General features: G+C 30.9%; 65 protein-coding genes (2 of these 65 cut by a window edge). 21 read left to right on the top strand and 44 right to left on the bottom strand.

What is annotated here, in order from left to right; translation table 11 throughout:
• From gldI to KK2020170_RS07465, 9 genes are all read right to left on the bottom strand, one after another.
• A protein-coding gene (gene gldI / locus KK2020170_RS07425; protein WP_221257706.1) for a gliding motility-associated peptidyl-prolyl isomerase GldI crosses the window boundary here: on the bottom strand, positions 1-275 show its 5' end (the start). 280 nt of this gene lie to the left of the window's left edge; the window shows 275 of its 555 coding nt (coding positions 1-275); it begins with the start codon at positions 273-275; the stop codon falls past the left edge of the window.
• Positions 275-1288, bottom strand: a complete 1014-nt coding sequence (locus KK2020170_RS07430) for a DHH family phosphoesterase (RefSeq protein ID WP_221257707.1) — start codon at positions 1286-1288, stop codon at positions 275-277. Before KK2020170_RS07430 ends, gldI begins: the two co-directional genes overlap by 1 nt.
• A gap of 3 nt (positions 1289-1291) precedes the next feature.
• Positions 1292-1660 (bottom strand): fluoride efflux transporter CrcB, encoded by a 369-nt coding sequence (crcB, locus tag KK2020170_RS07435; RefSeq protein WP_315861809.1) that lies wholly within the window; start codon positions 1658-1660, stop codon positions 1292-1294.
• Between the two features lies 1 nt (position 1661).
• Positions 1662-3671, bottom strand: a complete 2010-nt coding sequence (locus KK2020170_RS07440) for a T9SS type B sorting domain-containing protein (RefSeq protein WP_221257708.1) — start codon at positions 3669-3671, stop codon at positions 1662-1664.
• Between the two features lie 16 nt (positions 3672-3687).
• Complete coding sequence (locus KK2020170_RS07445) at positions 3688-4536, bottom strand: ABC transporter permease (protein WP_221257709.1); 849 nt, start codon at positions 4534-4536, stop codon at positions 3688-3690.
• Positions 4537-4538: 2 nt separating this feature from the next.
• Positions 4539-5444, bottom strand: coding sequence for an ABC transporter ATP-binding protein (locus KK2020170_RS07450; protein ID WP_221257710.1), 906 nt, complete (start codon positions 5442-5444; stop codon positions 4539-4541).
• Positions 5445-5556: 112 nt separating this feature from the next.
• Entirely contained in the window at positions 5557-5715 is a 159-nt protein-coding gene (locus KK2020170_RS07455; RefSeq protein WP_221257711.1) for a DUF1328 domain-containing protein, read from the bottom strand.
• A gap of 120 nt (positions 5716-5835) precedes the next feature.
• Positions 5836-6600 carry a TIGR02757 family protein gene (locus KK2020170_RS07460; RefSeq protein ID WP_221257712.1) on the bottom strand — a complete coding sequence of 255 codons (765 nt, stop codon included), beginning with the start codon at positions 6598-6600 and terminating at the stop codon, positions 5836-5838.
• Positions 6601-7260, bottom strand: coding sequence for an ABC transporter ATP-binding protein (locus KK2020170_RS07465; RefSeq protein WP_221257713.1), 660 nt, complete (start codon positions 7258-7260; stop codon positions 6601-6603).
• Positions 7261-7455: 195 nt separating this feature from the next.
• On the opposite strand from KK2020170_RS07465, the gene msrA reads away from it, so the two are divergent.
• Positions 7456-8001, top strand: coding sequence for a peptide-methionine (S)-S-oxide reductase MsrA (gene msrA / locus KK2020170_RS07470; protein WP_221260007.1), 546 nt, complete (start codon positions 7456-7458; stop codon positions 7999-8001).
• Between the two features lie 56 nt (positions 8002-8057).
• Positions 8058-8360 carry a hypothetical protein gene (locus KK2020170_RS07475; protein WP_221257714.1) on the top strand — a complete coding sequence of 101 codons (303 nt, stop codon included), beginning with the start codon at positions 8058-8060 and terminating at the stop codon, positions 8358-8360.
• A 117-nt stretch (positions 8361-8477) separates the two neighbouring features.
• On the opposite strand, the gene KK2020170_RS07480 is transcribed toward KK2020170_RS07475, so the two are convergent.
• From KK2020170_RS07480 to KK2020170_RS07545, 14 genes are all read right to left on the bottom strand, one after another.
• Positions 8478-9296, bottom strand: coding sequence for a hypothetical protein (locus KK2020170_RS07480; RefSeq protein ID WP_221257715.1), 819 nt, complete (start codon positions 9294-9296; stop codon positions 8478-8480).
• 42 nt (positions 9297-9338) lie between these two features.
• Positions 9339-9956 carry a hypothetical protein gene (locus KK2020170_RS07485; RefSeq protein ID WP_221257716.1) on the bottom strand — a complete coding sequence of 206 codons (618 nt, stop codon included), beginning with the start codon at positions 9954-9956 and terminating at the stop codon, positions 9339-9341.
• Between the two features lie 77 nt (positions 9957-10033).
• On the bottom strand, positions 10034-10795 hold the full coding sequence (locus KK2020170_RS07490; protein ID WP_221257717.1) for an RDD family protein: 762 nt from the start codon (positions 10793-10795) through the stop codon (positions 10034-10036).
• 160 nt (positions 10796-10955) lie between these two features.
• The gene (locus tag KK2020170_RS07495) at positions 10956-11831 is read right to left on the bottom strand and encodes a hypothetical protein (protein ID WP_221257718.1); all 876 of its coding nucleotides are present in this window, start codon (positions 11829-11831) and stop codon (positions 10956-10958) included.
• Positions 11832-11998: 167 nt separating this feature from the next.
• Positions 11999-12487 (bottom strand): phosphoribosylaminoimidazolesuccinocarboxamide synthase, encoded by a 489-nt coding sequence (locus KK2020170_RS07500; protein ID WP_221257719.1) that lies wholly within the window; start codon positions 12485-12487, stop codon positions 11999-12001.
• Between the two features lie 139 nt (positions 12488-12626).
• On the bottom strand, positions 12627-13301 hold the full coding sequence (locus tag KK2020170_RS07505; protein WP_221257720.1) for a hypothetical protein: 675 nt from the start codon (positions 13299-13301) through the stop codon (positions 12627-12629).
• A gap of 536 nt (positions 13302-13837) precedes the next feature.
• Positions 13838-14293 carry a zinc ribbon domain-containing protein gene (locus KK2020170_RS07510; protein WP_221257721.1) on the bottom strand — a complete coding sequence of 152 codons (456 nt, stop codon included), beginning with the start codon at positions 14291-14293 and terminating at the stop codon, positions 13838-13840.
• 10 nt (positions 14294-14303) lie between these two features.
• Positions 14304-15044 carry a hypothetical protein gene (locus KK2020170_RS07515; protein ID WP_221257722.1) on the bottom strand — a complete coding sequence of 247 codons (741 nt, stop codon included), beginning with the start codon at positions 15042-15044 and terminating at the stop codon, positions 14304-14306.
• Positions 15045-15197: 153 nt separating this feature from the next.
• A complete protein-coding gene (locus KK2020170_RS07520) occupies positions 15198-15530 on the bottom strand; it encodes a DUF6787 family protein (protein WP_221257723.1) in 333 nt (110 codons plus the stop codon).
• Positions 15531-15962: a DUF6146 family protein gene (locus KK2020170_RS07525; RefSeq protein WP_221257724.1), complete on the bottom strand. Its 432-nt coding sequence runs from the start codon at positions 15960-15962 to the stop codon at positions 15531-15533.
• Between the two features lie 81 nt (positions 15963-16043).
• The gene (locus KK2020170_RS07530; protein WP_221257725.1) at positions 16044-16679 is read right to left on the bottom strand and encodes a DUF937 domain-containing protein; all 636 of its coding nucleotides are present in this window, start codon (positions 16677-16679) and stop codon (positions 16044-16046) included.
• A 42-nt stretch (positions 16680-16721) separates the two neighbouring features.
• The gene (locus KK2020170_RS07535; RefSeq protein ID WP_221257726.1) at positions 16722-17678 is read right to left on the bottom strand and encodes a D-2-hydroxyacid dehydrogenase; all 957 of its coding nucleotides are present in this window, start codon (positions 17676-17678) and stop codon (positions 16722-16724) included.
• A gap of 83 nt (positions 17679-17761) precedes the next feature.
• Complete coding sequence (serC, locus tag KK2020170_RS07540) at positions 17762-18832, bottom strand: 3-phosphoserine/phosphohydroxythreonine transaminase (protein ID WP_221257727.1); 1071 nt, start codon at positions 18830-18832, stop codon at positions 17762-17764.
• Positions 18833-18958: 126 nt separating this feature from the next.
• Positions 18959-20017: an acyl-CoA reductase gene (locus KK2020170_RS07545; protein WP_221257728.1), complete on the bottom strand. Its 1059-nt coding sequence runs from the start codon at positions 20015-20017 to the stop codon at positions 18959-18961.
• A 94-nt stretch (positions 20018-20111) separates the two neighbouring features.
• Here KK2020170_RS07545 and KK2020170_RS07550 point away from each other — a divergent pair, with 94 nt between their 5' ends.
• The 3 genes from KK2020170_RS07550 to ychF all read left to right on the top strand — a co-directional run bounded on the left by KK2020170_RS07550 (position 20112) and on the right by ychF (position 22870).
• Positions 20112-20462, top strand: coding sequence for a 4Fe-4S dicluster domain-containing protein (locus KK2020170_RS07550; protein WP_221257729.1), 351 nt, complete (start codon positions 20112-20114; stop codon positions 20460-20462).
• A 95-nt stretch (positions 20463-20557) separates the two neighbouring features.
• Positions 20558-21727 (top strand): carboxypeptidase-like regulatory domain-containing protein, encoded by a 1170-nt coding sequence (locus KK2020170_RS07555; protein ID WP_221257730.1) that lies wholly within the window; start codon positions 20558-20560, stop codon positions 21725-21727.
• 48 nt (positions 21728-21775) lie between these two features.
• Positions 21776-22870 carry a redox-regulated ATPase YchF gene (gene ychF / locus KK2020170_RS07560; protein ID WP_221257731.1) on the top strand — a complete coding sequence of 365 codons (1095 nt, stop codon included), beginning with the start codon at positions 21776-21778 and terminating at the stop codon, positions 22868-22870.
• 76 nt (positions 22871-22946) lie between these two features.
• On the opposite strand, the gene KK2020170_RS07565 is transcribed toward ychF, so the two are convergent.
• Together KK2020170_RS07565 and KK2020170_RS07570 are read right to left on the bottom strand one after the other, a co-directional pair.
• Positions 22947-23153 carry a helix-turn-helix domain-containing protein gene (locus tag KK2020170_RS07565; protein WP_221257732.1) on the bottom strand — a complete coding sequence of 69 codons (207 nt, stop codon included), beginning with the start codon at positions 23151-23153 and terminating at the stop codon, positions 22947-22949.
• A gap of 3 nt (positions 23154-23156) precedes the next feature.
• Positions 23157-23687: a DUF2975 domain-containing protein gene (locus KK2020170_RS07570; RefSeq protein WP_221257733.1), complete on the bottom strand. Its 531-nt coding sequence runs from the start codon at positions 23685-23687 to the stop codon at positions 23157-23159.
• A 117-nt stretch (positions 23688-23804) separates the two neighbouring features.
• Between KK2020170_RS07570 and KK2020170_RS07575 the strand changes: the two genes are divergently transcribed.
• The 6 genes from KK2020170_RS07575 (at position 23805) to KK2020170_RS07600 (ending at position 33170) form a co-directional block, all read left to right on the top strand.
• Positions 23805-24332 (top strand): NADPH-dependent FMN reductase, encoded by a 528-nt coding sequence (locus KK2020170_RS07575; RefSeq protein ID WP_221257734.1) that lies wholly within the window; start codon positions 23805-23807, stop codon positions 24330-24332.
• Between the two features lie 101 nt (positions 24333-24433).
• Complete coding sequence (locus KK2020170_RS07580; RefSeq protein WP_221257735.1) at positions 24434-26302, top strand: DNA topoisomerase IV subunit B; 1869 nt, start codon at positions 24434-24436, stop codon at positions 26300-26302.
• 91 nt (positions 26303-26393) lie between these two features.
• Positions 26394-29012: a DNA gyrase/topoisomerase IV subunit A gene (locus KK2020170_RS07585; protein WP_221257736.1), complete on the top strand. Its 2619-nt coding sequence runs from the start codon at positions 26394-26396 to the stop codon at positions 29010-29012.
• Positions 29013-29063: 51 nt separating this feature from the next.
• Entirely contained in the window at positions 29064-29789 is a 726-nt protein-coding gene (locus KK2020170_RS07590) for a heavy-metal-associated domain-containing protein (RefSeq protein ID WP_221257737.1), read from the top strand.
• Between the two features lie 135 nt (positions 29790-29924).
• Positions 29925-31364, top strand: coding sequence for an alkaline phosphatase PhoX (locus KK2020170_RS07595; protein ID WP_221257738.1), 1440 nt, complete (start codon positions 29925-29927; stop codon positions 31362-31364).
• 15 nt (positions 31365-31379) lie between these two features.
• On the top strand, positions 31380-33170 hold the full coding sequence (locus tag KK2020170_RS07600) for a cytochrome-c peroxidase (RefSeq protein ID WP_221257739.1): 1791 nt from the start codon (positions 31380-31382) through the stop codon (positions 33168-33170).
• A 27-nt stretch (positions 33171-33197) separates the two neighbouring features.
• Here the strand turns inward: KK2020170_RS07600 and KK2020170_RS07605 are convergent, their stop codons facing one another.
• From KK2020170_RS07605 to KK2020170_RS07640, 8 genes are read right to left on the bottom strand one after another with little or no spacing between them, the layout of a single operon-like run.
• Positions 33198-33968 carry a TerC family protein gene (locus KK2020170_RS07605; RefSeq protein WP_221260008.1) on the bottom strand — a complete coding sequence of 257 codons (771 nt, stop codon included), beginning with the start codon at positions 33966-33968 and terminating at the stop codon, positions 33198-33200.
• A 14-nt stretch (positions 33969-33982) separates the two neighbouring features.
• Complete coding sequence (locus KK2020170_RS07610; RefSeq protein ID WP_221257740.1) at positions 33983-34357, bottom strand: DNA topoisomerase IV; 375 nt, start codon at positions 34355-34357, stop codon at positions 33983-33985.
• A complete protein-coding gene (locus tag KK2020170_RS07615) occupies positions 34350-34940 on the bottom strand; it encodes a DUF1572 family protein (RefSeq protein ID WP_221257741.1) in 591 nt (196 codons plus the stop codon). The genes KK2020170_RS07610 and KK2020170_RS07615 overlap by 8 nt, the downstream gene beginning before the upstream one ends.
• Entirely contained in the window at positions 34927-35142 is a 216-nt protein-coding gene (locus tag KK2020170_RS07620) for a DUF6095 family protein (RefSeq protein ID WP_221257742.1), read from the bottom strand. The genes KK2020170_RS07615 and KK2020170_RS07620 overlap by 14 nt, the downstream gene beginning before the upstream one ends.
• Positions 35142-35642: a hypothetical protein gene (locus KK2020170_RS07625; RefSeq protein WP_221257743.1), complete on the bottom strand. Its 501-nt coding sequence runs from the start codon at positions 35640-35642 to the stop codon at positions 35142-35144. Before KK2020170_RS07625 ends, KK2020170_RS07620 begins: the two co-directional genes overlap by 1 nt.
• Before the next feature lie 8 nt (positions 35643-35650).
• The gene (gene murQ / locus KK2020170_RS07630; RefSeq protein ID WP_221257744.1) at positions 35651-36466 is read right to left on the bottom strand and encodes an N-acetylmuramic acid 6-phosphate etherase; all 816 of its coding nucleotides are present in this window, start codon (positions 36464-36466) and stop codon (positions 35651-35653) included.
• A 25-nt stretch (positions 36467-36491) separates the two neighbouring features.
• Positions 36492-37202, bottom strand: coding sequence for a ZIP family metal transporter (locus KK2020170_RS07635; protein WP_221257745.1), 711 nt, complete (start codon positions 37200-37202; stop codon positions 36492-36494).
• The gene (locus KK2020170_RS07640; protein ID WP_221257746.1) at positions 37202-37942 is read right to left on the bottom strand and encodes an SAM-dependent methyltransferase; all 741 of its coding nucleotides are present in this window, start codon (positions 37940-37942) and stop codon (positions 37202-37204) included. The genes KK2020170_RS07635 and KK2020170_RS07640 overlap by 1 nt, the downstream gene beginning before the upstream one ends.
• A 73-nt stretch (positions 37943-38015) precedes the next feature.
• Here KK2020170_RS07640 and KK2020170_RS07645 point away from each other — a divergent pair, with 73 nt between their 5' ends.
• Positions 38016-39167, top strand: coding sequence for a THUMP domain-containing class I SAM-dependent RNA methyltransferase (locus KK2020170_RS07645; protein ID WP_255567296.1), 1152 nt, complete (start codon positions 38016-38018; stop codon positions 39165-39167).
• Between the two features lie 93 nt (positions 39168-39260).
• The gene (locus tag KK2020170_RS07650) at positions 39261-39494 is read left to right on the top strand and encodes a hypothetical protein (protein WP_221257747.1); all 234 of its coding nucleotides are present in this window, start codon (positions 39261-39263) and stop codon (positions 39492-39494) included.
• A gap of 1 nt (position 39495) precedes the next feature.
• Here the strand turns inward: KK2020170_RS07650 and KK2020170_RS07655 are convergent, their stop codons facing one another.
• From KK2020170_RS07655 to KK2020170_RS07665, 3 genes are read right to left on the bottom strand one after another with little or no spacing between them, the layout of a single operon-like run.
• Complete coding sequence (locus KK2020170_RS07655) at positions 39496-40461, bottom strand: MlaD family protein (protein WP_221257748.1); 966 nt, start codon at positions 40459-40461, stop codon at positions 39496-39498.
• Between the two features lie 6 nt (positions 40462-40467).
• Complete coding sequence (locus tag KK2020170_RS07660) at positions 40468-41208, bottom strand: ABC transporter ATP-binding protein (RefSeq protein ID WP_221257749.1); 741 nt, start codon at positions 41206-41208, stop codon at positions 40468-40470.
• Between the two features lie 2 nt (positions 41209-41210).
• Positions 41211-41996, bottom strand: a complete 786-nt coding sequence (locus KK2020170_RS07665; protein ID WP_221257750.1) for an MlaE family ABC transporter permease — start codon at positions 41994-41996, stop codon at positions 41211-41213.
• 117 nt (positions 41997-42113) lie between these two features.
• Between KK2020170_RS07665 and KK2020170_RS07670 the strand changes: the two genes are divergently transcribed.
• Positions 42114-42503 carry a DUF1398 domain-containing protein gene (locus tag KK2020170_RS07670; protein ID WP_221257751.1) on the top strand — a complete coding sequence of 130 codons (390 nt, stop codon included), beginning with the start codon at positions 42114-42116 and terminating at the stop codon, positions 42501-42503.
• Between the two features lie 80 nt (positions 42504-42583).
• On the opposite strand, the gene lpdA is transcribed toward KK2020170_RS07670, so the two are convergent.
• The 4 genes from lpdA to truA all read right to left on the bottom strand — a co-directional run bounded on the left by lpdA (position 42584) and on the right by truA (position 47281).
• Positions 42584-43972 carry a dihydrolipoyl dehydrogenase gene (gene lpdA / locus KK2020170_RS07675; protein WP_221257752.1) on the bottom strand — a complete coding sequence of 463 codons (1389 nt, stop codon included), beginning with the start codon at positions 43970-43972 and terminating at the stop codon, positions 42584-42586.
• Positions 43973-44084: 112 nt separating this feature from the next.
• Positions 44085-44723, bottom strand: a complete 639-nt coding sequence (locus KK2020170_RS07680; protein WP_221257753.1) for an Imm26 family immunity protein — start codon at positions 44721-44723, stop codon at positions 44085-44087.
• 18 nt (positions 44724-44741) lie between these two features.
• Positions 44742-46499, bottom strand: a complete 1758-nt coding sequence (locus KK2020170_RS07685) for an ABC transporter ATP-binding protein (RefSeq protein ID WP_221257754.1) — start codon at positions 46497-46499, stop codon at positions 44742-44744.
• Between the two features lie 44 nt (positions 46500-46543).
• A complete protein-coding gene (truA, locus tag KK2020170_RS07690) occupies positions 46544-47281 on the bottom strand; it encodes a tRNA pseudouridine(38-40) synthase TruA (RefSeq protein WP_221257755.1) in 738 nt (245 codons plus the stop codon).
• Between the two features lie 113 nt (positions 47282-47394).
• On the opposite strand from truA, the gene KK2020170_RS07695 reads away from it, so the two are divergent.
• On the top strand, positions 47395-47889 hold the full coding sequence (locus KK2020170_RS07695; RefSeq protein WP_221257756.1) for a metallophosphoesterase family protein: 495 nt from the start codon (positions 47395-47397) through the stop codon (positions 47887-47889).
• A 58-nt stretch (positions 47890-47947) separates the two neighbouring features.
• On the opposite strand, the gene KK2020170_RS07700 is transcribed toward KK2020170_RS07695, so the two are convergent.
• Positions 47948-48358: a DUF4293 domain-containing protein gene (locus tag KK2020170_RS07700; protein ID WP_221257757.1), complete on the bottom strand. Its 411-nt coding sequence runs from the start codon at positions 48356-48358 to the stop codon at positions 47948-47950.
• Positions 48359-48558: 200 nt separating this feature from the next.
• Here KK2020170_RS07700 and rho point away from each other — a divergent pair, with 200 nt between their 5' ends.
• Positions 48559-50202, top strand: a complete 1644-nt coding sequence (gene rho / locus KK2020170_RS07705; protein ID WP_221257758.1) for a transcription termination factor Rho — start codon at positions 48559-48561, stop codon at positions 50200-50202.
• A 51-nt stretch (positions 50203-50253) separates the two neighbouring features.
• On the opposite strand, the gene KK2020170_RS07710 is transcribed toward rho, so the two are convergent.
• Positions 50254-50535: a GNAT family N-acetyltransferase gene (locus KK2020170_RS07710; RefSeq protein WP_221257759.1), complete on the bottom strand. Its 282-nt coding sequence runs from the start codon at positions 50533-50535 to the stop codon at positions 50254-50256.
• A gap of 241 nt (positions 50536-50776) precedes the next feature.
• Between KK2020170_RS07710 and KK2020170_RS07715 the strand changes: the two genes are divergently transcribed.
• The 3 genes from KK2020170_RS07715 to KK2020170_RS07725 are packed head-to-tail and all read left to right on the top strand — an operon-like array spanning position 50777 to position 52679.
• The gene (locus KK2020170_RS07715) at positions 50777-51412 is read left to right on the top strand and encodes an alpha/beta hydrolase family protein (RefSeq protein ID WP_390641494.1); all 636 of its coding nucleotides are present in this window, start codon (positions 50777-50779) and stop codon (positions 51410-51412) included.
• A gap of 10 nt (positions 51413-51422) precedes the next feature.
• On the top strand, positions 51423-52292 hold the full coding sequence (locus KK2020170_RS07720; RefSeq protein ID WP_221257761.1) for a lytic transglycosylase domain-containing protein: 870 nt from the start codon (positions 51423-51425) through the stop codon (positions 52290-52292).
• Positions 52293-52310: 18 nt separating this feature from the next.
• Positions 52311-52679 (top strand): sulfite exporter TauE/SafE family protein, encoded by a 369-nt coding sequence (locus KK2020170_RS07725; protein ID WP_221260010.1) that lies wholly within the window; start codon positions 52311-52313, stop codon positions 52677-52679.
• 31 nt (positions 52680-52710) lie between these two features.
• Here KK2020170_RS07725 and KK2020170_RS07730 read toward each other — a convergent pair whose 3' ends face one another.
• Positions 52711-53226 (bottom strand): DUF2892 domain-containing protein, encoded by a 516-nt coding sequence (locus tag KK2020170_RS07730; RefSeq protein ID WP_221257762.1) that lies wholly within the window; start codon positions 53224-53226, stop codon positions 52711-52713.
• A gap of 169 nt (positions 53227-53395) precedes the next feature.
• Here KK2020170_RS07730 and rpmH point away from each other — a divergent pair, with 169 nt between their 5' ends.
• Positions 53396-53557: a 50S ribosomal protein L34 gene (rpmH, locus tag KK2020170_RS07735; RefSeq protein ID WP_007136275.1), complete on the top strand. Its 162-nt coding sequence runs from the start codon at positions 53396-53398 to the stop codon at positions 53555-53557.
• Between the two features lie 110 nt (positions 53558-53667).
• Positions 53668-56523, top strand: coding sequence for a carbamoyl-phosphate synthase large subunit (gene carB, locus KK2020170_RS07740; protein WP_221257763.1), 2856 nt, complete (start codon positions 53668-53670; stop codon positions 56521-56523).
• A gap of 94 nt (positions 56524-56617) precedes the next feature.
• Here the strand turns inward: carB and KK2020170_RS07745 are convergent, their stop codons facing one another.
• A protein-coding gene (locus KK2020170_RS07745) for a hypothetical protein (protein ID WP_221257764.1) crosses the window boundary here: on the bottom strand, positions 56618-56957 show its 3' portion. Its footprint extends 74 nt past the window's final position; 340 of the gene's 414 nt are visible here — the last part of the coding sequence; its start codon lies beyond the right edge, outside the window; it ends in the stop codon at positions 56618-56620.

Here is a 56957-nt window from a genome sequence, read left to right on the forward strand (position 1 = left end):
GCAATATCACCTCTTTTAGGATTAGGGAGAACATCTTCAATTTTAGTTTCGTATTTGTACCAATACCCTTTTGAAGAAGCTATGTATTCTTTAAGTGTATCTTTTTTGATAATATCATCAATTAACTTCTCTTCATTCGCAATTAACTTTTTATTTCGTTCAATAGATTCTTTAATAAAAGAATTTTCTGTATATGAAACAGGCTTGCGAGCTTGTTGATTTGAGCAACTCGTTAAAAGGAAAAATAACGATAATATGTATAAAAAGTATCTCATTATTGATGATTTAGGTTTGCTAAGTTAGCAATAAATTGGTTTACAGTTTCTTCTAATGAAGAAAAAGATTTACCTCCAGCTGCATTTATATGTCCGCCACCATTAAAATACATTCGGGCAAATTTATTAACATCATAATTCCCTTGCGATCTAAAAGAAATTTTAATGATACCTTCTTCCTTGTTTTCAATGAATATTGCGGTTATAAAGACATCTTTTATTGTAAGGCCATAATTTACAATACCTTCAGTATCACCTTTTTGATAGTGAAACATATCTAATTCTTCTTGTGATAATGTTATATAAGAAGCATGTAAATCTGGTAAAATTCTTAAATTCTGTAATGCTTTTCCTAGAAGTTGTAAACGATTATATGTTGAATTATCATAAAGTAAGTTATACACTTCACTATTGTTAACGCCTTTCTCAATTAAATCGGCTACACAATGATGTGTGGCAGGCGTAGTTTTTGGAAAGCGGAAACCTCCTGAATCAGTTAAAATTCCAGTATAAATACAAGTTGCTACATCTTTATTTATGAGTGGGTTAAAATCTAGTGCGTTAATAAAATCATATATCATTTGACATGTAGATCCATAACTTGTATCCGAAAATAGATATTTTGCATAATTATCAGGAAGTTCATGATGGTCAATTAACACCATTGGAATAGAAAGTGTTTCAAGGTAGCTTCCCATAAAATCTCCTGTTCTATGAAGTGCATTAAAATCAAGTGTAAAAATTAAATCTGAATTAGATAAAATCGCTTTTGCTTTTTCCGTTTCTCTTTCAAAAACAACTACATCTTTTGAATTTGGTAACCATGCTAAAAAATCAGGAAATTCATTTGGAGAAACATAAAAAACTTCATGATTAAGCTGTTTTAATGTATTTAATAATCCTAATGAAGAACCCATAGCATCTCCATCAGGATTTCTATGAGAAACAATAGTAATTTTTTTTGGAGTTGATAGTATGTGTTTAATTTCTGATAATTCTGATTGTGAAAACATAAATTATTTTGCTAAATAAATTCCTAAACCAACAAAAAGTATTCCAATAATTATACTAATTGCCATGTATAGTAAAGATGTTATTAAATTTCCCGATTGAATTAAAGAATAGTTCTCTAAACCGAAAGTAGAAAAAGTTGTAAATCCTCCACAAAAACCCGTAACAAGTAAAAATTTTAGATTTTCAGACTCTGATTGTTTGTTGAGATAACCTATTAAAAAACCTATTAAAAGACAGCCAATTATATTTACGGTCAAAGTGGCATAATGAAGTTTGCCAGGAAGATTTTTAGCAATTAAAAGGTTTGTTACAAACCTTAGAACACTTCCAATTCCTCCACCTATTGCAACTAAAAGTATACTTTTTATCATTTTATCTTTTTAAGGCGAAATGACCTTTAATGGTTTTTCCGTTTGTAAGTTCTAAAACAAACCAATAATCTTCTGAAGGAACTTGATGACCATTTATTGTTCCATTCCACCCTTGCCCTTCTGGACTGATCTGTTTTAATAGTTTTCCGTACCTATCAAAGATAAAAATTTTACTTTCTTGTAATCCTCTTTTTTCTAAATTTTTAATATTCCATGTATCGTTAAATCCATCTCCATTTGGAGTAAAGAAATTTGGGTAATCTAAAATTGAAAAGTTAGCACTTGCAATTCCACAACCATTTTTGTCATTCACAAATACTGTATATTCACCTGTTTCTAAGTTATAGAAAATCGGATTATCTTGATAATTTATTCCATCTAAAGAATATTCATAATCTCCATTACCAGATACGATTATTTCTGCCGTATTATTTGAACTAAAATCGTTTACAATTATATCAACTATAGTTGCAATTTCTGAGGTTAAAACTGTGAAATTTTTGATAGTAGAACATTCATTAGTATTAATAATTTCTACTGAATAAGTTCCTGCATTAGATACTTCTATAGAAGATGTTGTCTCCCCAGAGCTCCATATATAATTATATCCCGTTTCGGCTTGAAGAATAACAGAACTTCCGCTGCAAATACTTAAAGTTTCATCAGGAATTTCATCTTCAAAAATATTTACAATTAATGTAATAGGTATTGGAGCATAACAATTAACATTTGTTATTTTTCCATATATTGTATGTGTATATGGTGTGTTATTATAATAAGGAATTGTTATTGGAGTAGTGTCGTTAATATTATCAAAAAGTTGAAGAGTATAATTGCTAGGGAGTGAATTAAATAATTGATTTTTAATAGCTAATAAATCTCCATTTGTAAAATAAGAAATTCCATTTTGAGCATTATCATCGTCACATTTAGTATATGTACTTTCATTTACAATTAATTCTTCAGTAAAATCTAAATTAATTTTCATAGATTCAGTACAAGTTGAACCAAAACCAAGTAAAACACTATAGTTTCCATTCATTAGTTGGTTGTATGGAGGAGAGAAATTTAGAATAGGACTATTTTCTCCATTTAAAATAGAACCATTAAAATACCATTGATATGTAGTAACACCAGCTGTAGTTGCATCTAAACTAAAGGTTTCGTCATAACAAACAGGATTGTTCAGAGCAAGTGTTCTATCATTTCCTAAGGTACCCACTGATGAAAAACTTCCTCCTTTTAAAAATATTGCTGAATCATATCTATAATTTCCTTCGTCAGCAATTACAAGTTTTATATGATAAGTTGTTCCAGGAGTTACGTCAGCTTCAGCTTTTAAAGTTACTGTTTGTCCATTGTAATTAGTAGGATGATTAAAGGTGTTATATGAACCAAAATATTGTTCGTTTTCACCATCACAACCATTAAATATTTCAGGATGAACCGTTGTAACTTTAACTGGAATATTTGTACCAGGAATAAGTGCTAAATTTTCATACGGAGTCGTTCCAACTTCTCTAAGCAAAAATGCAAATCCATCCGAATATTGACAAGGTGCAGTATCATGATATTCTTCAGATGAAAAAATGTACTCAAAGCTGATTTTATCTCCAAGTGGTACAAAATCAAATTCTAAAATTGTAGCATTTATTGAGTTGCTGATACTTAACGCCTGATTTAAGTCACTGTCTCCATTCCAATTTGGAGCATCATCGTCAGATAAACTACTATTTGGACCAACAGCATTATTTATTTTACCTGTACTTAATATAATACCTTCTTCAAGTTCAAAGGCTGAGCCATTTCTATTAAAATAACCCCAGCTTTTCTCACCAGTTCCAAAATTACCGCCAGAAACAGTTACATTTGAAACTGAAGCACAAGAGTTTGAAAAAAGAACATCTTCAACCAATTGCTGTGCTGTATAATTTTGATCAACTGAAATATATTGCGAAACAGCAGGTGTACTCAGTAATAATAAAGTAAATAATAAATATAAATTCTTCATAGCATCTGCAAAGATACTACAAATCTCTTTTTTCTAGCAATTTATACGAAAGCCAAATAAATGTTAAAGTCCAAACTAATGCAATTAAGATGCTTGAAAAGTGTACATCGTAGTCTTTTATATTCTCAATTCCTACTTGATTACCAATAGTTTTTACAAAACTTAATCTAGAATAGGGCTCAACTACAATATTAGACATCGATTCTAATGGAAAGAAATCATATATCTTATCAATTAAAGTTTCGCTTCTATCTTTTTCTTTTAAAATTACATATTTTAAAATTCCGTGACTGAAGAATTCAAACATTGTCCAAAAAATTAAGAAGCCTAAAGCAAAGGCTGAACGTTTTATCAATACACTTAAAAACAAACAGAAAGAAAAGAAGGCTACAAGTTTTACAAAATAACCTAAAACATATTCTAATTGAGAAAATATAATTGAAACTTCATTGTATGACGAAAAGCGAAGACCTAAAATCAGGGTGATTAAGAATACGAACAACGTTGAAACAAATGAAAAGGTAACTACCGTTAAAAATTTACTTAAGATAACTTCTTTTTTACTAAATCCGTCTATTAAGTTTTGTTTTAACGTACCGTAAGTATATTCGTTAGCCATCATTGAAACAATTACAACAGCTAAAAATATTTTAAAATAATCGGCTACATACGTATTGAAATGCCAAATAAAAGGAAAATTAAAAATACCTTGATCGGCGATATTTACATGAATTGGACCTAAATCAAACTCAATATTACTGATTAAAAACAACAGGAAAAGCAATGAAAAATAAAGGATTACTAATATTTTACTGGCTCTGTTTTTAAATATTTTTTGAAATTCGATAGAAAGTAATCGGAACATAATTAGTTTGTTTGATGATTGGTAAGTTGTAAAAATTGCTCTTCTAAACTGTGTTTTCTTTTTACAAGATGACTTAAAACGATGCCTTTGTTTGCCAAATACGAATTTAATTCAGCTGAATCAAGGTTTTCATGTAAATAAACATAAAGTTTACCATCTTCTATTTCTGTTTTTTCTACAGCTTTATGTTGGTTTATTTCCGTTTGAAGCCTTGTCATGTCATTTGCTTCGAGTTCGAAAAAGCCTTCATTAGCAACCATTCCGTGAACTGTTCCTTGATACAACATTACACCTTTTTGTAAAACTACAACATGACTACACACTTTTTCAACTTCGTCTAAAAGGTGAGAAGCTAATAATATTGTTGTTCCTTGAGCGGCAATTATTTTGATTAAATCTCTAATTTGGCGAATTCCTTGTGGGTCTAAACCATTCGTAGGTTCATCTAAGATTAAAATTTCAGGATCATTAAGTAGGGCAGAAGCAATAGCCAAACGCTGTTTCATTCCTAAAGAAAAGGTTTTGAATTTACTATCTTTTCGTTCTATTAATCCAACTAAAGTTAGTTTTTCTTCAACTTTTGAATAGGGAATACCTTTGATTTTACAAACCAATCGTAAATTTTCTTCGGCAGTCATGTACGGATAAAAATTTGGACGTTCAATAATAGCTCCAACTTTTTTTAGTGCATCATGAGTATCTAATTGACCGCCAAACCAAGCAAAATTTCCTGAAGTTTTGTTTACAACATTTAAGACAATTCCTAATGTTGTAGATTTTCCAGAACCATTGGGACCAAGAATTCCGTAAACATTGCCTTTATGAATTTCAAATGATAGATTATTTACAGCGTGAACTTTTTTGCCATAAATTTTATTGAGATTTTCAATGGTTAGTATAGTTTCCAAAATAGATGTTTTAAAAGTAAGACGAGGTTTACTAAAAAATGTTACATAAAAAAAACACAAGCCAAGCGACTTGTGTTTTTAACCAACCCAAACTAAACTAACATGAATTTATTTAAACTTTTTTTCCTCTGATTAATGATAATATAAATAATACTATAAAAATGAAGAATAAAACTTTTGCAATTCCTGCGGCTCCAGCAGCAATTCCACCGAAACCTAAAACACCTGCAACTAAAGCAAGAATGATAAATATAATTGTCCAACGTAACATAATAATTAGTTTTATAGTTAATACTTGTTTTTCTAATTTGATATTACAAAGTTATGATACAACACAAGGTGATGTGTTATAGGATTACGAGGGAATGTTATAGAATATTAAGGTTAGGTTTTAAAAACCTTCGAAAACGCCCAAACCAAATAATGCAAAATCGTATTTGGTAGGATCATTTGCATCTAGTTTTCTTAAGTTGAAATCTAGCTCAGCTAGGGCTTTTGCATCATTTTGTTTACGCGTAAGTAAACCTAATTTACGAGCAACATTTCCAGAGTGAACATCTAATGGACAAGATAAGTATGCTGGATTGATAGTTTTCCAAATACCTATATCGACGCCTTTATTGTCTTGGCGACATAGCCAACGCAACATCATATTCAACCTTTTAGCAGCAGAATTATTTAAAGGATCGGAGATATGTTTGGTAGTTCTTGGTAAATGCACAACTTCAAAAAATACTTTTTTAAAGTTGGAAATACTTTCGGTTTGGTCTTTTTGATTTTGATATTTTGAAAAAACACTTTCTAAGCCATTATGGTTTTGATAAATGTTTTGTAATGCTTTTATAAACGTAACAGCATCTTGTCCGTTAAACGTTCTATGGACAAATGAGTGTAAGTTTTCTAGATTTTCTTCCGAATGATTCATGACGAAGTCATAAGGTGAATTTCCTAAAATATTCATCAACTTTTTAGCATTATTGATAATCATTTTGCGATTGCCCCAAGCTATAGTTGCCGCTAAAAATGCTGAAATTTCAATATCTTCTTTAACGGAAAACGAATGCGGAATTTGAATAGGGTCGGATTCTATAAAATCAGGACGATTGTATAATTCGACTTTCTCGTCTAAAAATTCTTTTAGTTCGTTAAACTTCATTTAAACTATATTTCCATCAACCATGGTTAACTTTCTATCGGCCATTTCTGCTAATTCTTCATTGTGTGTAACAATGACAAAAGTCTGACCGAATTCGTCTCGAAGTTTAAAAAACAATTGGTGTAAATTTTCAGCAGTATGTGTATCTAAATTCCCAGAAGGTTCATCGGCAAAAATAACAGCAGGTTTATTAATTAACGCACGTGCAACCGCTACACGTTGTTGTTCACCGCCAGAAAGTTCGTTGGGTTTATGATTAATTCTGTGCGATAAACCTAAATAATCTAAAAGCTTTTTAGCTTCTTCTTCCACTTCTTTTTTATCACGATTGGCAATAAAAGCAGGAATACAAACATTCTCTAAAGCCGAAAATTCTGGTAATAATTGATGAAACTGAAAGATAAACCCCAAATGCTGATTTCTAAATTTAGACAAATTTTTATCAGACAAAGACAAGATATTTTCGCCGTTAATTTCCAATTGCGAATCAGATTTTTTTGAAATTTTATCCAGTGTTCCTAAAATTTGAAGTAAAGTAGTTTTTCCAGCACCAGAAGCACCAACAATAGAAACAATTTCACCTTTTTTAATGTGAAGATTTACGCCTTTTAAAACATGTAAATCGTCATAATATTTATGAATGTTATACGCTTTTATCATGTTTACAAAGAAACAAAGTTTTTTGTTATATTTATGCTAAATGTTAAGTAAATAACATCCAAAACGTCTTATAAAACGTAAATTTGAATAAATTTAAAAGCTATGGAAAAGTTATTATTATCAATAATATTGTTGACAAGCTGTCAAGCCAAAGAGAAAAAATATACTGTTCAAGAATATAAAGAACCTATTAAAATGAATATACAAGAAGGAAAAGAAGTAGCCACTTTTGCTGGTGGGTGTTTTTGGTGTACTGAAGCCATTTTTCAAGAAGTAAAAGGTGTTGAAAAGGTAGTTTCTGGATATACTGGCGGATTTATTAAAAATCCTGCCTATCGAGAAGTTTGTAACGGAACAACTGGTCATGCCGAAGCGATTCAAATTACGTTTAATCCTGAGTTGGTTTCTTACGAAGATTTACTAGAAATTTTCTTTGGCACACATGATCCAACAACTTTAAATAGACAAGGAGCTGATGTGGGAACGCAATATCGTAGCGAAGTTTTTTACCACAGTGAAGCGCAAAAAGAAAAAGCAGAACAATACATTCAATGGATTGAAAAAGAGCAATTGTATAGCAATCCTATAGTAACTAAAGTTTCGCCAGCGAGTGAATTTTATGCGGCGGAAGAGTACCATCAAGATTATTACAGTCAAAATTCGCAACAAGGCTATTGCCAAATGGTAATCGCACCAAAGCTAGAAAAGCTACGTAAATATTACCAATCGAAGTTAAAATAACTTTGGCATTGATTTTGCGCTAAATGAAGTACTTAACTTTAAATTTTAAAAGATAAATGACAAACGAAGTACAAGTAGAAAGTGTTGCTAAGCCTACGAACAAAAAAGCGAAATTAGTTTTGAGTCTTATTTTTGATGCTATAGGAATGCTCTCTTATTTTTTACCAGGTTTAGGAGAAACTACCGATTTAATTTGGGCACCTATATCTGGTTTGTTGTTGGCCTCTATGTATAAAGGAACTGCGGGTAAAGTAGCTGCTGTTTTTGGAACGGTAGAGGAGTTAATACCTTTTGTAGATATTATACCTACATTTACGCTAACGTGGATTTACACTTACATCATTAAGAAAGAATCATAATAAAAAAAGCGACTCGATGAGTCGCTTTTTTATTTAATATTTTTAATAATTAAATTTTCATTATTTAGATTTCTAAAATAAAGATTAAATAAGGATGTGAATTTTATGATAAATCTATTAATTATATTCATATTCATAATAATTATAGTATATAATATTGCCATTTTCTGGATGAATTAATTTAGAGGTTTTTTCTAATCCATTTTCGTAATAAGTATTTAATCTTTCGCTTATACCTTCTTGACTAATAAATAGTTCTTTTATTTTTGAAGAATCCAAATATATAAATATTTCAAATTCTTTCTCTTTACTTTTTGTATTTGACCATTCCTGTATAATAAGATTATTCATAATATCATATGTATAATTGCAAACAATAATATTATTAATATTTAAATGTTTTCTGATTTCTTTACATACTTTGTTATTCAGATATTTATATTTTATTATATGATCAGCTTTATTCTTGTTATTATATCGAGTTTCTTTTATTAAATTTCCTTTTTTATCATAGTTGTATTTATATTTGGATAATTGTTTATTGTGAGAGTCTATAATTAATAATTCGTCTAAGTAATTGTTTTCGTTGTAATTATAAAAATATTTTTTTAGTATTTTTTTGTTTTTATCATAGATTATCACATTAATTGGGTTGCAATTATTTCCATAATTATATTCACGATACCCTCTATCTTTAATTGACAAACTTTTCGATTTTTGTGATTCAAATGATAAATAGTCAATGTAATCAAAGTCACAATGGCTTGTTTCATTTCCACAAATATCTTTTGTATATATATGAGTAAGTATTTTTTGAGTCGTGTCTTCAGGGTTTAGAATATAAACATACTGCTTTGAATAGGACTTTAATTTACTAGTTTGTCCTGATAATATAATCGTAAATAAAAAGGTTATAAAATAAAATAATTTACTCATTCAATTTTTTTAATAAATGTATTGACTAACATTTTTAGTAATTTACTTTTTTTCAAGGAAATTTTTTACTTCTGAAAAATAATCTGAACCATAATATTTCAAAAATTCGCCATCAGATTTTAAGATAAAAAATGCTCTACAATTTTCCTTAAGTGTAAATATGTTTTTGTCAAAAAATCCTGAATCTAAAATGAAATTATTAAAGGTTTCAATCCTTTCTTTTTTTAATGCTTCAGAAGAATAAACAAAAAAATCGCTAGTATTATTCTCTTTTGAAAGCCTTGATGAAATCCTAAAACAATTTTGTATAACTGTTAAAGCATCTTTTTCATCTAGCTTATATTCATAACAGTTATTCCCATATTGATAATAATTAATGAGAATAGCATTTTTTTCTGGTATTTCAACTTTTAATTCTTTTAATATTAGATTTCTGATTTCTTTGTATTCTTCAGAATTTAATTTTCCTTTGAAAGCCTTTCTACTGGAATTATAATCTTTGTTAATTTTAGTATTAATTTTAGATTTTTCTTTATTTTGCGCAAAGCTAGATGAGAATGTTATTGTAAAGATAATTAAAAGTATTCTTCTGTATGATAATTTAATATAGCTTTTTTTGCATATGCCAACAACAAAACTATTTATTGTTAATTTAAACATAATGATGAGTTTTTTTTAAAATTAAATAAAATTAAAATACGCTTTTATATTTAGGAAGACTTTAATTTGCAAAGGATTTACTTATAAATTTCATTTAAAATCCAATCGCCATCGGGTTCTTTCGTTAAATACACAACTACATCAATATCTTTTTCATTTCCTAAGACCGATATTTCCATTTGTGCTTCACCATATCCGTTTGAGATGTTTACATTTCCTGTTGGCATCATTCCATAACCTTTAATTCCACCAGTTTCTGTAATAATATCTTCGTTTTTTTCAATTTCAGAAATTGCTACTTTATAGGCGTTAGAATTTTTCATAGCGGTACCTGTAAATAAAATTGTAAAACTCATAAATACAATACCAATGCCTACTAATGCTATTATTCTCGGTAATTTAGAAGGTTTGTTCGGGTTCTTAACAACAATAGCGTTTGCTGATTTGTCTCCAAGTCTTTTTTTATCTTGACTTGCAGCTAGAATAATAAATTCTATTGGCCAAATTAATAAAAACAAATTTCGTAAAAGTAGCCTGCCAAAAGAAGGAATTTCTTCAGGGTGATTTTCATCTCTAACCATAATCCCCATTATCCATTTTCCCGGGCTAATTCCTTTAATAGAATCTTTAGCAAAGTATATTATAAAACCAACAAACATTGATGGTAACATTACGCTTGTTATTTTTTCAAAATTGTTTTCATCGATAAAATTTGTACCAAGGAATAAGAAAATAATTCCTACTAATAAAAATGAAAATACAAAATGGTCAATTATAAATGCTGCAATTCTTCTTTTTCGACTAGATAATGTGTATTCGTTTTTTAAGTTTTCGTTCATGAGTTTTTTTTAGTTGGTTAAAGTGCTATTTTATACTTTTAATATGGTTTAAATTATGTACAACGGTTTGTTTATAGATTCGTTGCGAGAAAATCCGTGAGGATTTTCGTAAGTAGGCTAGAACTAGCCATTAATTATACACGGTGTTGTGCGTTCGTTTTTATTTCGATTTATACATATTTTTATAATGTTCAACGTGATGAGGAAATTCCTCTTCATAAAATGGGTAACTAATTCCCAAAATTGAGATTTCATATCCTTCATCTTTCATTCCAGTAATCGCATTTCCGGCTACTCCTTTTATTTCAAGTCCATCCTGTCTGAATACTTTTAATTCTGATATTACTTGAGTATCAATAAATTCAAATTCTGGGTCGTCAGTATTTATTACAATATTATTTTTCAAGCAGTATTCTTTCAAGAATTCGTATGGCGTTTCTATTCCATTGAATTCAATTAGTCCAAATGCAACTCCCATTGGTGCATCTGCTTTTTCTAGCTTAGAAGTTCCAATTTCTTTGCCTTCTAAAACCACATTATAGTTTGTTTTACATTTGTTTAGTACTTTTTCATTGTAAAAATCTAAATAATAATCAGAAGCTAGACATTCAAATGTATCGTCTTTAAAAAAGAAAATAAAATGTTTTCTGTCAGAATTGTTAGTTTGAATTTTCTCAATTGGATTTGGCAACTCTTTATCTAATCCGCTTTTAATTTCATAGAATTCTCCCCAAGGTAATTCGTTATGATTTGTTCTATATTGTCCGTAAAAATATCCTTCGTCATTGCAAGTATTCAGAGAATATTCCGCACAGTTTTTAAATCGGATTTTAACTTTGTCTCCTTCCTGATATTTGTTGAATTGAAAATGATTGAGATAAATATCCATTATTAAGTCAATTCCGTCTACTTTTAGTTCAATTTCTGGTGAAACTGGGTCAGCGTTCCAATCCTTAGTTATTTGGATATAGTCAATTTTTCGAGTTGGAATTTCCTCTACCTTGTTTGTTCCAAATATTTTATTTATCCAACTCAATTTCTTTCGTTTTCTGTTTTTCTTTAATGACGCACAACGTTTTTGGCTATGGTTTCGTTGCGTGAAAGTCCGCTAGGATTTTCCGCCGTAAACCGAAGATAGCAAATTTGCTTCTGACTTTCCGAGAGGAAAGTCAGAAGCAATGATATAGCTGGTGTTAGCCTACGTTATTTTATTAGTCCGACGTTTTTCATTATTCCGAGTGCTTTTTCCGTTTCATTTGTTCCGTCATTAAGTGAACCTGGAAGCATAATCATTCGACTTTTTGTTTTTCCATCATTTTGCTCGAAATCCACTTTAAAATAACTTCTTGTTAGAAACTTTCTAGCGGGCTTAAATTCCACGTTTTTTATTTTATTCCTCTCAATAACTGGTGTGGCAGAATAATTTGAACTTTTTATTATATTATAAATTAGATAAATTCCAATACCGCCAAACATTATAGTTCCGAACCATTCTTGATTTTCAAATCTTTGATATGCATAATAAAGTAGAAATATTGCTAAAACTCCATAAATGGTCAAAATCCGATAAATATTTTTTCCAGTTGTCAATTCCTCAACATTTCCGATTACTCCGTCTCGAGTCAAAACAATTTTGTCAGTCAGAATGTGACAAAATCCAGTTTTAGTTTTAAATTTTTGTTCGGTTTTCATAATGTGTTCTAACGGTTAGGCTATGGGTAGTTGCTTAAAGTGCCGAAGATAGCAAAAAGTTACATAGTGAGGAATATTCGGAGAATATTCCTATTGGCACTTACCAACCTCAAGCAATTACTTATAGGCATTGTTGGCATTAGTTTTCTTTTATTTCGTTCTTAATTGTTTCTAACAGAAATTCCGTTTCATTAACTCGAATACCTCCAAGAAGATAATTATATTCATTTAATTGATCAATCAAGATGTTTGTTAGTTTTTGACTTTTCAGTTTATCGAATACTAATTTTGATTGTAGAAGATTTGTTGTGTCTCTTGGAAATTCATCTTTAAAATATGTGTTTATTTTTTCTTCTGTAAATTTTCTATGCAATTTAGAAGTCTCTTGATAAAATGTATACCCTGCTTCATAATATCTTACAAGAAGAAATCTTAATCTCTCGTTAGTTATTAAATTTAACTTTCCGCTATATTTAAGATTTATATACTCGGAATTAAACTTGTAATGAAAGAAGGTCTGTGATGCGTGAATATATAGAGAATCGAGATTATCTCTTTTATTTTCAAATACAACTTCTTTTAAAAAACTACTACTCTTTTTTATTTCATTGACAGATGCTTGTAAAAGTTTTTTTTCCGTTTCTAAATCGCTATAAATTCTTTTCAAGGATTTTTGTTCTTCTTTTTTACTTTTTCTGTTTTCATTCAGGTTATTTAATTGAATGGCTATAAAAATACCAATCACAACTACAATGATTTCAGCAAAGTAATATCTAAAATTTTTTGTTACTTCTTTCTTGTTAAATAATCCCATATATTATTAATGAAATTTACAATTTAGATTAGTTTGTTTTAATTAATGCCAACGACCTGCTAAACGCAGTTCTATGATTTTTGCGTAAATATAAGAAATTTGCTAAGCAATTATCCGATTAAAGATCTTCCGCTTACCAATCGGATAATTGATTGTCCAATAGTAAACGCAGTTTACGTTATTGGTTCAAATTTCGGTTATTGGGAGCAAAAATTATAGGACCAAATTGCTTATAGCTTATGTTAGTACACGTTTTCCCTCGATGGGCAGTTAAAGCTGTATTATAGCAAATATTCCTGGCAATTTGGTTTAGCAGGTCGTTAGAACACATTTCTTTTGGGGTGGGATTTAGCGCAGCAAAATATAGCAACAAAAGTCAGCTTTAGCTGAATGTGTTCTAACGTTTTGCAGATTGGCGATGGGCGGGCTTTTTAGCACAAAAGTTAGTTCGGAGACCAGAACTTTCTACTACCACAAAACTGTCAAGCGGAGACGAAACCCCGCCTATTGCCAATGTGCTGTTAGCAGTAGTTTTTCTATTCGTTAGCATTTGTCTGTCCGTTGTCCGTTGTATCTGTATTTCTTGTCAAGCTGATAATAACTAAAATCACCAAGGGGAAAATTGTATAGACTAAAAATTCTGTAATGTCATAGCGTCTTGCAAAGCGACTACCTGAATAGTCATCAAATGGCCAAAAGTCGCTTAGTCCACCATTAGAATTGTCACTTTCAAATGCACCTCCAGAAAAGACAAGCAACAGCATTAAATGAAATAAAATCCAGGCTAAATACCAACCCATAGTTTTCTTTAGAAACAGATAATCAATAGATGATTTGTGTGCTTCAATAACTTGTCGTGTAATTTCTTTTTCGATAATTACTTCGGCAATCTTTTCTTTAAGTGATGGTTCGGCTTCTGTTTGCTTTTTACCACAATGAGAACAAAACTTTGAGTTGTCTGGAATTTGTGCTCCACATTCTATACAATACATATTTGATAATTTAAATAAAGTTCAAAATCATTTTTATTATGGAATTTACGTTGTCCCGAAGATAAACTGCAACCCATTTTTCGGCTCTGTTTCCACTGTGGGAGTCGCTAAAATTATTCCTTGCATTGCATACAGCATTTGTCACCGTTGAGATTAGCGTTAATACTTGGTCAGGGTACTCAATTCCATTAGCATCAAGTTGCGTTTTGATGAAATTCCTAATTTGAACTGCCATTGGCGTCAGTTCTGTTAATGCTGCTTGTGCTGGAATTCTTTCACGAATAAAAGATTTGTAAAATCCTTCTAAGCAAGTATATGAAAGTGTCAGTGTGTGACCATAGTTCCCTTCGTTAATGGAAGTATCCATTCTTTCTAAGTATTCGATTAATCTGTCAGAGTTCCATATGTCTTCCGGAATTTGAGCTTGAGGTCCTTGAACTTGTGCTGCTTGTCCTAAAAGTTGCCTAATCGCTTCGTTTTTTTCAGGTTCTAAATGTCCAACAGTGTCGAGAATGGAAGTAACAATTTGTCTTCGGTCATTTTCTGGCTGTTCCATAAAAAGGTCGAAATAATAATCTCTCCTGCTTGTGCTTTTGTTTTGTTGCCTTCTTTCGTCTATAAATGTCTGATATGCAGGAACACCATAATTTACTTCACGTACAGTATTAAGAAACCTTGTCCCACCGTAATACGTGTCTCCCTGTGTGTTTATTATTTCAAAAAGTCTATTGAAAATTGCAACCCAATTCATTGTCGTTTATTGTTTATGTATGTCGTTTAAAATTACTGCTAACTTGTTTATAAGCGAAACTTATAACGTATAGTATTCTGTTTTGGACGGATATACGAAATAAACTTTCTATTTTTCAAATATAAAAATAAATTAAAAGTGTTAAACTTATTTTTAATCTTTATTTTCAAACTTCTTTTCAAAAAAATCAGCTATAAAACCTAATTTCATACTACGAAGCATCTTTTTTTCGAACCACCAAAAGAACTGAAATTGCCCAAACAGTGTTCCTATTACTACTAATAAAACTTGATATAATGGAAAAATTAACAGAAGCCGAATGGGGAGATACAAAAAATAAGGAAGATTATCTTTATGAATTCCTATTGCTTCTGTAACTGGTCTTGATAGATAAGCAGCCGTAGAACCTGTTATAGCAAAAACAATAAAAATAATCACAAGCTGAAAATTACTTTTAATATTCCAGCGTTCTTTAAGTTTTTTCATTTATCTTCTTGGGGTGTATCCACCTAATCTTTGGTTGTAATGGAGTTGAAAAAAAGTTAAATAATTATAAATCATATAATTTACTTCAAAGCCATAATTGGTAGAAGCATTATAATTGATTTGCATTTCATAAAGATTGGGATTGTATTGCGAAGGCATAATAACTCTTCTGTTCCATTCGGTTACCCAAACAATATTTCGTGCTTCTAAAAAACTTTGCGAATAGAAACTTCTTGGTCGCGCATTAGAATTGAACCAATTTGTAAAAGCGGGATCAATAATGATGACTTCATATTCAATTTCATCGTTTGCAATTCTAACAGTATCACTTTCCAGTTTAGGTTGTTCATCCTTTGCACTAATGTTCTTATTGGAATTGCATGAAAAAAGCAATCCAAAAACAAGTGATACTATAAACAAATACTGTTTCAAAAGAAAGTTATTTAGAATGGTTAAATATAAAAAAAAGCTCCGAGAATTTCGGAGCTTTTAACATTTTTATATCAATTGAAATTATTTTTTACCAAATAATCCGCCTAGTAAACCACCTAGACCGCCTTTTTTCTTAGTAACAGCAGCAATAGCATCGCTAGCATCTAATTTACCATCACCGTTTTGGTCAAGAACAGAAGTTAATACACTTCCACCTAACGAGCTATTATTTCCGCTAGTGGCACCTGTTAAAAGGCCACCTAATAAACCACCTAAATCGGTAGTGCTAGAAACATTTTTATTTTTAGCTTGTTTGCCAAGATATCCCATGATGATAGGAGCGAGCATAGGTAAAATTTTAGCAATTATACTGCTATCTACACCAGTTTTTTTACTAATTCCTGTTTCAACAGCGCCTAATTTGTCACCCATTAAATGGCCTAAAATTTTATTTCCATCAGTAAAATCACCACCTCCTAGAAATCCACCAAGATTATCTAAAATACTTCCATCGTGCTTACCACTAGTTAAAGCGCCTAATAATCCAGAAGCGCCATCACCTGAAAGCATATTTCCTTGCATAGCACCAAGAAGTTCTGGTAAACTTGAAGAAACTACATCTTTTGCTTGGTTTTGGTCAATTCCTGTTTGTTGCGAAATATTACCAATAATTTGTTTGCCTAAATCGCTGTTTATAATATCTAAAAGTCCTGACATTTTTATTATGTTTTAAAAATTGGAAGTTAAAGTTACAAAAAATTAGTTGTTTTTTAACAAACTAATGATTTGTTCTGCTAATTCTGTACCAATTCTATCCTGTGCTTCAACAGTAGCTGCTCCAATGTGAGGCGTTAAAGAGATTTTTGGATTCATTAATAAATGCATTTCAGGTGAAGGTTCGTTTTCAAAAACATCTAAACCAGCAAATAATACTCTGTCTTCATCAAGCGCTTCAACTAATGCTACTTCGTCAATTACACCTCCACGAGCTGCATTAATAATACCAACATTATCTTTCATCATTTTTAACTCGTCACGACCAATAATGTAACCATTTTGAGAAGGCACGTGAAGCGTAACAAAATCAGACTCTTTTAATAAGTCTTCAATTGGTTCTGTTTTAATATCAACATTAATAAATTGTCCGTTATAGAAATCTACTCGAATTACCGCTTCCCCAATATACTTGTCGGAAGCAATTACACGCATTCCTAATCCAAGAGCCATTTTTGCTACGGCTTGACCAATTCTACCAAAACCAATAATTCCTAAAGTTTTTCCACGTAATTCAATTCCATTTGCATAGGCTTTTTTCAATTCGTTAAAGCGAGTATCACCTTCTAATGGCATATTTCTGTTTGAGTCATGAAGAAAACGAACACCAGAGAATAAATGAGCAAAAACTAATTCGGCTACACTTTCTGATGATGCAGCAGGTGTATTTATTACGTGAATTCCTTGTTGACGAGCAAAATCAACATCAATATTATCCATTCCAACACCACCACGTCCAATAATTTTTAAACCAGGACATGCTTCAATAACATCTTTTTTTACTTTAGTAGCACTTCTTACTAAGAGTACTTTTACGTCGTGCGTATTTATAAAACTAGCAACTTGTTCTTGAGCTACTTTTGTTGTAATTACTTCAAAACCTGCTTTTTCTAATGCTTTTACTCCGCTTTTTGAGATTCCGTCGTTTGCTAATATTTTCATTTTTATTTTTTTAACTAAAAGTTTTCAGCGATTTGCCTTCACCTTTTATTTTATTAATTCATAATTGATAATCCGTAATTGAATTATATTTTATTTTCTAAATCTTTCATTACATTTATTAAAACTTCTACACTTTCAATTGGCATAGCATTGTAGATAGATGCTCTATAACCTCCTACAGAACGGTGTCCGTTTATTCCAGAAATGTTTGCTTCTTTCCACATTTTATCAAAAATTTCTTGATATTCTGGATTGTTGAGTGTAAAAGTGACATTCATTAATGAACGATCTTCTGTTTTAGCAACACCTTTGAATAAAGGATTTCTATCTATTTCTTTATAAAGTAGATTTGCTTTGGTTTCATTTATCTTTTCTATAGCATCAACTCCACCTAAATTTTTTAACCACTGCATGGTTAATAGTGAAGTATAAACAGCAAATACGGGTGGCGTATTAAGCATACTTTCTTTAGAAATATGTTGCGAATAATCTAATATAGAAGGAATACTTCTACCTGTTTTATTTAAAATACCATCTTTAATTATAACTAAAGTTGTTCCAGCAGGCCCCATGTTTTTTTGAGCTCCTGCATAAATTAAAGAAAATTGAGAGTAATCTATTTTTCTTGAAAAAATATCTGAACTCATATCACAAACTAACGGAATGTCTGTTTTTGGAAATTCTTTCATTTGTGTGCCAAAAATAGTATTGTTTGAAGTGCAATGGAAATAACTAACATCGCTAGGAATTTCATATTTTTTAGGTACATAGCTGAAATTTTCTTCTTTAGAAGTTGCTACAACAATTGTTTCTCCAAATTGTTTAGCTTGTTTAATTGCACCCGTTGCCCAAGTTCCGGTTTCTAGATATGCTGCTTTACCACCTTCTTTCATAAGGTTGTAAGGAACTCTTAAAAATTCTAAACTAGCACCTCCTTGCAAAAATAAAGCTTGGTAACCTTTACCTTCTAAACCTAAAAGTTCCAAAGCCAACGCTCTTGCTTCATCCATTACCGCTACAAAGTCTTTACTTCTGTGAGAAATTTCTAAAATTGATAATCCTGAGTTGTTAAAATCTAGTACAGCTTGTGAAGCTTTTTTGAAAACTTCTTGAGGAAGTATGCTAGGTCCTGCACTAAAATTGTGTTTTTTCATTAGTTGTGTTGTTAAATTAAGCAACAAATTTCGTAAATGTTGACTTATTTATCACAAATAATTCGATAATTATTATACAGAATTATTAACTAAAACGATAGAGGGAGAAAAAAAAGGATGTGTTTTTTACAGATTTATCAAAAAAGTTAAAGTATCAACATTATCAGCATAATCCCAAAGCTCTGGTTTTTGCGTTTTTCCGAATGGGATATGATGTTTTTCTAAATTTTTAGAAACAATACACTGAATTTTATCTTCGTCTTTATTTAAGCGATTATTTATTACTTCTAGTGAATCGTAATATTCATAAAAAACTGTTCCAATTGGAGATGCGTAACCTTCATCTTCTTTCAATAATAAAAACTCATTGTCTAAAAGTTTAAAATTACTCATTAAGAAGACAGCTTTATTGTAATCGTAATTATTAGCATATTTTTCATAGTGAATAACATCGCCTTGTGTGAACATTGCTTCAAAAAACAATTTAAAATCGTAATCTTCAGGAATGAATAATTTTGAAACATTTCTGCAACCTAATCCGAAATATCTAAAAATATCTTCACCTAGATTTATTAATTCTTCTTTGGTTTCCTTTCCAGTTAAAATGGCAACAGAATTTCTGTTTTTACGAATAATATTAGGTTTCGAACTAAAGTAATATTCAAAATAACGAGCTGTATTGTTACTTCCTGTTGCAATAACTGCGTCAAAGTTTTCCAGTTTTCCATCAATAAAGTCAACTTTAGATTTGAAGCGGTCATCTAATGCTACTAAATAATCAACCATGAATTTTATGAGCTGTTGATCGTTAGAAGATAATTTTACAATTGCATTATGACCTGATATTAAAACCGAAATTAAATCATGAAATCCAACCAGTGGTATGTTTCCAGCTAATATTAATCCAACTTTCTTTGGTTTAACATTAGAGAAGTTATAATTGCTCAACCATTTAGATAAATTCTCATTAGTTAAAGCATTTGTCCAGGATTCTAATGAAAAAAATATATTTTCAGGAGTAAACCAACCATTGTATGACTGAGATTGACTTATAAGACCGGTCATTCTTTCAAAAAACAAATCGTTATTTTTTACGCTTTCATTTGGTTCTATTGAATCTTTTTTAAATTGGCTTAAGAATTGGCCTAATTCAATAAAACTTTCTTTAATTTCATTTTGTAACATTGGTAACTTGTTTTTAAAAGGTTTAGGTCGTATTTTTGTACAAAATTATAAAATACTAATTTTATAATCGTGAATTCTAATTCTAAATTAAGAAATGGCAATTAAAATAACTGACGAATGTATTAATTGTGGCGCTTGCGAACCTGAGTGTCCTAATACTGCAATATATGAAGGCGCTGATGATTGGCGTTGGAAAGATGGAACAAAATTAAGTGGTAAAGTAATTCTTCCTGATGGAACTGAAGTCGATGCTGAAGATGCACAAACACCTTTTTCAGATGATGTATATTACATTGTACCTGGAAAATGCACTGAATGTAAAGGTTTTCATGAAGAACCACAATGTGCTGCAGTTTGTCCTGTAGATTGTTGTATTCCCGATGATGAACATGTTGAAAGTGAAGAAACACTTCTAAACCGACAATCATTCTTGCATAATGAATAATTTGTAAGTAAAAAAGTATAAAAAAAAAGAACTGTTATTTAACAGTTCTTTTTTTTATTTATTAAATTTACATCAGATAACGAAGAAGTTACGTTATGAAAAGAAAAATACTCTTCTTTCTTCTGTTTGTATTTTCAATGAGTTTTGCTCAAAATATATCAATTAAAATTGTTGTAAAAGATTTTGAGACAGATACACCAATTGATGAGGTAACGATTACTGCTTTAAAAACAAATCAGGGGTTTTTAACAAATTCAGACGGAGCAGTTCAAATCAATCTCACAAAACATTCCATCATAGAGTTTACACATTCTACTTATAATAGTTTTAGTGTTAAATCAGAAAGCCTCACCAAAAAGATAAATATTATTTATTTAGATAGTAAAACTCAACTACTAGAAGAGGTTGTACTTACAAAAGATCATCCGCAAGATATTTTAAAATCATTGGTCGAAACATCTAAAGATAAAATAACGATTCCAGCGAATTTAAAAGTCTATTTAAGAGAGTTTTACAAACGAAATGATAAGTTTGTGTTTTTCAATGATGGATTGGTGAATTTTCAAATTTTTGGCAATTCTAGAAAAATTGAAACGGACATTTTAGTGGAACAAAATAGAGCCATCGGACTTTTAGATGGAGATATTGATGATGGCGTTCTAGGATATAATCTTAACAACATTATTGAAAATTATTATCAGTTCGCTTATGTTGATGAAATCTTATCAAAAAGAGCAAGAAAAGATTATGATTTTCAAGTAAAAACATATCCTCTAAATGAAGATTATCTCGTAATTAGAGCCTTGCCATACGATAGTGCTAATGGAGTTTTATCTGACTTTTATGTTGTTTACGATATAAAAAAAAGGATTATTATGGAGGTTAGTGCGATGATTACCAACAAAAGACTAAAATTATTAGAGGAAGAAGAAAATTCGAAAATTCATAAATTGGAATTTAAAAATGTATTTAAATTCGAAGATGGTTTTTATCACTTAGCAAATTCAAAAGAGGTGATTGGTTTTTATAAAAAATATAAAGGCGAGAAAAGAAAAATTGAGGTTAAAAATAATATGGTCGTAACAAATTTTGACAAAAAAATGTTTGAATACGATAAGAAAAATATTTTTACAGATAAATCTTTAATTAATAGAAAAACTACTGTTTTTACTGAATATTGGGAATTCGATTCAGGATTGATTCCAACAGTAAAAGAAAAAGAAATTATTCAAAGTTTAGTTGCGCTAAAAGACTCCATAGAATAATTCGAATTTAAGCGTTATATTTGCACTCCTTTTAAAATTATTACTGAGATGAAAGCAGGTATTGTAGGCTTACCAAATGTTGGAAAATCAACACTTTTTAATTGTTTATCAAATGCAAAAGCGCAAAGCGCAAACTTTCCGTTTTGTACAATTGAGCCAAATATTGGTGTTGTAAACGTTCCAGATCCTCGTATCGTTAGATTAGAAGAATTAGTGAAGCCAGAAAGAGTTCAAATGGCTACAGTTGATATTGTAGATATTGCGGGTTTAGTAAAAGGAGCGAGTAAAGGTGAAGGTTTAGGTAATCAATTCTTAGGAAATATTCGCGAATGTAATGCAATTATTCACGTTTTACGTTGCTTTGATAACGATAATATTGTGCATGTTGATGGTAATGTAAATCCTATTCGCGATAAAGAAACTATTGATATCGAATTACAACTAAAAGACTTAGAAACAGTTGAAAAACGCTTAGAAAAAGCAAATAAAGCGGCTAAAGTTGGAAATAAAGAAGCTTTAGTTGAACAAGCGTTATTAAATAAAATTAAAGAAGCCTTATTACAATCTAAATCGGCTAGAACAGTTGTTCCGAATGGAAATGATGAAGAAGAATTATTTGAAAGTTTTCAATTAATTACTGCAAAACCAGTTTTATATGTTTGTAACGTTGATGAAGCATCAGCTGTTAACGGTAATAAATATGTAGACCAAGTTCGTGAATTAGTAAAAGATGAAAATGCAGAAGTAATTATACTTTCTGTTGGTGCTGAAGCTGATATCAATGAATTAGAAAGCTATGAAGAGCGCCAAATGTTTTTACAAGATTTAGGTTTATCAGAGCCAGGTTCTGCGGTTTTAATTCGTGCCGCTTATAAATTATTAAACTTACAAACGTATTTTACGGCAGGAGTTAAAGAAGTTCGTGCTTGGACAATTAAAATTGGTGATACTGCACCAAAAGCAGCTGGAGTAATTCATACCGATTTTGAAAAAGGATTTATCCGTGCTGAGGTAATTGCTTATGAAGATTACTCAAATTATGGTTCAGAAGCTAAGGTAAAAGAAGCCGGAAAACTTCGTGTTGAAGGAAAAGAATATATCGTTAAAGATGGTGATGTAATGCACTTCCGATTTAATGTATAATTAAGAATAAAGAGTAAAGAAAATAAACCGTCTTGTTATATAATAAGACGGTTTTTTGCTATTTACTTATCACTATTTACTCTTCCCTAAACTCCAAAATATCTCCAGGTTGGCAATCTAAAACTTCACAAATCGCTTCTAATGTACTAAATCGAATAGCTTTTGCTTTTCCAGTTTTTAAAATCGATAAATTAGCCAATGTTAACCCAACTTTTTCCGAGAGTTCATTCAACGACATTTTTCGTTTTGCCATCATTACATCTAAGTTTACAATAATTGCCATAATCTAAACGGTTAAATCATTTTCATCTTGAATTTCGGTTCCTCTTTGCATAATTACTGCAATTATATAGATTAAACCAGCAAAAAATAGAATTTCACTAACGTTCCATTCAATATTAATTTCTTGAATAGTTTTACTTACCCAACGAACATTTGAATTTATTATGGCTCCAAAAATTCCAGTAACAAAAACCCAAGAGCTTATATCAAATACAAATTTTGTGGTTTCTTGTGTAAATGGTTTTTCAAGTTTTAGTATACCAAATAACTTCACAACTTTATATGCTATAAAAGCTTTTAAACCACTCATTATAATGTAGGAAATCATAATTATATGGTATTGAATAACATCCTTGTTTTGTAATTCACTCAAATCAATTGCTTTATACAATTTGAATGTTGCGGTTTCAGAAATAAATAAACTTGCTACATAACTAAACAGTAGAGTACCTGTTTCAACTAGTAAGCCTATAAATACTATCCAGAAAAGTACATTCATGATAGTTAAAATAGTTTTTGAAGATTTTAGATTCATATTGAATAAGTTTTAAAATTTATTCAAAAATATAAAATATTTATTGATAAACAATAAAATGTAAAAATATTTTTTATATAATAATTCTCTTTTAGTATATTTAGAAAAAAAAGAAAAATGAAGATAGTAGGTTTTGCAGGCAGTAATAGTTCAACTTCAATTAATAAAAAATTAGTGACTTATGTTACAAGTTTATTTGCAAATGTTGAGGTTGAAATTTTAGATTTAAATGATTATGAATTGCCACTTTTTGGTGTCGATCTTGAAAAAGAAATAGGCCAGCCCGAATTAGCAGCTCAATTTCTTCAAAAAATGAATTCTGCCGATTTATTAGTAGTTTCATTAGCGGAAAATAATGGAAATTATTCGGTTGCTTTTAAGAATATTTTTGATTGGGCGTCCCGACAAGAAAAAAATGTTTTCCAAGGGAAAGACATGTTACTAATGTCAACTTCGCCAGGAGGTCGAGGTGGTGCAACAGTATTAGAAATTGCTAAAAATAGTTTTCCTAGATATGGCGCAAATATTTTAGCAACATTTTCTTTACCAAAGTTTTATGAAAATTTTAATGTAGATGAAAATCTTATTTCAAATCCAGAATTGCAAAAAGAAATTCAACAAATCGTAACGAAAATTTCAAAATAGACTATTCGTTTTTCAACCAAAATATCTTAATAACTTTCTCTCGTTACCATTTTATTTTTAGCTCATTTCCTTTATATTAGCAGAAAATCCAAAATCTGCATATGCTAGAGCAAAATCAATATACCGAAGACAATATACGTTCACTCGAGTGGCAAGAACATATCCGTATTCGTCCGGGTATGTATATTGGTAAATTAGGAGACGGTTCTACTCCCGATGACGGTATCTATATCCTTTTAAAAGAGGTGTTGGATAACTGTATCGATGAATTTGCAATGGGAGCTGGAAAAACTATAGAAGTAACCATAAAAGACAGATTAGTAACTGTTAGAGACTACGGACGAGGAATTCCGCTTGGAAAAGTAGTAGATGTTGTTTCTAAAATGAATACGGGTGGTAAATACGATTCTAAAGCCTTTAAAAAATCAATTGGTTTAAATGGTGTAGGTACAAAAGCTGTTAATGCTTTGTCAAGCTTTTTTAGAGTAGAATCGGTTCGTGATAACCAACAAAAAGCTGCCGAATTTTCAGCAGGTATTTTGTCTCAAGAAGAAGAAATAACAGAATCTACAAAGCGTCGCGGTACAAAGGTTTCCTTTATAGCGGATGATACCATTTTTAAAAATTATAAATTCCGAAATGAATATGTAGAAAAAATGTTGAAAAACTACACGTATTTGAATCGTGGGTTAACATTATACTACAATGGCGAAAAGTTCTATTCTGAAAACGGACTTAAAGATTTATTAGACGAAAACATCCTTGAAGAAGAAAGAGTATATCCAATTATTCATCTAGAAGGTGAAGATATAGAAATTGCTCTTACGCACAGTCGCACGCAATATTCTGAAGAATATTATTCTTTTGTAAACGGACAGAATACAACGCAAGGCGGAACGCATTTAGGAGCATTTCGTGAAGGTGTTGTGCGTACGTTGAAAGAATTTTACAATAAAAACTTTGAAGCTTCTGATATTCGTAAATCAATTGTTGCTGCAATTGCTGTAAAAGTGGAAGAACCTGTTTTCGAATCGCAAACGAAAACGAAATTAGGTTCGACTGATATGGGGCCAAAAGGACCAACAGTTCGTACATTTATCAATGATTTTATTAAAACCAAACTTGATAATTTCTTACATAAAAATCCAGAAGTTGCCGATGCTTTACTTCGAAAAATTTTGCAAGCAGAACGTGAGCGTAAAGAACTTTCTGGAATTCGAAAATTAGCGAAAGAGCGTGCTAAAAAAGCAAGTTTACACAATAAGAAATTACGAGATTGTCGAGTACATTTACCAGATACTAAAAACCCAAGATACTTAGAAAGTACACTTTTTATTACTGAGGGAGATTCAGCATCGGGTTCGATTACAAAATCTCGTGATGTTAATACACAAGCGGTTTTTTCACTTCGTGGAAAGCCTCTGAATTCTTACGGAATGAGTAAGAAGATTGTGTATGAAAACGAAGAATTTAATTTATTGCAAGCAGCTTTAGATATTGAAGAAGATTACGAAAATTTACGTTATAACAACATCGTAATTGCTACCGATGCCGATGTCGATGGGATGCACATTCGCTTGTTATTAATTACGTTTTTCTTGCAGTTTTTCCCAGAATTAATCAAAGAAGGACATTTGTATATCTTACAAACGCCATTATTCCGTGTGCGTAACAAGAAAGAAACGATTTATTGCTACAGCGATGAAGAAAGAATAAATGCCATCGAAAAATTAAAACCAAAACCAGAAATAACGCGATTTAAAGGATTAGGAGAGATTTCACCCGATGAGTTTAAACATTTTATTGGTGCCGATATACGTCTCGATCCGGTTATGTTAGATAAAGCCATGTCGATTGAAAAGTTATTAGAATTCTATATGGGTAAAAATACACCAGATAGACAAGAATTTATCATCAATAACTTGAAAGTGGAGTTAGATACGGAAGAAGAATTAATGAAGAGTAGTTAAATTTTGTTTCAAGTTTCAGGTTTAACAAAAATAACTTGAAACTAAAAAAACATGAAACGAGCGAAGCGACTGAACGAAGTTAAACTAAAAAATGGAAGAAAATCAAAATATAAATCCAGAAGAAAACCCAGAATTTGTTCCTGAAAATCAAGAGCAATTAGATCATTCCGATTCTATTGTTAAGGTTAACGGAATGTATAAAGACTGGTTTTTAGATTATGCATCTTACGTAATTCTAGAACGTGCAGTTCCGGCAATTGAAGATGGTTTTAAACCTGTTCAACGTCGTATTATGCACTCGATGAAAGAGTTAGATGATGGTCGTTACAACAAAGTTGCTAATATTATTGGACACACCATGCAGTATCACCCACACGGAGATGCGAGTATTGGTGATGCTATGGTAAATATCGGTCAGAAAGATTTATTAATCGATTGTCAAGGAAACTGGGGAAATATTTTAACTGGTGATGGTGCTGCAGCGCCGCGTTATATTGAAGCGCGTTTAAGTAAGTTTGCTGGCGATGTTGTATTCTCACCAAAAGTAACCAATTGGCAATTAAGTTATGACGGACGTAAAAACGAACCGATTCATCTTCCAGTTAAGTTTCCATTGTTGTTAGCACAAGGTGGAGAAGGAATTGCTGTTGGTTTGTCCACAAAAGTATTACCGCATAACTTCAATGAATTAATAGACGCTTCAATTAAAATTTTAAAAGGAAAACCTTTTACATTATATCCAGATTTTCCAACTGCTGGTATTGCTGATGTTTCCAATTATAATGACGGAATGCGTGGCGGACGTGTTCGTGTTCGTGCTAAAATATCACAGTTAGATAAATCGACTTTAGTTATCACACAAATTCCTTTTGCGACAGATACATCAAAATTGATTGATAGTATTTTGAAAGCTAACGAAAAAGGGAAAATTAAAATCAAGAAAATTGAAGATAACACGGCTGCTGAGGTTGAAATCTTAGTGCATTTGCCAAGTGGTGTTTCTCCAGATAAAATGATAGATGCTTTATATGCATTTACCGATTGTGAATCGTCGTTGGCACCTTTAGGTTGTGTTATTGAAAATTGTAACAAACCATTATTTATTGGCGTTTCAGATATGTTGAAAATTTCAACAAATCGCACCGTAAATATTTTAAAGCGCGAACTGGAAATTCAATTAGACGAATTAGAAACGAAATGGCATTTTGCGAATTTGGAAAAAATCTTCATTCGCGAAGAAATGTATATCGACTTCAAATTGTATAGTGATAGAGAATCATTATACGAATATTTATACAAGCGTTTTGAGCCGTTTAAAAAGATACTAATTCGTAACATCGAAGATGAAGATTTGCAAAAACTAACGCAAATTCCAATGATTCGTATTACGCGTTTCGATTCAGATAAAGCAGATGATGCAATTGCAAAATTAGAAGCCGATATCGAACAAGTAAAACATCATTTAGCAAACCTTATTGATTTTGCAATTGATTATTTTACGACTCTAAAAGAGAAATACGGAAAAGGTCGCGAGCGTCAAACCGAATTAAGAAGTTTTGATACAATTGAAGCTACTAAAGTAGTTTTAAGAAATACGAAATTATACGTCAATCGTGAAGAAGGTTTCATCGGTACAAGTTTAAAGAAAGACGAATACGTTGCTGATTGTTCAGATATTGATGATGTTATTGTTTTCTTACGCGACGGTAAGATGATAATCACAAAAGTAGACGATAAAAAGTTTGTTGGTAAAGACATTATTCACATTGCTGTATTTGACAAAAATGATAAACGTACCATTTACAACATGATTTATCGCGATGGAAAATCGGGAGCTTCATTTGTAAAACGTTTCAATGTTTCTGGAGTAACGCGTGATAAAGAATACGATTTAACACAAGAAAAACCAGGAAGCCAAGTTTTATATTTCTCTGCAAATCCAAATGGCGAAGCAGAAGTTGTAACGATTTTACTACGACAAGTAGGAAGTGTGAAAAAACTGAAATGGGATGTCGATTTTGCTGAAATCTTAATTAAAGGTCGTGGTTCAAAAGGAAATACGGTTTCAAAATATCCAATCAAGCGTATTGAATTAAAAGAAAAAGGAATTTCAACGCTTCGTCCAAGAAAAATTTGGTTTGATGATACCGTTCAACGTTTAAATGTTGATGGTAGAGGAGAATTGTTAGGCGAGTTTAAACCGAATGATAGATTATTAATCATCAATCAATCGGGTAAGGTGAAGACCATTATTCCTGAACTAACAACGCATTTCGATGATGATATGATAGTTCTAGAAAAATGGAAACCTTCAAAACCCATTTCGGCAATTTATTATGATGGGGAAAAAGACCGTTATTATGTAAAACGCTTTGTGATTGAAAATGAAAATAAGGAAGAAATATTTATTTCAGAACATGAAAAATCGCAATTAGAAATTGTTTCAACTGACTGGAAACCAATGGCGGAGATTATCTTCTCTAAAGTAAAAGGTGTGCAAAAGGATAACTTATTAGTTAATTTAGAAGAATTTATTGCGGTTAAAGGTATTAAAGCTTTGGGTAACCAATTAACGACAGATAAAATACGCCAAATTAATCTGTTAGAGCCAGAACCAGAGAAAATGGAAGTAAAAAATGAAGAAAATATTTCAGAAGATATAAAAACTGACTTAGAAGACGATGGACAAATAACTTTAAGTTTAGATTAACAATCAAAATCCCGCTAACAGCGGGATTTTTTGTAACTTGAAAATAAAAAAATGAAACACACATATTCAGTTACTGGAATGACTTGTTCCAGTTGCGAAGAAAAAGTCAAGAATGCTTTGTTATCACTACCAGAAATAACAAATGCTAATGTCAATAAAGATAAAGGAACTGCTGAAGTTGAAATGTCTAATCATATTGCAACTAGTGCAATGCAACAAGTTTTAGGTGAAAAATATTCTATTTCAATGCAGCATGAAACTTCAAATGTTTTTAATCAAGAAAAAGAGAAGAGTTGGTTTCAAACGTATAAACCTATTTTATTAGTTTTTGCTTATTTGTTTGTTACAACATTGTTGATACATTTTTTTAGTGAAAATGATTTCAATTTTAAAACTTGGATGCGACATTTCATGGCAGGCTTTTTCCTTGTTTTTTCATTCTTTAAAATGCTCGATTTAGAGGGTTTTAAAAATAGTTATTTGAGTTATGATATTATTGCAAAAGTTTTTCCAAGTTGGGGGTATATTTATGCTTTTATAGAACTGACTCTTGGTTTAGGGTTTTTAATTGGAGAAAATCTATTGGTTCTAAATATAATCGCTTTTGTAGTGATGACGATTAGTATTATTGGCGTGTTACAATCGGTTTTAAATAAACGAAAAATACAATGTGCATGCTTAGGAGCTGTTTTCGATTTGCCAATGAGTACAGTTACAATTATTGAAGATGCTTTAATGATTGTAATGAGTGGATATATGATTTACAGTTTAATTTAACTTCAATTAAACATTTTATAACATCCTAACAATTCATTAATATAGAGATAAATCTAAAGTAAGATTTTGTTTAAAATAAGGTTACAAACCTAGTTTAGTTTTGCGATAGAAAAATTAAACAACCAATTTTAAACAATGAAAAATTTTAAAACTTATTTAGCTGCTTTGTCAATTTCCTTAGTAGCTTGTAATCAAGATGACTCAAATAGTAGTTCTAATGATCAGGGTGTAAAATTACAAAGCCATTCAGAAACTCCTGTTTTTTTAACTAAGAAATCGGGTTTTGAAAATCTTGATATTTATGCGCTTTTAAGTTCAGAAGATCAATTAGTTGATTCTCCCAACTTCGTTTATGGTTCGATGGCGGATGGTGCTGGACTATTGAAAAATTCTGATGGAACATTTACTTTAATAAATAATATTGAAGCTGATTATTCTATTGCTAGAATTACCTTAGACAAAACTTTTAAACCAGTAAAAGGTGAATATATTTTAAATGCTGCTGCAACGGCTAATACAGCAATGTGTTCGGGTTCATTAATTACACCTGAAGAGCATGGTTTTGGTCCATTATATTTTTCAGGTGGAGAATGGGGTGGTTCTTCAAAAGGAGTTTTTGCTGTTGACCCATTTAAAAATGCAGATGATGCAGAATTAGCAACAATGTTACCAGCTTTGGGACAATGGGATACTGAAAATGCAGTACCTCTGGGAAAAGATGCTTATTCAGATAAAACTGTTGTTATTATTGGGGACGATAAATCTGATAATACTACGCCAAAAGGTCAATTAGCAATGTATGTGGGTAATAGAGGTGATTTAGCTGGTGGAAATTTATACGGATTAAAAGTAACTTCGGCTGGAATTAATTTTGAAATGGATATGGCAGAAGGAACTTCTTACAATGTAGAATTTGTTGAATATACTGAAAGAACATATAATGAATTAGAAACAGAATCAGCTGCTTTAGGAATTATGGGATTCTCAAGAGTTGAAGATATTGATTATAGAAAAGGTTCTGCTTCTAATAACAGAGAGTTCTATTTTGCAGTTACAGGTCGTAAAAGCTCAGGATTAGTTGGAAAAGGTTCAACTTATGGAAGAATTTATAAAGTCGTTTTAAATGCTAACAATCCCTTATTAGGAACTATTACTTGTGTTTTAGATGGCGATAACTTAACAGGAATTGCAAAACAATTCCATAGTCCTGATAACGTATGTGTTACTGAAAACTATGTATACATTCAAGAAGATCCAAATGGTTATCCTGACACAGCAGACAAAATGCATAATGCGCAATTGTATCAATACAATATTCAAACTGGAGCTTTAAAAGTAGTTTTAGAATGTGATCAAACTTCTGCTCAAGCTGCAGGATACGGAACTACATCTAGTACTTGGGAATTAACAGGGATGATTGATATTTCAGATAGAGTTGGAGTTGATGGAACATTCTTATTAATTACACAAAATCACGGTTGGGAAAATGCAAACTTTACTGATGTTAATGCTAACCCTAACTCGTCTTCAAATGAAGGAAGTGTAATATATATTGTTAGAGGTTTAGAAAGATAAGACTTTAATTGTCAAATGAATATATTATTTTTAAAGAAAGTAAAAAAGGCTATATTTTTATATAGCCTTTTCGCAATTTTATTCAGTTGTACTGATAAAGAAGCATATCAAGAAATTACAGAAAATGAAAAACTTGAAGTTTTTTATAAGAAGGAATTAAATAAAACTATCAATTTTTTATCAGAGTCATTAGATAATAATGATTTAGAAAGCAAAAAAGAGCGCTATTGGAATGCAAGAGAATCATTTAAGACAATTGAACCTATTCTAGCTTTTTTAGACTATGATAACTATAATTACTTAAATCAAGCCAACTTACTTAAAGTTGATGAAGAAGACGCAACTGCAATCAAAATTAAAAAACCAGTAGGTTATCAGGTTTTAGAGGAAATTTTATACGATGATCAATTTGATGATAAGGAATATCAAAAAGTTGCCAAACAAACCATACAAAGATTAAAATTTGTAGAGAAAAATCATACACTCGACTTTGTAAAGCCACATCATATTTTATGGATGTTACGAGACGGCTTTTTAAGAACAAGTTTAGTTGGAATAACTTCATTTGATGTTCCACAAGATTCTCAAACAATAAATGAAACAATTTGGGTTTACAATGGAATTAAAGAGATTATAGCTATTTATAAGTCTTTTTTTAATGATGAAAAAGTCTTTAGTAATTGGAATTCTAATATAGTTTTGATACAAGAAAAACTTAGTAAAGTTCAGTTCGACACGTTTAATTATTATAAATACTATAAAGAGGACGTTTTCCCATTAATGAGAATTTGGAAGCATACTGTTAAAGATTGGGAAGTTGTTTTTCCTTTTTCACAGGCAATAGATTACGATTCAGAAAATTTATTTTCTGATTCAACTTTCACAACAGCTTATTTTTTAGATCGTTTAGATTATGAAAAATTAGAAGAGGAAATTCTTTTGGGAAAAATGTTATTTGAAGATAAATCCTTATCAAAAGGCAATGCAATGAGTTGCGCCAGTTGTCATCAAAAAGACTTGTATTTTACCGATGGTTTTGCAAAGTCTCCAAAAACAAATAGAAATTCACCAACACTTTTATACGCATCTTTGCAAAAAGGCTTTTTTCATGATAAGCGAACAGGTAGTTTAGAAGGACAAATTATTGATGTAGTTGAAAACCCTAATGAATTTCATAGTTCATTAAATCATTTAGAAGAGAAAGTAAAGCAAAATCAAAACTATATTATAGATTTTAAAGAAGTTTACAATCAAGAAATTTCAAATGAAAACATTCGAAAAGCTATTTCAGCTTATATAGCTTCGTTAAATAAATTTAATTCTAAGTTTGATAAAAGTATGAAATCCAATGAAGTTTTGTTAACAGAAGATGAACAAAACGGATTTAATATTTTTATGGGAAAAGGGAAATGTGCAACATGTCATTTTGCACCTATTTTTAATGGAACAGTTCCTGTTGCCTATAAAGAAAGTGAAATTGAGCTAATAGGAGTTCCAGCAACTAATGATACAATTAATGCTAAAATTGATTCAGATTTAGGTAGGTATAACCTATTTAAAACGGAACAGAGAAAATTTTTCTTTAAAACGCCAACAGTTAGAAATGTTGAAAAAACTGGTCCGTATATGCATAACGGTGTTTTTTCTACATTAGAAGAAGTGGTTGATTTTTATGATAATGGAGGAGGTTTTGGATTGGGAATTGATTTAGAATATCAAACCTTACCGACAGACAAATTAAACCTTACAAAAAAAGAAAAAGAACAATTGGTTTTATTTCTAAAAACCCTTACTGATGAACTATAAAAAAAGCCGAGGTTTACTCGGCTTTTTTTATTTGTTTTTTCTCATTTTCATATTTAAAAACTCAACTGCTAGAGAAAAGGCAATAGCAAAATATAAATATCCTTTTGGAACAGCGCCTACTTCATTTCCAGCTAATAATGCATGAGATAAATGCATACTTTCGGTCATTAACATAAAGCCTATAAGAATTAAAAAAGCTAAACCTAAAATTTGTATAGATGGATTCCGATTAACAAAGTTTCCAACAGGTACAGCAAACAACATCATTATTCCTACTGATATAACTACAGCTGTAATCATAATATATAACGCACCTTCAATACCGTTAGTCATACCAACAGCAGTTAAAATACTATCAACTGAAAAGATTAAATCGATTAATAAGATTTGGAATATTACACTTGCAAAACTAGATCTGGCTTGTGTTTTTAAATCTTTTTCTTCTTCACCTTTATGATCTACTTTTTCATGAATTTCTTTAGTACTCTTATAAATTAAGAATATACCACCAGCGAGAAGAATTAAAGCTTGCCCAGTAAAACTTGCAGAAAACCAACCCCAATCTACACTGAATAAAGGTTCTTTCATTGCAATGAGTAACGTAATACCAAATAACAAAGCAATACGCAAGAACATTGCTAGGAATAATCCTATTTGAGTCGCTTTTTTTCTATTTTCTTCAGGTAGTTTTCCTGTAACAATAGAAATAAAAATAATATTATCTATTCCTAATACTATTTCTAAAAAAGTTAATGTTAAAAGTGCAATCCAAGAATTCGGATTCCCAATTAATTCCATCATAACCTGAGTTTTTAATTCAATTTTGTGGCTTTACCTTTGTTTTTCTGAGAATTTCCTACATAAGAATATTCAAAAACATAACCTTCATTAGTTGTAGATAATATCTTTATATGAATACCTTTTTTTTCTTCTCTATTTTTTGGATGTAAATTGTTTAAAATAAATTCACAATCATTAATCCATCTAACAGAAGAAGTGTCAGTTTCATTTCTAAAGGTTTCAATTTGTAAAGAATCTGTTCTTTCAAAAATTGAAGTTTCATTTATACCATCAATTTCTTGTGTAAATTCGAATTTTCCAGTTTTATAATCAGAGCAGTTTCGTTCTTGTTGGTAACAAGAGGCAAGATTTATACTTAGAAAAAGAATCAAGACAAATTTATTCATTTTGATGTGGATTGTATTTTTTTAATTCGTCATCGGTAAAATGCTGAATACTTTTTTCTTTTGAAAATTTTTCGGCATTGTAATCATTCGATTTGTTTTTTGGAATAGATAAACTTTCCCATGAAGATTTTTTAAGCATTTTAGCATAAAATACTATCTGACCAATGTGATATGGATAATGTGCTAATTGTCTGTTTATGGCATCTACAACTGTTTGACCTTGATTTCGAATGTAAATTATTTTAATCAAATCTTCAGATTGTAAACTGTTTATCGTTGTAAAAAAGCAATCCCAGCCTTTGTTCCAAAAGCTTAAAAGTTCTTCTTTTGTAGTAAAGTCATTTTCAAACTCACCATCTCTATTTCGCCATTCTTTCTCTCCATCAGAAGTAAGAAAATCTGTCCAACGTGATAACATATTTCCAGCCATATGCTTCATAATAACGGCAATGGAATTAGTGTCTTCGTTTACAGAAGCAAATAATTGTTTGGTTTCAATTTGATCAATGGCTTTTTCTGCAACTGTTTTATAATACAACATTTGCTTTTTAATACTTACCAAATAAATATCATTTATTTCCATCGAAAAAACCTTTTACAACAGTATTAATTCCTTTAAAGATTAAATAAATGGCAGTAAACATTGCTATTACTCCTAAACCTGTTAAAGTGTATATTTTGTTTATAAATGAAAAACTAATTAGATAAATAGCTATTACTATTACAATGAGTGACATTGCTAAGTATTGTATTCCTTTAAATATTTTTTGTCTGTCTGTTGCCATTAAAACTTAACAGTTAAACCAATTCCATTAGAAGAGGCTAAGATATTTACATCGAAATTATATCCTAATGTTTTTTCTTTAGTCAAACTGTCGTTATAAGTATCAATACTTTTTTGAAGCATTTTTTTTCTACCCGTTAAAACTGGTATTGAAACTGCAGCTAAACCAGCACCAACATAAGTAAAACTTCCTGGATAATCTTCGTCTGAAACCATAGCTTTTACTGCATCACCTACGATTAATGCACCTCCTAGTCCTAATAACAAACCACCAACAGAAGATTTTGTTTTAGCTTTTTTATAAAAATTATAAGCTTCAGGATTATTATTCATAAGGTGATATTTAATATCATAATTTGAATATTGTTCACCATTTACAAGATATTGACCGTTTACAATTTCGATAGGTTGATTAGCAGGTAATTCTTTAGGTCCCATGTCACGTTGTGCAGATGATAAAAATCCACATAAAACAGTTAATAATAAAAATAGCTTCTTCATAGTATAGGTTATTTAGTTTTATAGTTATTTATAGCGTTTCTTACGTTTCCAAATTTAATTAATAATTCTTTAGCGTCCTCATAATTTACCGAAAGTTCTTCCATAATCATTCGTGTACCTCGATCGACCAATTTATTATTACTTAGTTGCATGTCGACCATTTTGTTTCCTTTCACACGTCCAAGCTGAATCATAGTTGTAGTTGAAATCATATTTAATACCAATTTTTGAGCAGTTCCTGCTTTCATACGGCTACTTCCTGTAACAAATTCGGGTCCAACAACGACTTCAATGGGAAATAGAGCAGTTTTTGATAATGGACTTCCCTCATTACAAGTTATACACCCTGTTATAATGTTATTTTGATTGCATTTTTCTAATCCGCCTATTACATATGGTGTTGTTCCTGAAGCCGCAATTCCAATTACGACATCATTTTCAGATATGTTCCATTCTTGTAAATCTTTCCAAGCTTGATTTGTATCATCTTCAGCAAATTCTACCGCTTTACGAATAGCGTCATCGCCACCTGCAATTAAACCGATAACTAAATCAAATGGAACCCCAAAAGTTGGAGGGCATTCCGAAGCATCTACAATTCCTAAACGTCCAGATGTTCCTGCACCGATGTAGAATAATCTTCCTCCAATTTTCATTTTAGCAACAACTTGTTCCACTAAGGCTTCAATTTGTGGTAAAGCTCTTTCAACTGCTAATGGAACCGTTTTGTCTTCGTTATTAATGTTTTGTAACAATTCAGCAACCGACATTTTTTCTAAATGTTCGTATTTTGAAGATTGTTCAGTAGTTTTAGTGAAGTTCATTTAATTCTTTTTTCGAGTAGCTAATTTACATAAAATAAGCCAAAACTACACCGAGAACTATAACCAACAATTTAGCTAAATTAAATTTATGGCCTTCGCTACTTTCAAAAATAATGGTAGACGAAATATGGAATAAAATACCAATTACAATTCCTGAAATCTGGGTATAGTAATGTGTTAGAAAATGTAAATTTTCAGATAAGAATGTTCCTAGCGGCGTCATCATTGCAAAACCTATCATAAACATAAAAATAGCTTTACTATTTAGTTTTGCATTTTGTAAAAAAGTCGTTAAAATAATAGCAATAGGGAAGTGGTGAATGGCAATTCCGTAGGCTAAATGATTATTTTGATTGATAGGCATTCCCTCTAATAAAGCATGCAAACACAAACTAAAAAACAATAACCAAGGCATATTGTGATGATGGTCATGCGAATGAACATGTCCGTGCTCGGCACCTTTTGAAAAATATTCTAATATAATTTGGAAAATTATTCCAATCATTATAAAAATTCCAATCGGACTGCTATGATGATGGTGGTGACCTTCTACATGGTGTAAATCACTTTCGTAAACTTCAGGCAATAAATGCATAACCGTTAAAGCCAAAAGGAAAGAACCACTAAAAGCTAATAATAATTTTAAGTTTTTCTTGCTTTTTGGTTTTAAAAATAAAGCAATAAAGTAACCTATTACAACCGATAAAAAAGGAAATATATAAATTTGTAAATTCATTATTTAAATATCATAATTAAACGTTCCGATTGACTTTTGAAAAACTTTTGTAGTTTATAGTTTCCAAAAACATCTAATAAATAAATGCCAGCATCTTCCATCATTTTTTCAAAATCCTCTAAACGTAATGCTTGAACTTTTTCTGTGTAATGATGTTTTTCGCCATCAGCTTCAAAATCAATTTCTTTAAAAATATGGTTGTCTTTTACATAACGTTTAATATGAAAATCAATTCCATCTACGGTTTTAATTTCTTCTGGAACCAAATTTTCAATCACATAATCAACATTCATAAAGTCGATGCAAGCAAATCCTGTTTCATTTAAACTATTATGAATAGCTTTTAACGTAGTTAAATTATCATCATCACTTTCAAAATAGCCAAAACTTGTAAATAAGTTGAAAATGGCATCGTATTTTTCTTCACAAGTTTCACGCATATCGTGAACTTTGAAGTGTAATTTTTCATTAGCAAATTTTGATGCTATTGCAATGCTGTTTTCAGATAAATCGGCACCTGTAACATTATAGCCTAACGAATTTAAATAAATAGAATGACGGCCTTTACCACATGCTAAATCCAAAATTTTAGCATCATCGGGTAAGTTTAAATATTGCGTTAGATTATCCATAAAGTGTTGAGCTTCTGTATAATCTCGATCTTTATATAAGATGTGATAATATGGTGTATCGAACCAAGAGGCGTACCATTTCTCTTTTTGATTTTCGTTTGCAGGCATTTATTCTGTTACAAAAGGTTTAAACACGCAAATTTAATGTATTTTTGCATAACAATTGCATTGAATTTACCGAATGGAAAACTTTAAAATGGTTGCCAAAACATTTTTTGGCTTCGAAGAAATATTAGCCAAAGAATTACAACAATTAGGTGCTCAAAAAGTAGAACAAGGAACTCGTGTTGTGAGTTTTGTTGGTGATAAAGGTTTTATGTATAAAGCGAATTTAGCCTTGCGTACAGCTATTAAAATCTTAAAACCTATAAAAACTTTTAAAGCGTTTAATGAAAAAGGATTATATACTGGAATTCAAGGAATTGATTGGAGCGAGTACTTAAACGAACACCAAACTTTTGTGGTAGAAACTACATTACATTCTGATCAATTTACACACAGTCAGTTTGTGGCATTAAAAACGAAAGATGCAATTGTAGACCAATTTCGTGAGAAAACGGGTAACCGACCAAATATTGACAAAGATTTTCCAGATTTACGTATTCATATCCACATTGATAGGGATTTAGTAACGGTTTCTCTCGATACTTCTGGTGCTTCTTTGCATCACCGTGGGTATCGTTCGGCAACGAATATTGCGCCTATTAACGAAGTTTTAGCTGCAGGAATGTTGTTGTTATCCGGTTGGGATGGAAATTCACACTTTTTAGATCCAATGTGTGGAAGTGGGACTATTTTGGCTGAAGCAGCCATGATTGCATGTAATATTCCAGCTAATATTAATCGTAAAGAATTTGCATTCGAAAGATGGAAAGATTGGGATAGTGAATTGTTTGATATGATTTTAGAATCGTTATTAAAGAAAACTAGAGAATTTCATTATACGATTACAGGTTACGATAAAGCGCCAAGTGCTGTAAGTAAAGCAAAAGATAACATACGAAATGCCAACTTAGACGATTATGTTTCTATTCGTCATGATGATTTTTTCAAAACTGAAAAAATGTGTGAAGGTCCGTTACATATTGTATTCAATCCGCCCTATGGTGAACGTTTAAATATTGAAATGGAACGTTTTTACAGAGAAATTGGCGATACTTTAAAACAAAAATATCCAAACACAAACGCTTGGTTTATTACTGCAAATTTAGAAGCGCTAAAATATGTTGGATTACGACCAAGTAGAAAAATAAAACTTTTCAATGGTAAATTAGAAGCACGTTTGGTGAAATACGAAATGTACGAAGGAAGTAAAAAAGCGAAGTTCAATTAGTAAATTAATTAATTTGAAGATTTGAAGATGTTTTTTAAATGCTTATTTAAATTTTCAAATCAACGAATTTTCAAATTTTCAAATAAAAATATCATGAGTAAAAAAACAAAAGCATTCTTATATAATTTGGCTGGTTTTATATTGTTTTTTGTCCCTACATGGGCAATTTGTACAAATGTTTTAGGAATGGACGGTTTTTTACCTAAGTTAATTGCACTTGTAGTTTCTATATTTTTATCGCCTAAATTTCAGTTTATGAAAACAGCTGAAGGTGAAAAAATTTTCATGAAATGGTTGTTTCTAAAAGGAATTAGAGAAGTTAAGTAAGTTATTTGTTTTTTTCTTTTTCAATCTTTTTAAAATAACCTCTAAAAAAGATATTATGTTTTAATGCTTCTAAATTTTCATTTATTTTATAACTAGCATCTTGAAGATTTGTCATTGTTGAATCTATTTTTTTTACTAATGTTGCATCATTTGATAAATAGTTTAATGCTCCTTTACCGTCTTTAGCATTGCCAATAGTTTGATTTAAATTTGAAACTACATTGTCAATTTTTAGACTGGTTTCTTCTAATTGAGAAACCATTATTTTAATTTTTTTAGCTACAACTGTATCATTTAGTACACCAATAACATTATCTTGTTGGTTGAGATTTGACATTATTTGATTTAAATTGGATGCCGATTGTGATGTTTCTTTAGCAGTAATTTTTAAATAATACATAGTTTCTTTTAATTCACTTGCTAATAAAGTGTCTTTTATTAACAAGCCTACTGTTCCTTTACCTTGAATAATTTCATTGGTTATTTTTAATAAGTCGGCAGTTAGCAGTGCAGCATTTTCATTAGTGACATTTAAAGTTTCAAGTATTGCTTCTGTATTAATTCGGCTATAGGATTGAATTACATCTCCTTCAGTTATTTCTAAAGCATTACCTTTTCCTGGAATGATGTTAACTATCATATTGCCAACTAAACCATCTGAATTGATTGTTGCTATTGCATTTTTTTTAATATGGTGGGTCATCTTTTTTTTAATAACCATGTTTACAACAATTGAAGAGTCATTAATCATTTCAATTTCATTAACTGTCCCAATATCTATCCCAGCAAACCTTACATTATTACCTTTTTGTAAGCCGTTTACATTTCCAAAAATTGCTTTTATAGTTATAGTGTTGCCAAAAAGATTCTGTTTATTGCCCATAAAATAGATAACTGAAACAAATAAAATAGTTCCAATTAATACAAATAGTCCAAGTTTTATTTTTTGATTGGCTGTTTTTTCCATGATGTTTTATTTAAAAAAAGCTTTGATTTTGACGTCATTTGAAGACTGTAATTCTTCAAAAGTCCCTTCGGCATAATTCTTACCATCAATTAATAAAATAATTCTATTTGCAATAGCTTTAGCGCAATCAAGATCATGAGTAATGATAATTGAAGAAGTATTGTATTTTTTTTGGATTGATTTCATTAATTGAATGATTTCTTTTGATGTTATAGGGTCTAAACCTGATGTAGGCTCATCGTATAAAATAATACTAGGTTTTAAAATTAATGTTCGAGCAAGTGCGATTCTTCTTTTCATGCCGCCGGATAATTCACTCGGCATTAAATCAATGGCATTTACTAATCCAACATTTTCTAAAGCCTCAATAACCAATGCTTCTAAGTTTACATGTTGATCTCTTTTTTTTTGATGTCTTCGTAACGGAAATTCTAGATTTTCTCTTACCGACATTGAATCGTATAAAGCACTACCTTGAAATAAAAAGCCAATCTCGGTTCGAAGAGCATCTAGATCTTTTCGATTTAATGATTTTATTTCATAATTGTTAACTTTTATGGAACCTTTATCATAATTTTCTAAGCCTACTATACATTTTATCATTACTGATTTTCCAGAACCAGATTTTCCCATAACAACAAGGTTTTCACCTTTGTGAAGGTCTAAATTAAAGTCGTTAAGAACTACATTATTTCCAAACTGTTTTAATAGGTTTTCAATTTTAATTATACTTTCACTTTGTATCATAATTAAACATCATAAAAAAGATTAGTAATTAAAACAACAATAAAATCTATTATAAATAAAGTTAGTGAGGTGTATACTACTGCTATATTTGCGGCTTTACCTACACCAATTGTACCTTTTTTGCAATAGAATCCATTATAACAACCAATTAGGCCAATAGCAAAACCAAAAAAAAATGTTTTAATAGTGGCAGGAAATACATCACTAAATTTTAAAATTGAGAAAACCTGATTAAAATACAATTGAAAAGATACGTTGTCTTTAATATTTTCAACAAGAAAAGAACCATATATTGCTAAAAAATCGCCTACTATAACCAATAAAGGAAACATTAATGTTGTTGCTAAAATCCTAGTTATTACTAAATATTTATAAGGATTTGTACCTGAAACTTCCATAGCATCAATTTGTTCAGTTACACGCATTGAACCAATTTCTGCTCCAATTCCAGAACCAATTTTCCCAGCACAAATTAATGCAATTATTATTGGTCCTATTTCTCTTACTATGGATACACTTACCATCGAAGGCATCCAAGATGCTGCACCAAATTCTTCGAGTGTAGGTCTAGATTGAAGTGTGAAAACTAATCCGATTATAAATCCTGTAATACTGACTAAAAAAAGTGATCGGTAACCAATTGAATAGCATTGTTTTAAAAGTTCTTTAAATTCATAAGGAGGTATCAGTACCTCTTTAAAAAAACGACCAGTAAAATAAGAAATTTCACCTATTTCGAGTAAAAACTTTTTACTTACTTCCAATATGTAATGGAAGAATTTTTTCATACTATTTTTATAAAAGCCTGAGCTATACTTCAAATATAATGTTTTTTTAAGTGCCTTTTTTAACAATACTTATTTAATTAAGAAATAAATTGTTTAATTTAAGTAAAAAATAAAATTATGTTTACAATTGCTCAAATACACGAAGCTCATGATAAAGTGAAATCAGGAGCAGATTTTCCGAAGTACATTCAGGAAATTAAAGCATTAGGTGTTATAGGTTTTGAAACTTTTGTTGAAGATAGTCGTACTCAATATTTCGGATTAGAAAATTTCAAAACAGAGTCGGAACCAATGTATGCTAATTTAGAAATTAATGCTAATTCTAATAAAGCAGAATTTATTGAAAGACTCAAAAAACATCAACGAGGAGAAACCGATTATTTTAAGTTTTGTAAAGACTGTGCCGAAACAGGAATTGAAAAATGGATAGTTTCTTTAACGGAAATGACTTGTATCTATTACGATAAAAATGGAAATGAAATTTTAGTGGAGCAGATTCCATCTTAATTGCATAATAAAAAAAACCGTTACAATTTGTAACGGTTTTTTTGTCTATAATCTATTTTCTTTCTTCTTTTCTCTGAAAATTACAAGTGAATTACCTCACCATAAGCATCAGCAACCGCTTCCATAACCGCTTCACTCATTGTTGGGTGTGGATGAACTGCTTTTAAGATTTCGTGACCTGTAGTTTCTAATTTACGTGCTACAACTGCTTCCGCAATCATATCGGTAACACCAGCTCCAATCATGTGACAACCTAACCATTCACCATATTTAGCATCAAAAATTACTTTTACAAAACCATCAGGCGTACCAGCTGCTTTTGCTTTACCTGAAGCCGAGAATGGGAATTTACCAACTTTAATTTCGTATCCTTTTTCTTTAGCTGCTTTTTCAGTTAAACCAACAGAAGCAATTTCTGGAGTGGCATAAGTACAACCCGGAATGTTTCCGTAATCTAACGCTTCAACATGCATGCCTGCAATTTTTTCCACACATAAAATTCCTTCAGCAGAAGCTACGTGAGCTAAAGCTTGACCAGGAGTAACATCTCCAATAGCGTAATAACCAGGAACATTAGTTTGGTAATAATCGTTTACTAAGATTTTATCTCTGTCAGTAGCAATACCAACTTCTTCTAAGCCAATTCCTTCAATGTTTGTTTTAATTCCAACAGCTGATAATAAAATATCTGCTTCTAAAACCTCTTCACCTTTTGACGTTTTTACAAAAGCTTTTACTCCGTTTCCAGAAGTATCAATTCTTTCAACAGAAGAATTTGTCATTACATTAATTCCAGCTTTCTTTAACGAACGCTCAAATTGTTTTGAAATATCTTCGTCTTCAACAGGAACAACATTCGGCATGAATTCAACAATAGTAACTTCAGTTCCCATTGAGTTATAGAAATGTGCAAACTCAACACCAATAGCTCCAGAACCAACAACAATCATTGATTTTGGTTGCTCTGGTAAAGTCATGGCTTGGCGGTAACCAATTACTTTTTTACCATCTTGTGGTAAGTTAGGTAATTCTCTTGAGCGAGCACCGGTTGCCACAATAATATGATCTGCACTATATTCTGTTACTTTACCATCGGCTGCAGTAACGTCAACTTTTTTACCAGGTTTTAATTTACCAAAACCTTCGATAACGTCAATTTTATTTTTCTTCATTAAGAACTGAACACCTTTACTCATTCCATCAGCAACAGAACGAGAACGTGCAATTACAGCGCCGAAATCTTTCTCAACATTGTCAACTTTTAAACCATAATCAGAAGCGTGCTTTAAGTAATCGAAAACTTGAGCCGATTTTAATAATGCTTTCGTAGGAATACATCCCCAGTTTAAGCAAATTCCGCCTAAGTTTTCTTTTTCAACTACAGCAACTTTAAATCCTAATTGCGATGCTCTAATAGCGGTAACATAACCACCAGGACCACTTCCTAAAACTATGATATCGTATTTCATTTTAAATAAATTATTCAGTTTGTTTATTTGTGTTTGCGAATTTAAGAATTAATTTTTTAAAAGTGATTAGTAAATAGTCAATAGTGAGAATTTAAATTTTTAAAGATTTAAATTATGGAATTACTTTACCTTTTAATTCATCAGGTACTTCATTAAATGGAGTTTTATACATCATATTATTATACAAGCTTAATTCTCTCCAGTCTTCTAGTTTGTAATAATTTTTAATATTTTTACCAGAACGTTGAATAATTTCCATAGACAATCTCATTTCAACAGCTTCATAATCTAAGGCAACATTCCCTTCTAAATGTTTTACTTTATCATAAGTTGTCGCAATTCTTTTAAATGGTGTACCTCTTTCAAAATAATTCCAATGAGTTGCTTCATCTTCATAATAATGGACTTTAAAGACCGTAGCACTAAATCCTCTAAAAGCAGGAATTCTTTTTTCATAATCTTTTAAAGGTATTTCATCTTTGATTTTATAAAAACCTTTTCGTATAGCCCATATAATGTCATCAACAAAAAGAGGGCCTGTAAAAGGCTCTGACTTTATAAAATTCTCTTCTGAGTAATTTTCTTCATTCTCAACTACATAATTATAAGGATATATAATTAAATGAAAAGTATTTGATAAATCATCTTCTGAAAAATCACACATATTAACGACTTTCGCATATATATATCCTAGGTTATGATTTAGTTTTATTTGAATTATATTTCCACTTTTTAATACTATTCTTTTCATTTTGAATTATGAATAAAATTAATTATCAACATTAATACTAAACTGTGAATCGTATAATTTTCTATAATAACCATTTTCATTTTGAAGCAATTCAGTATGCGAGCCTTTTTCAACAATTTGGCCTTTATCCATTACAATGATTATGTCTGCATTGATGATGGTTGCCAATCGATGGGCGATAACAATTGAAGTTCTATCTTTTGTAATCGTTTCCGTTGCTTTTTGAATCATTTCTTCCGAATGTGTATCAATAGAAGAAGTGGCTTCATCTAAAATTAAAATACTCGGATTGCTAACATACGCTCTCAAAAATGCTATTAATTGGCGTTGGCCCGATGAAAGCATAACACCGCGTTCTTTCACATTGTATTGGTAGCCATTTGGTAAACTCATAATGAAGTTATGAATACCAATTTTCTTGGCAGCGCTTTCAACTTGTTCTTGAGTAATTTCAGGATTGTAAAGTGTAATGTTGTTATAAATGGTATCGGCAAACAAGAAAACATCTTGCAAAACAACAGCAATTTGTTTACGTAAACTAGATAATTTATAATTTTGAATAGCTTCTCCTTCAATAGTAATTTTTCCTGAATCAATTTCATAAAAACGATTCAATAAATTAATAATAGTCGATTTTCCGGCACCAGTGCTTCCAACAATTGCAATAGTTTGTCCCGCTTTTACTTCAAGGTTAATTCCTTTTAAAACTTCTTCTCCTTGAATGTAACTAAAGCGAACATTTTCCAACTTAATATTTCCGTTGAAATTATTCGCTTCGAGAGTTCCTTTATCTTGAATTTGGCTATCTGTTTCTATAATTTCAAAAACACGTTCGGCTGCGACAATTCCCATTTGCATTACGTTAAATTTATCCGCAATTTGGCGTAAAGGATTGTATAACATTGGTATATACATGTTGAAGGAAATTAAATCTCCAATAGTAGTTGAAAAATCTCCATTAATTATGAATAATGCACCAAAATAAACGACTAGACCTAAAGTAATATTCGAGATTATATCGGCAATAGGGAAGAAGATGGAGTTATAAAGTATGTTTTTTAACCAAGCTTTATTGTGACGTTTATTAATTTCTTCAAACTTTTCCGCTTCAATTTTTTCACGATTGAATAATTGAACAATTTTCATTCCTGTTAATCGCTCTTGAACAAATGTATTTAGATTTGCCACCTCATTTCGAACTTCGTTAAAGGCTACTTTCATTTTCTTTTGGAAAATATTTGTAGCATATAAAATGATTGGCATAATAGCAACAACAATAAATGAAATTTTCCAATTTATATAGAACATAAAGACTAAAGTGATAAGCATTTTTAATACATCACTAACAATCATGAACAATCCTTGACTAAAAATACTTGCTATCGATTCGATATCGGAAACTGTTCTGGTAACTAATTTACCAACAGGTTCGTTATCGAAATATTTCATCTTAAAGCTTGCAATATGATGAAAAAGTTTATCACGAATGTCTTTAATGATATCTTGACCTAACCAGTTTGCCCAATACGTAAAGAAGAATTGCATAACAACTTCGGCAACTAAAATTACAGCCATCAAGCCGACAAAAAAAATAAAATCTGACTTATCTTGAGCGTTGTTTAAATACTTATCCACAATTTCTTTGAATATATAGGGACGAGTAGCAGCAAAAATGGACAACAATACAGCCCAAATAATAACCCAATTAAACCTTGATTGATAAGGTTTTGTGTATTGCATTACTTTTCTTAAAGGTTTTGAGCGAATGATGTTCATTTATTCAATTATGAGTTTTTTAATTAATTATTCATTGTCAATTATTAATTGATATAAGGATATTCCACTTTTACTAAATATAAACCATGAGCAGGAACTGAAAACCCTGCTTTACTTCGGTCTTTACTTTCAATTATATTTTTGAAATCTTCTAAAGATATTTTTCCAATGCCAATATTTATCATTGTTCCTACAATGGCGCGAACCATGTTTCGTAAAAACCTATCTGCTGAAACGGTAAATTTCAATTGGTTCTCGTTTTGTTCCCACTTAGCTTCATAAATTTTACAATTGAAAGTGTGAACATCTGTATGAACTTTTGAAAAACACTCAAAATCGATATAGTCAAAAAGAATTTTACACGCTTCGTTCATTTTGTTAACATCTAATTTTTGATGTTGGTACCAACTACCTTCATTTATAAAAGCATCTTTAAAAGTGTGAATATCATATTCATACGTTCGTTTTGTAGCGTCAAATCTAGCATGAGCTTCATCATCTACTTTTATAAAGTCAAAAACTACAATGTCTTTTGGTAAAAAAGAGTTTATTTTTTTGACTAAAATTGGAGAATCAATTGCTTGCACAATATCAAAATGCGCATACATTTCTTTAGCATGAACACCGCTATCAGTTCTTCCTGCCCCAACAATTGAAATTTGCTCTCTTAATAAAAGCGATAATGCTTTTTCTAAAGTTTCTTGTACCGAAACAGCATTGGGTTGTATTTGATACCCAAAATAATTTTTTCCGTTGTAAGCAAACTTTATAAAATACCTCAAAATGTGAATTCAAAAAAATATAAGTGGCAAATTTACAAAGAAAATAACTACTTAGTTTTAAAGTTTTATTAAATATGATTTTGAATGTTTACTTTTGAATAGAATATAGATTTATGAAAAAAATCCTTCTACTTTCAGATACACATAGCCATATTGATGACCAAATTTTAAAATATGTTCATCAAGCTGATGAGGTTTGGCATGCGGGAGATATTGGAGATTTGATTGTTACTGATACTTTAAAAAAGCAGAAGCCTTTAAGAGCTGTTTTTGGAAATATCGATAATCATGAAGCACGATTAGAATTTCCATTACACAATCGTTTTGTGTGTGAAGGAGTAGATGTTTGGATAACGCATATTGGCGGCTATCCTGGAAAGTATAGTTCAGCGATTCGAGAAGAAATTTTTAAAAATCCGCCAAAGCTATTTATTTGTGGACATTCACATATTTTAAAAGTTCAATTTGATAAAAATTTGAATTTACTACATATGAATCCTGGAGCAGCTGGAAAACACGGATTTCATCAAGTGCGAACAATGCTTCGTTTTGAAATTGTTGGTGAAAAAATACAAAATTTAGAAGTTATCGAGTTGGGGAGAAAATAAAAAAATCCGAAACCAATAGTTTCGGATTTTAACGCACTAATAAACTAAGATGTTAGGTTTATCGCAATCGATCCACAGATTTTACAAGATCTTCGTCCTTTTTTATGGCCTTGTTAGCTAAAACAAGCATCACGATAGAAATGGCTGGAAGATAGACCCCAATTCCGTTCTCAGAGACTTCTGTCTCTCCGGGAAAGCTTAGTGTTCGATACACAAAAAATCCTAGTAAAATAAAGTTCAATATTATATTCAATCTGTTTAAAACAAATTGGTTTTGTCTATTCTTAAAACTAAAAATGCTTATTAAACCTAACAAAGCAATTAATCCAAATAAAATTAAGCTTATTGTTGAGTCTGTAAAAAAAACTGCTTTTGCATTTTCATCTGTCCACAATGGAAAAACAAACGGTAATACTGCCGAAGCAATAACACATATTAAGATGTATATAGTTTGTATTCTTTGAAGCATTTTTAGATAAATGAGGAGCAAAAATATAGTTTCTTTTTTTAAAAAACTATTGTTTTATACATTTTTATTTGTATTATTGCAGTACAAAATCGTAAGTACTTCATTCTACGATTTCTAAGGCGTCAAAAAATCTCGATCATTTTTTTAGCACAACTAGCATTCAATTAAAACATATTAATTTATTATATTACCTACTATACATGTTTGATATAGAAGTATTAAAGGAGATGAAACTCCCAGACTTGCAAGAAATTGCAAAAGCAGCACAAGTAAAAAAATATCGTTCTTTAAAGAAAGACGAATTAATTTACCAAATTTTAGATATGCAAGCTGCAAATCCAGAAAAAGTTAAAAGTGATGAATCTTTACAGACTGACTCTTCAGCTCAAGATTTAAAACCAAAAAGAGCAAGAATTAAAGTTAGCAAAGAAGATTCAGAGCAGCCTAAAAAAGTAGCTCCTAAAAAACAACATACTGAAAAACCTAAAGTTTCAGAAATAAAGGAAAAAGCGCCTGAAGTTAAGGAATTAGAGATTAAAGATTTAGAAGTTAAAAAAACTGAATCTCCAGCTAAAGAGCCTCAAGAAGAAAGAAAAGCCGAATTTCGTCAACAGCAAATTCAGAAGGCAAATCAAAACAATCCAAATCATCCTAGTTACAAAAAGAATAATCAAACGAATGCTTCAAATGGTAATTCAAAATCGAATTATCGAGAACCAGATTATGAATTTGATGGAATTATCGAAAGTGAAGGTGTTTTAGAAATGATGCCAGATGGTTATGGTTTTCTTCGTTCTTCAGATTATAACTATTTAGCATCTCCGGATGATATTTATTTGTCACAATCTCAAATTCGTTTGTTTGGGTTAAAGACAGGAGATACTGTTAAAGGTGTAGTTCGTCCACCAAAAGAAGGTGAAAAATATTTTCCATTAGTTAAAGTTTTAAAAATTAATGGTCATGATCCACAAGTAGTTCGCGATAGAATCTCATTTGAACATTTAACACCAATCTTTCCGAAAGAAAAATTCAATTTAGCTGAAAGAGGTAGTACTATTTCAACAAGAATTATTGATTTGTTCTCACCTATTGGTAAAGGACAACGTGGTATGATTGTAGCACAACCTAAAACTGGTAAAACTATGTTACTTAAGGATGTAGCGAATGCAATTGCTGCAAATCACCCTGAAGTTTACATGATTGTATTACTTATTGATGAGCGTCCAGAAGAGGTTACCGATATGCAACGTAGTGTAAAAGCTGAAGTTGTAGCATCTACTTTCGATAGAGAACCACAAGAACATGTTAAAATTGCAAATATCGTTTTAGAAAAAGCAAAACGTTTAACAGAATGTGGGCACGATGTGGTTATTTTATTAGATTCAATTACACGTTTGGCACGTGCTTATAATACAGTTCAACCAGCATCAGGTAAAGTATTGAGTGGTGGTGTTGATGCAAATGCATTACAGAAACCAAAACGTTTCTTTGGTGCAGCACGTAACGTTGAAAATGGAGGTTCATTGAGTATTATTGCAACTGCTTTAACTGAAACGGGTTCTAAAATGGACGAAGTTATCTTTGAGGAATTTAAAGGAACGGGTAACATGGAACTTCAGTTAGACAGAAGAATTGCAAACAAACGTATTTTCCCTGCAATTGATTTAGTTTCATCGAGTACTCGTCGTGACGATTTACTTTTAGATGAGAACACTATTCAAAGAATGTGGATTATGCGTAAATATTTAGCAGATATGAATCCTGTTGAAGCTATGGATTTTATTCACGATCGATTTAAAAAGACTAGAAATAACGAAGAATTCTTAATTTCTATGAATGAATAACAAAAAAAATCCGGTTCAATTGAATCGGATTTTTTTTTGTTTGTTTTATAATTAAATTTTAATTCCTGGAGGTAACATTTCTTTGTATCTTCTATTTTTTCTGAAGAATGATATGATTTTTGCATGCGTAGGGACTACTTTAAGTTTACGTTCTTCAGCAATTTCTAAAACATTTCTTAGAAAATCAGATTGCAATTCTTCATCTTCATTACCATTACAACAAAACTTAGTTAAAAATATTTTTCTTTCTTGAAGAGAATATTCAATAGTAACAAGCCCTGTTTCGGTGTTAATTTCAAATTGACGTAATAGTTCGTTATCTTTTATTTCCATAAGTAGGTTAAAATAAATGATTATTAAAAAAAGAATCCCAAATTCTTATGTATAAAGGAAGAATTTCTAAAAATCTCTGCAAAGTTACTAATTTTAGCTTCAATATCAAAGTGTTATACTGTTTTGTTGATTTTTAAAGCAAAATTTTAATAAAAAAATAGCATTTCATTTTCGGTAAAATAAACTAAAAACTGCTATTTTTATGAAAATTTGAATGGTTTTGAAAATTCCTGTTTATTTTATGCCTGGTATGGCTGCCAGTTCTACAATTTTTGAGAACATAAATTTACCAGAAGATCAATTTGAAGTTTTTTTATTAGAATGGTTTGTTCCAAATGACAAAGAAACGCTTAGTGAATATGCAAAGCGAATGACACAGAAAATAAAACATGAAAATCCGGTGTTAATAGGTGTTTCCTTTGGTGGTATTTTAGTTCAAGAAATGAGTAATCATATTCAAGTTAGGAAGCTGATTATAATTTCTAGTGTAAAGAGTAATAAAGAGCTGCCAAGGAGAATGAAAGTTGCCAAACAAACAATGGCATATAAATTGATTCCAACACGATTGTTGTCTAATGTTGAGGTGTTAGCAAAATATGCTTTTGGTGATAGTGTTTCAAAACGAATACAATTGTATGAGAAGTATTTGAAAATGCGAGATAAGAAATATTTGGATTGGGCAATAGAAAATGTTATTTTGTGGAAACAAACCGAGCCAAAGATCGGAATTGTTCATATTCACGGCGACAAAGACGAAGTTTTCCCTGTAAAACACATAAAAGATTATATTCCAGTTAAGAATGGAACACATATAATGATTATTAATAAATACAAATGGCTAAACGAGAATTTGCCAAAAATAATTCTTGAAAATTAAACCTTAAACAATGAGAAAGATTGTAATGATTGTTGGAGTTTTAGTTGTTAGTGGAATTTTCATTTTTGCTACTACAACTCAAAAAAAAGAAACAGTTCATGTTGATTATCCTAAACAAATGGATTTTGCAGGTGAAGTTGTTCCATATCAAATTGTGGATGTGCAAGAGCGCTTAGATAGAGAAATGGTTACTAATATGAATTACCATACTAATACTACGTTAGTTTTAAAACGTGCTAATAAAGTATTTCCAATAATCGAACCTATTTTAAAGAAAAACGGAATTCCCGATGATTTTAAATATTTAGCGGTAATCGAAAGTAGCTTGGTAAATGCTGTTTCTCCAGCCGGAGCACGTGGCGTTTGGCAATTTATGCCTGCAACTGCAAAAGAAAAAGGTTTAGAGGTTAATGATTATGTTGATGAGCGTTATGATTTAGAAAAATCGACACAAGCTGCTTGTGAATATTTATTAGAAGCAAAAGCAAAATTTGGAAATTGGACTTCTGCTGCGGCATCTTATAATGGCGGAATGGGCGGCGTTAGTAGAAGATTAGAAGAACAACAAGTTGAAAGTTTTTACGATTTATTATTGCCAGAAGAAACATCACGTTACGTTTTTAGAATTTTAGCATTAAAGGAAATTATGAAAAATCCTTCTAAATACGGATTTGATATCCCACAAGAAATGTTGTATAAAGATTTCCCAACGAAAACAATCGAAATCGATTCAACGATAAATGATTTACCAAGTTTTGCAAAAACACAAGGGATAAATTACAAACTTTTAAAATATTATAATCCGTGGTTGCGCGATAATAAATTGATTAATAAATCGCGAAAAGTATATCAAATCGAAATTCCAACAAGCGGATATTAATAGATGAATACAAATAAAATGACATTACAAACAATACTATTGTTAATTTGCATTGGTTTAGCTGCTGGAATTTTAAGTGGATTGGTTGGAGTAGGCGGCGGAATAATTATGGTTCCTTTGTTAATTTACTTTTTTAGGTTTAACCAACACGAAGCGCAAGGAACAAGTTTAGCGGTTTTGGCAATTCCAGTTACAGCAATTGCAGCTTTTAATTATTATAAAGAAGGATATCTCGATTGGCGCTATGCCGGAATAATTGCTTTGTGTTTTATTGTTGGTGGTTATTTGGGAAGTAAATTTGCAGTAACAATCGATCAAAAAGTTCTGAAGAAGATATTTGCAGTAATTCTGCTTTTAGTTGCAGGAAAAATGTTGTTTACAAAATAAAAAAGCACCTTTTAAAGGTGCTTTTTTATAATTATATTTTTTTCATTTGTTGTTGCATCATTTTAATTTGATCTTTCAACATATTGTGTTTGTCTAATTTTTTAGCTTCATTCAATAAATTAGTAGCTTCAATCTTTCTTCTTTTTGTCATTGCAATTCCTGCTAATTGAAGTTTTGCTAATGCTAAATCTTGATCCATAGATAAACCCAATTCAATTGCTTTTTTAAAGAATTTTTCAGCTTGCGTTAAATTTGTTTGCGAAACCATAATTCCATTCAAGTAATTGTAATAACCTTGTTGTTTTTGAACTAAAGCGCCTTCAGGGTTTTTAATTTTGTCTAACCATTTTTTTGCACCGTCCATATCTTGCTTTCTCAACTTGAGAAAAGCCATTAAAATTAATTCGTTTTTAAAATATAAAAAGATTGGAAGCGTAGCTAACAAGATTAAGAATATTCCATTTCCAATGTTGTTTTCTGTAAATTGATATATTGCAAATGCAACGATTAAAGCGGCTAATACTAATTTAATATTTTTGTTAAACATATTCTATAATTTTAATGAGTTGCAAAGGTAACAAAATCAATTAAAAATATTTTTAAAAAAGTACTTGCTAATGAAAAAAGTCTTTGTATATTTGCACTCGGTTTTCGAAGAACGGTAACCATAGAGTTTTTAAAGAGATTTTTATTTATAGTTTTAAAAAATACAAGCAATGAGTAAGAGAACATTTCAACCATCAAAAAGAAAAAGAAGAAACAAGCACGGTTTCATGGATAGAATGGCTTCTGCTAACGGAAGAAAAGTGCTTGCTCGTAGAAGAGCTAAAGGAAGACACAAATTAACTGTTTCTTGTGAACCAAGACACAAAAAATAATGTTCTTTTGCCTAGCATAAAATAGAGGTGTTACTTTTTATTAGTAGCACCTTTTTTTTATATTTGAATTTTGACACTAAACACAACAACTTAAATAACAACACACTACAATGCCAAAAGACAATTCTATTAAATCGGTTTTAATAATTGGGTCAGGTCCTATTGTTATTGGACAAGCCTGTGAATTTGATTATTCTGGATCACAATCTCTTCGTTCACTGCGTGAAGATGGAATTGAAACTATATTAATTAACTCCAATCCTGCGACAATCATGACAGATCCTTCAATGGCTGATCATGTTTATTTAAAACCGCTTACAACAAAATCAATTATCGAAATTTTAAAAGCGCATCCGCAAATTGATGCTGTTTTACCAACAATGGGTGGGCAAACAGCGTTAAATCTTGCTATTGAAGCTGATGAAAAAGGAATTTGGAAAGATTTTGGAGTAAAGTTAATAGGTGTAGATATTGATGCTATTAACATTACCGAAGATAGAGAACAGTTTAGAAACTTAATGGAAAAAATTGGTGTTCCTATGGCACCACAAGCTACTGCAAATTCATTCTTAAAAGGAAAGGAAATTGCTCAAAAATTTGGTTTTCCGTTATGTATTCGTTCTTCTTTTACTTTGGGTGGAGCAGGAGCAGCAATTGTTTATGATGAAAAAGACTACGATAAATTATTAACTCACGGATTAGAGGTTTCTCCAATTCATGAGGTTATGATTGACAAGGCATTATTAGGTTGGAAAGAATATGAATTAGAGTTATTACGTGATTCTAATGATAATGTAGTGATTATCTGTACTATCGAAAATATGGACCCAATGGGAATTCATACAGGAGATAGTATCACGGTGGCACCTGCAATGACACTTTCAGATACTACGTTCCAGAAAATGCGTGATATGGCGATTCATATGATGCGTAGCATTGGAGATTTTGCGGGTGGATGTAATGTACAGTTTGCGGTAAGTCCAGATGAAAAAGAAGATATTATTGCGATTGAGATTAACCCACGTGTATCGCGTTCATCGGCATTAGCAAGTAAAGCAACAGGTTACCCAATTGCAAAAATTGCAACGAAACTGGCTTTAGGCTATACCTTAGATGAATTAAACAATCAAATTACAAAATCGACTTCGGCTTTATTCGAGCCAACATTAGATTATGTAATTGTAAAAATACCGCGTTGGAACTTCGATAAATTTGAAGGAGCTGATAGAACATTAGGACTTCAAATGAAATCAGTAGGGGAAGTAATGGGAATTGGACGTTCGTTCCAAGAAGCCTTACACAAAGCAACGCAGTCTTTAGAAATTAAACGTAATGGTTTAGGTGCCGACGGTAAAGGTTACAAAAATTACGAACAAATTATTGAGAAGTTAACGTATGCGAGTTGGGATAGAGTTTTCGTAATTTATGATGCTATTGCGATGGGAATTCCATTGAGTAGAATCCATGAAATCACGAAGATTGATATGTGGTTCTTAAAACAATACGAAGAATTATTTCACTTAGAAAAAGAAATTTCAAATTATAAAGTAGATACGTTACCAAAAGAATTATTACTTGAAGCGAAGCAAAAAGGATATGGTGATCGTCAAATTGCGCACATGGTAGGATGCTTGGAAAGTCAAGTGTACAAATTGCGTGAAGAAATGGGCGTAAAACGTGTGTACAAATTAGTAGATACGTGTGCGGCTGAGTTTAAAGCACAAACACCTTATTATTATTCGACTTTTGAAGCAGAAATTGAAAAAGCAGATGGAACTCGTTATGTAGCGAATGAAAGTATCGTAACAGATAAGAAAAAAGTGGTTGTTTTAGGTTCTGGACCAAACCGAATTGGGCAAGGAATCGAGTTTGATTATTCATGTGTTCACGGCGTTTTAGCAGCTAAAGAAGTGGGATATGAAACCATTATGATTAACTGTAATCCAGAAACGGTTTCAACAGATTTTGATACGGCTGATAAATTATATTTCGAACCTGTATTTTGGGAACACATTTACGACATTATTCAACATGAGAAACCAGAAGGTGTAATTGTTCAGTTAGGTGGTCAAACGGCTTTAAAACTAGCTGAAAAATTAGACAAGTATGGTATTAAGATTATAGGAACTTCTTTCGAAGCGTTAGATTTAGCGGAAGATAGAGGAAGATTTTCTGAATTATTAACGGAATTAAAGATTCCATTCCCTAAGTTTGGTGTAGCTGAAAATGCTGAAGAAGCTTCAAAACTTGCCGACACATTAGATTTTCCATTGTTAGTGCGTCCTTCGTATGTATTAGGCGGACAAGGCATGAAAATTGTCATCAACAAACAAGAACTAGAAGAGCACGTAATAGAGATTTTAAAACATATTCCGAATAACAAATTATTGTTAGATCATTATTTAGATGGAGCAATAGAGGCGGAAGCAGATGCGATTTGTGATGCAGATGGAAATGTATACATCATCGGAATTATGGAGCATATCGAACCTTGTGGAGTGCACTCGGGCGATAGTAACGCAACTTTACCGCCATTTAACTTAGGTGAGTTTGTGATGCAACAAATCAAAGATCATACGCATAAAATTGCAAAAGCTTTAAAGACTGTTGGTTTAATCAACATTCAGTTTGCCGTAAAAGACGATACAGTATACATTATTGAAGCGAATCCAAGAGCTTCTCGTACGGTTCCGTTTATTGCAAAAGCATATGGCGAACCTTATGTAAACTATGCAACGAAAGTAATGTTAGGCGAGAAAAAAGTAACAGATTTTACGTTTAACCCGCAGTTAAAAGGCTATGCAATTAAGCAACCAGTTTTCTCTTTCAATAAATTTGCAAACGTAAACAAAGCTTTAGGACCAGAAATGAAATCGACAGGTGAAAGCATTTTGTTTATCGACGATTTAAAAGACGACCAATTCTACGAATTGTACTCAAGAAGAAAAATGTACTTAACAAGATAAAAACAAAAACCTCCGCATTTGCGGAGGTTTTTATTTTAGTTTGCACGGATTTTAAATCCGCGCTATCGAGGTTATACATTGTTGAAAACAGTTTTTATTCAGTTTTTCTCATTTCCATTTTGATTCCACTTTCATCTAAATAAAATATTATTTTACCATTAATTTCCTTAATTAATATTCCCATAATAGAGAACCTGTCTTTTTCATTTCCGATTTTCACGTATTGACTTTTTTGTTCAAGTTTCCATTTAGTTCCGTTAGTCATTTCGGTTATCATTCCGAACAATTCAGATTTAGAAGTTGTGGTAAGTTCAAAATTTCCGTTTTGATTGAAGACAAAAGTCGCGTTTTCAAATCCGTTTATCATAGGAACGAATTCTTGGTTTGTCGGTTTTTCAATCAATCTTACTACTTTCCATTTTCCGCATAGATCT

The organism is Flavobacterium okayamense, from assembly GCF_019702945.1.
GTDB classification, from domain to species: domain Bacteria; phylum Bacteroidota; class Bacteroidia; order Flavobacteriales; family Flavobacteriaceae; genus Flavobacterium; species Flavobacterium okayamense.

Bases quoted from the DNA above. Each gene is read 5' to 3' on its own strand.
- KK2020170_RS07575 (WP_221257734.1), top strand. From the start codon at position 23,805: ATGAAGATAGTAGGTTTTGCAGGCAGTAATAGTTCAACTTCAATTAAT.
- KK2020170_RS07485 (WP_221257716.1), bottom strand. From the start codon at position 9,956: ATGTTTAAATTAACAATAAATAGTTTTGTTGTTGGCATATGCAAAAAA.
- KK2020170_RS07555 (WP_221257730.1), top strand. From the start codon at position 20,558: ATGAAAAGAAAAATACTCTTCTTTCTTCTGTTTGTATTTTCAATGAGT.
- KK2020170_RS07610 (WP_221257740.1), bottom strand. From the start codon at position 34,357: ATGAATAAATTTGTCTTGATTCTTTTTCTAAGTATAAATCTTGCCTCT.
- KK2020170_RS07510 (WP_221257721.1), bottom strand. From the start codon at position 14,293: ATGTATTGTATAGAATGTGGAGCACAAATTCCAGACAACTCAAAGTTT.
- KK2020170_RS07635 (WP_221257745.1), bottom strand. From the start codon at position 37,202: ATGAATTTACAAATTTATATATTTCCTTTTTTATCGGTTGTAATAGGT.
- KK2020170_RS07725 (WP_221260010.1), top strand. From the start codon at position 52,311: ATGACATTACAAACAATACTATTGTTAATTTGCATTGGTTTAGCTGCT.
- KK2020170_RS07550 (WP_221257729.1), top strand. From the start codon at position 20,112: ATGGCAATTAAAATAACTGACGAATGTATTAATTGTGGCGCTTGCGAA.
- KK2020170_RS07445 (WP_221257709.1), bottom strand. From the start codon at position 4,536: ATGTTCCGATTACTTTCTATCGAATTTCAAAAAATATTTAAAAACAGA.
- crcB (WP_315861809.1), bottom strand. From the start codon at position 1,660: ATGATAAAAAGTATACTTTTAGTTGCAATAGGTGGAGGAATTGGAAGT.
- KK2020170_RS07660 (WP_221257749.1), bottom strand. From the start codon at position 41,208: ATGATACAAAGTGAAAGTATAATTAAAATTGAAAACCTATTAAAACAG.
- KK2020170_RS07570 (WP_221257733.1), bottom strand. From the start codon at position 23,687: ATGAATCTAAAATCTTCAAAAACTATTTTAACTATCATGAATGTACTT.
- KK2020170_RS07455 (WP_221257711.1), bottom strand. From the start codon at position 5,715: ATGTTACGTTGGACAATTATATTTATCATTCTTGCTTTAGTTGCAGGT.
- KK2020170_RS07530 (WP_221257725.1), bottom strand. From the start codon at position 16,679: ATGTCAGGACTTTTAGATATTATAAACAGCGATTTAGGCAAACAAATT.
- KK2020170_RS07545 (WP_221257728.1), bottom strand. From the start codon at position 20,017: ATGTTACAAAATGAAATTAAAGAAAGTTTTATTGAATTAGGCCAATTC.
- KK2020170_RS07460 (WP_221257712.1), bottom strand. From the start codon at position 6,600: ATGAAGTTTAACGAACTAAAAGAATTTTTAGACGAGAAAGTCGAATTA.
- KK2020170_RS07665 (WP_221257750.1), bottom strand. From the start codon at position 41,996: ATGAAAAAATTCTTCCATTACATATTGGAAGTAAGTAAAAAGTTTTTA.
- KK2020170_RS07680 (WP_221257753.1), bottom strand. From the start codon at position 44,723: ATGAAAAGAATAGTATTAAAAAGTGGAAATATAATTCAAATAAAACTA.
- KK2020170_RS07700 (WP_221257757.1), bottom strand. From the start codon at position 48,358: ATGCTTCAAAGAATACAAACTATATACATCTTAATATGTGTTATTGCT.
- rpmH (WP_007136275.1), top strand. From the start codon at position 53,396: ATGAGTAAGAGAACATTTCAACCATCAAAAAGAAAAAGAAGAAACAAG.
- KK2020170_RS07475 (WP_221257714.1), top strand. From the start codon at position 8,058: ATGACAAACGAAGTACAAGTAGAAAGTGTTGCTAAGCCTACGAACAAA.
- KK2020170_RS07620 (WP_221257742.1), bottom strand. From the start codon at position 35,142: ATGGCAACAGACAGACAAAAAATATTTAAAGGAATACAATACTTAGCA.
- KK2020170_RS07670 (WP_221257751.1), top strand. From the start codon at position 42,114: ATGTTTACAATTGCTCAAATACACGAAGCTCATGATAAAGTGAAATCA.
- KK2020170_RS07505 (WP_221257720.1), bottom strand. From the start codon at position 13,301: ATGGGATTATTTAACAAGAAAGAAGTAACAAAAAATTTTAGATATTAC.
- KK2020170_RS07655 (WP_221257748.1), bottom strand. From the start codon at position 40,461: ATGGAAAAAACAGCCAATCAAAAAATAAAACTTGGACTATTTGTATTA.
- KK2020170_RS07650 (WP_221257747.1), top strand. From the start codon at position 39,261: ATGAGTAAAAAAACAAAAGCATTCTTATATAATTTGGCTGGTTTTATA.
- murQ (WP_221257744.1), bottom strand. From the start codon at position 36,466: ATGAACTTCACTAAAACTACTGAACAATCTTCAAAATACGAACATTTA.
- KK2020170_RS07585 (WP_221257736.1), top strand. From the start codon at position 26,394: ATGGAAGAAAATCAAAATATAAATCCAGAAGAAAACCCAGAATTTGTT.
- lpdA (WP_221257752.1), bottom strand. From the start codon at position 43,972: ATGAAATACGATATCATAGTTTTAGGAAGTGGTCCTGGTGGTTATGTT.
- KK2020170_RS07490 (WP_221257717.1), bottom strand. From the start codon at position 10,795: ATGAACGAAAACTTAAAAAACGAATACACATTATCTAGTCGAAAAAGA.
- KK2020170_RS07720 (WP_221257761.1), top strand. From the start codon at position 51,423: ATGAGAAAGATTGTAATGATTGTTGGAGTTTTAGTTGTTAGTGGAATT.
- serC (WP_221257727.1), bottom strand. From the start codon at position 18,832: ATGAAAAAACACAATTTTAGTGCAGGACCTAGCATACTTCCTCAAGAA.
- KK2020170_RS07600 (WP_221257739.1), top strand. From the start codon at position 31,380: ATGAATATATTATTTTTAAAGAAAGTAAAAAAGGCTATATTTTTATAT.
- KK2020170_RS07645 (WP_255567296.1), top strand. From the start codon at position 38,016: ATGGAAAACTTTAAAATGGTTGCCAAAACATTTTTTGGCTTCGAAGAA.
- KK2020170_RS07580 (WP_221257735.1), top strand. From the start codon at position 24,434: ATGCTAGAGCAAAATCAATATACCGAAGACAATATACGTTCACTCGAG.
- KK2020170_RS07430 (WP_221257707.1), bottom strand. From the start codon at position 1,288: ATGTTTTCACAATCAGAATTATCAGAAATTAAACACATACTATCAACT.
- KK2020170_RS07695 (WP_221257756.1), top strand. From the start codon at position 47,395: ATGAAAAAAATCCTTCTACTTTCAGATACACATAGCCATATTGATGAC.
- carB (WP_221257763.1), top strand. From the start codon at position 53,668: ATGCCAAAAGACAATTCTATTAAATCGGTTTTAATAATTGGGTCAGGT.
- KK2020170_RS07465 (WP_221257713.1), bottom strand. From the start codon at position 7,260: ATGATAAAAGCGTATAACATTCATAAATATTATGACGATTTACATGTT.
- KK2020170_RS07500 (WP_221257719.1), bottom strand. From the start codon at position 12,487: ATGAAAACCGAACAAAAATTTAAAACTAAAACTGGATTTTGTCACATT.
- KK2020170_RS07685 (WP_221257754.1), bottom strand. From the start codon at position 46,499: ATGAACATCATTCGCTCAAAACCTTTAAGAAAAGTAATGCAATACACA.
- KK2020170_RS07595 (WP_221257738.1), top strand. From the start codon at position 29,925: ATGAAAAATTTTAAAACTTATTTAGCTGCTTTGTCAATTTCCTTAGTA.
- KK2020170_RS07520 (WP_221257723.1), bottom strand. From the start codon at position 15,530: ATGAAAAAACTTAAAGAACGCTGGAATATTAAAAGTAATTTTCAGCTT.
- KK2020170_RS07605 (WP_221260008.1), bottom strand. From the start codon at position 33,968: ATGGAATTAATTGGGAATCCGAATTCTTGGATTGCACTTTTAACATTA.
- KK2020170_RS07480 (WP_221257715.1), bottom strand. From the start codon at position 9,296: ATGAGTAAATTATTTTATTTTATAACCTTTTTATTTACGATTATATTA.
- ychF (WP_221257731.1), top strand. From the start codon at position 21,776: ATGAAAGCAGGTATTGTAGGCTTACCAAATGTTGGAAAATCAACACTT.
- KK2020170_RS07535 (WP_221257726.1), bottom strand. From the start codon at position 17,678: ATGAAAATATTAGCAAACGACGGAATCTCAAAAAGCGGAGTAAAAGCA.
- KK2020170_RS07590 (WP_221257737.1), top strand. From the start codon at position 29,064: ATGAAACACACATATTCAGTTACTGGAATGACTTGTTCCAGTTGCGAA.
- msrA (WP_221260007.1), top strand. From the start codon at position 7,456: ATGAATATACAAGAAGGAAAAGAAGTAGCCACTTTTGCTGGTGGGTGT.
- KK2020170_RS07440 (WP_221257708.1), bottom strand. From the start codon at position 3,671: ATGAAGAATTTATATTTATTATTTACTTTATTATTACTGAGTACACCT.
- KK2020170_RS07710 (WP_221257759.1), bottom strand. From the start codon at position 50,535: ATGGAAATAAAAGATAACGAACTATTACGTCAATTTGAAATTAACACC.
- KK2020170_RS07615 (WP_221257741.1), bottom strand. From the start codon at position 34,940: ATGGAAATAAATGATATTTATTTGGTAAGTATTAAAAAGCAAATGTTG.
- KK2020170_RS07565 (WP_221257732.1), bottom strand. From the start codon at position 23,153: ATGGCAATTATTGTAAACTTAGATGTAATGATGGCAAAACGAAAAATG.
- KK2020170_RS07640 (WP_221257746.1), bottom strand. From the start codon at position 37,942: ATGCCTGCAAACGAAAATCAAAAAGAGAAATGGTACGCCTCTTGGTTC.
- KK2020170_RS07625 (WP_221257743.1), bottom strand. From the start codon at position 35,642: ATGAAGAAGCTATTTTTATTATTAACTGTTTTATGTGGATTTTTATCA.
- KK2020170_RS07515 (WP_221257722.1), bottom strand. From the start codon at position 15,044: ATGAATTGGGTTGCAATTTTCAATAGACTTTTTGAAATAATAAACACA.
- rho (WP_221257758.1), top strand. From the start codon at position 48,559: ATGTTTGATATAGAAGTATTAAAGGAGATGAAACTCCCAGACTTGCAA.
- KK2020170_RS07715 (WP_390641494.1), top strand. From the start codon at position 50,777: ATGCCTGGTATGGCTGCCAGTTCTACAATTTTTGAGAACATAAATTTA.
- KK2020170_RS07730 (WP_221257762.1), bottom strand. From the start codon at position 53,226: ATGTTTAACAAAAATATTAAATTAGTATTAGCCGCTTTAATCGTTGCA.